The following is a 57,671-nucleotide window of genomic DNA, read 5'->3' on the forward strand; positions in this document are numbered from 1 at the left end:
CGATGGTGCCCGTCGCGACCGCACCGCGCCCCGCGTCGGCGCCGGGCGCGCCGCCGGCGGCCGGCGAGCCCGCCGGCCCCAGCGGCGAGATCACGACCAGCGACGCCGTCGCCGCCACCACCAGCGGCGCGACCACCGCGAGGTAGGCCGGCGTCCCGCTCGCCGGCCACCAGCCGTGGCCCGCGGTCGTGCCGAGCAGCGGCGAGGCGTCGCGGGCCACGCTCTCGCCGAGCCACGCCGGCGCGGGCACGAGCACCGGCGCCGAGCGCAGGAGGGCCTGGGGCGAGACCAGCCTCGCGCGGGCCTCCGCGCAAGACGCGCAGCGCTCGACGTGCCGGTTGATGCGCTTGCGCAGGAGCACCGACATGACGCCGTCCCAGCCGTCGAGGACGTCGGCGAGCTCCGCGCAGCGGCCCGCCTGGTGCCGGGCGACGAGCACCGCACCCAGGGAGCGCTCCAGCGTGGTGCGCAGCCGCGACACCAGCGTGTTGGCGTTGGTCGGGCTGACCCCGAGGGCCTCGGCGAGCGCCGGGCCGTCCAGCTCGTGCCGGTAGTGCAGCTCGAGCACCACGCGGTCGCGGTCGGAGAGGCCGCCGACGGCGGACGCCACCAGGCGAGCGAGCTCACCCTTCTGCGCCAGGGTGTCGGGGCCGTCGCCGGCGGCCGGGGTGTCCGGGACCGCGTCGCTCGCCGGTTCGCGGCGTCGCCGGCGCAGCCTCGCCAGGGCCTCGTGGCGGGCGATCGCGTAGAGCCACGGGCGCAGCTTGTCGTGCTCGCGCAGCTGGGTCAGGCGGGTCGCGGCGGTGCAGAAGGTGTCCTGGACGCAGTCGGCCGCCGCCTCGGGATCGCGCAGCATCTCCAGGCAGAACGCGTAGAGGGCGTCGCCGTACCGGCGGTAGATGGCGGCGAACGCCGCGGGGTTCGTGGGCGCGGCGAGGGCGAGGGCCGCGTCGCCGAGGGTCACGGGCTCCGTCGCGACCCGCGGTGCGGGCACGCGCCGGCCCACGAGCGGCAGGGCGGCGGTGTCGTCCTGCAGCGTCACGTCACGCCCGGGCCGGTCCGGGGGTCATCACGGTGTCGCTCCACGGCCGGCTCTCCCTCGTCGTCCCGCCGATCAGCGGTGCGGGCTGTGATCCACGCATCGTCCCCCGGGCCGCGATCGTTTCGTGGCGCCCCCGAGGCCGGTCCGTGACGGGGCGGTCGAGAAATCCCGCCGGAAAAGTGTGCGAGTCCCCGGGGGTCGCTGCTCCTACCCCCGACACCGCCGCCGCACGGCGGCGGACGACCCGAAGGAGCACGACCGATGTCGCACCGAAGCCTCCTCTCCCGCCGCGTCCGCGTGCTGCTGGGCGGCGTCCTCGTCGCCGCCGCGATGGGCCCGCTCGGCGCGGTCCTCGGCGCCGGCGTGGCCGGCGCCGACACGCCCACGGCGCGCGACCCCCGCTGCGTCGCGGTCGACGAGCGCCAGGAGGCCCTGGACACCGCCGTGTCCCGCTACCAGCGGCAGAAGAGCGAGATGCGCCGCCTCGAGGCGGAGTACGCGCGCCTGCAGGCCGACGAGGACGCGACGGCCGCGCAGATCGAGGCGGCACGGCTGGCGGCCCAGCGCGCCGAGCAGCAGTCGACGAGGCTCGACACCGCGCAGAACGCCGCCGACGTCGCGCTCGACGAGGCCGTCGCCGCCGCCCGGGGCGTCGACTGCGACCCGGAGCCGACGAGCCCGACCGGCCCCACGGGTCCGACGGGTCCGACGAGCCCGACGAGCCCGACCGGCCCGACGGCCCCGACCGACGAGGAGGAGACCGGGCCCACCGCGCCCGTCCCCGCGCCCGTCACCCCGGTCGTGGTCCAGACCCGGCAGACCAGCGTCCACCCGACCACCGTCTACCGCTACGAGGGCGCGCGCTGGGTCGTCTACAGCGACGGCACCGCGGTGCGCTGCGGCTCGGGCGGGGCGGACGTCGCGACGGTCCGGGTCGTCGCCGGCGGCGTCGAGGAGGGCGCGCCCACGACCGCCGACGTGCGGGACGCTGGCTACCCGCAGGGCGGTGTCGAGGCCGGCGACGGGTCCGGCGGGCCCTCGCCCGTGATCGCCGTCGCCGCGGGCGCCGTGGCCCTGACGGCGGCCGGGGCGGGCGGTGTCGCGTGGTCCCGCCGGCGGGCGATCCGCTAGGCGCCCCTCGGCCAGCGGGGGCCGGGGCGGCGGCGCAGACTGTTCGGCGATGACCACGATGCGCCGTCCGTCCCACGAGTCCCTGCTGGCCGAGGACCTGCGCACGACGGTCCGCGGGCGGGTGCGGTTCGACACCGCGAGCCGCGCCATGTGGTCGGCCGACGCGTCGAACTATCGGCACGTGCCGCTCGGCGTCGTGCAGCCGGTGGACCTCGACGACGTCGAGGCGGCCGTCGACGTCGCCCGCCGGCACGGCGTGCCCGTCCTGCCCCGGGGCGCCAGCACGAGCATCGGCGGCATGGCCGTCAACGAGGCCCTCGTCCTCGACTTCTCGCGCCACCTCACCCGCGTCCTCGAGATCGACCCCGACGCCCGCACCGCCCGGGTGCAGCCCGGCGTCGTGCTCGATGACCTGCGCGAGGCCGCCCGCCCGTACGGCCTGACGTTCGGCCCGGACCCGTCGACCCACAACCGCTGCACGCTCGGCGGGATGATCGCCAACAACGCCTGCGGGTCGCACTCGGTGGCGTGGGGCAAGACCGTCGACAACGTCCGCGAGCTCGACGTCCTGCTCGCCGACGGCACCCGCATGACGGTCGGCCGCACGCCCGACCTCGCGGCCGCGACCCGGCGGCCGGGACGCGAGGGCGAGGTCTACCGGCAGCTGCAGGCGCTGCGCGACCGCCACGAGCGCACCATCCGCGACGAGCTCGTCGTCGACGGGCTCACCCGCCGGGTCAGCGGCTACAACCTCGACCAGCTCCTCGACGACTCGGGCGTCGACCTCGCCCGCGCGCTGGTCGGCACCGAGGGCACGTGCGCGACGATCCTCGAGGCCACCGTCGAGCTGGTCGAGGCCCCGCCCGTGCGGGCGCTGTGCGTGCTCGGCTTCCCCGACGCCTACGTCGCCGCCGACCACGTCATGCCCATCCGCGAGCACGCCCCGCTGACGATCGAGGGCGTGGACGTCGGCGTCATCGGCGCGCTGCGCGCGAGCCGTCCCGACGACCGGACCCACGAGCAGCTGCCCGAGGGCAAGGGCTGGCTCTACGTCGAGACCGGCGGCGCCGACCGCGCGGAGGCCGAGGCGAAGGCCACGGCCATCGGCAAGGAGATGGCGAAGTACGGGGCCAGCGTCAAGGTCGTCTCCGAGCCGACGCAGATGCGCGCGCTGTGGAAGGTCCGCGAGGACGGGTCGGGCATCGTCACCCGCTCCCCCGACGGCGGCGAGGCGTGGCCCGGGTGGGAGGACGCCGCGGTGCCGCCGGCGCGGATGGGCGCCTACCTGCGGGAGTTCGACGAGCTGCTGCGCCGCCACGGGCGGCAGGGCGCCTACTACGGCCACTTCGGCGACGGCTGCCTGCACGTCCGGATCGACTTCGACCTGCTCACCCGCCCCGGCCTGGCCAACTTCCGCGCGTTCCTGCTCGACGCCGCCGACCTCGTCGCCGGGCACGGCGGTTCGGTCTCCGGCGAGCACGGCGACGGCCAGGCCCGCGCCGAGCTGCTGGCCCGCACGTACACGCCGCAGCTGCTGACGGCGTTCGGCGAGTTCAAGGCGGCGTGGGACCCCGAGGGCCGCATGAACCCCCAGCGGGTCGTCGAGCCCGCGAAGATGGACGACGACCTCAAGGTCTTCGTCGGCGTGCCCACCATCGGGCCGCGCACCGAGCTCGCGTACACCGACGACCGCGGCAGCTTCACCCGCGCGAGCCGGCGCTGCATCGGCGTCGCCAAGTGCATCACCGACTCGGGCGGCTACATGTGCCCGAGCTACCGCGTCACCGGCGAGGAGATGCACTCCACCCGCGGCCGCGCGCGGATGCTCTTCGAGATGGCCTCCGGGCAGCTCGTGCCCGACGGCTGGCGCTCGGAGGAGGTGCGCGAGGCCCTCGACCTGTGCCTGAGCTGCAAGGCCTGCCAGCGCGACTGCCCGGTCGGGGTGGACATGGCCACCTACAAGGCGGAGTTCCTCTCCCAGCACTACGCCGGCCGGGCGCGGCAGCGCCCCCGCAGCCACTGGTCGATGGGCTACCTGCCCCGCTGGCTGCGCCTCGCCGACGCCGTGCCCGGGCTCCCGCGGCTGGCCAACGCCCTCGCGCGCCGGCCCGCGCTGGCGTCGATCGCCAAGCGTCTGGGCGGCATCGCCCCCCAGCGCGACATCCCGCCGCTGGCCGAGAAGCCGCTGCGCCGCCTCGTCGGGTCGCGGCGCGCGCACGCCGACAGCACGCAGCCGCGCGTGCTGCTGTGGCCGGACACCTTCACCTCGGCGTTCGACCCCGACCTCGCCCTCGACGCCATCGCGGTCCTCGAGCACCTCGGCTACCGCGTCGAGCTGCCCGACCGCGGGGTGTGCTGCGGGCTGACCTGGCACACCACCGGCCAGCTCGGCACGGCCCGCGCCGTCGTGCGCCGCAGCCTCGACGTCGTCAAGCCCTGGCTCGACGACGGCGTGCCAGTCGTGGGCCTCGAGCCCTCGTGCACCGCGGCCCTGCGCCAGGACGTCGTCGAGCTGCTCGGCGAGGGCGACGAGGACGCCGTGCGCCTCAAGGCGTCGACGCGCACGCTCGCCGAGGTGCTCGCTGCGCACGTCGACGAGCTGCGGGCCGGCGTCGTGACGGCTCCCCCGAAGGCCGTCGCGCAGATCCACTGCCACCAGTACGCGGCGATGGGCTTCGACGCCGACCGCTCGGTGCTGGACGCGCTCGGCGTCGAGGTGAAGGTCCTCGACGAGGGCTGCTGCGGGCTGGCCGGCAACTTCGGCTTCGAGGACGGGCACTACGAGGTCTCGACGGCGTGCGCCGAGCGGGGGCTGCTGCCCGCCATCCGCGAGGCCGACGCGGACACCGCGGTGCTCGCCGACGGCTTCTCGTGCCGCACCCAGATCCGCCAGCTCGACGACACGGGCCACGAGCCGGTGCACCTCGCCCACCTGGCGGCGACGGCGCTGGGGCTGCGGACCGGGGAGCGGGCGACGGCGGCTCCAGCATCACCATGATCCGGCCTGGCGTCGGGCGTTGGATCGCGTACGCGTTCGGCGCCCGGCTGCCGACGGTCTACGCGCCGTGGGTGCTCCACGACCTCACGACGCGCACGTGGTTCCTGCGCCACCTGGCCCGCTCCGCGGTGCAGGCGACGCCGGCCGCGCTGCTCGCGCTGCTGCCGGGGCCGGTGTGGCTGCGGGTGGCGCTGCCGCTGTTCGTGCTGGTCTCGACGCTGTTCATGGCCGCGCTGTTCTCGCCGATGGTCCGCGAGAAGCGGCTCTACCAGCACGGTTACCTGCCCGAGGTCGTGCTGCGGGACCCCGACCAGTGATCCGGGCTAGGGACGCTTGCGGACCCAGACCGCCGTCATCATCCAGCACTGGGTCCAGGTGTCCGGGTCGTCGAGCAGGGCCGCGGCGGCGTCGAGGGTCGCCGCGTCGAGGTGGCCCGCGGCGAGCACCCGGTCGCGCACCTCGGCGAAGAACAGCTGGAAGTAGCGGGCGCCGCGGTCGCCGCCGCGGATGTCCTGGACGTCGGTCTTGGCCTCCGCCCGCCCGAGCCCGAGGGCGTCGACCATCCCCGGCAGCCGGCGGCCGATGTACCAGTCGACGCCGTTGTCGCGGCCCCAGTCGAGGATCCCGCGCCACGTGGCGGCCCAGACCTCGGGCTCCGTGGTGGGCGCGAGGTGGAAGTCGGGCTCCTGGACCAGCAGCCACCCGCCGGGGCGCACCGCGGCGGCCATCTGCTCGAGCACCGCGGGGGCGTGCTCGGCGACCTGGTGCAGCAGCGCGCGGCAGGACACGAGGTCGAACGCCGCGGTGGGCAGCGTGCTCGTGCGCAGGTCGGCCTGCCGCACCGTGAGGTTCTGCGCCGGCACGAGGTCGAGCAGCGCGGTGTTGATGTCGATCGACGTGACGCTGCCCGACGGGCCGACGACGTCGCAGAGCCACTCGGTGACGCTGCCGTTCCCGCCGCCCAGCTCGAGGCAGTGCCACCCCTCGCGGACGCCGAGCGCCCGCGCGTACCCACGGGTCCACGGATCGAGGATCTTCGACATGAGATCCAGGCGCTGGTACTCGACCGTCGCCGCGTCGTCGAGGATGTAGGTCCGCAGCTGCGTCATCGTTCGGGCCTCCGGGGTCGACTGTGGCCCGGCCCACTATCCGGTCACGATCGGCGCCCCCGCCAGGGGCACGCCGTCGGCGAGGCGGCCGAGGACGTGCACGAAGGTCTCGATGTAGGGCCGGCCCGGCTCGCGCTGGACGAGCACCTGCGCCGCCAGGCGCGCCCCGCTGACCACCCCGGCGAACACGACGACGTCCTCGTCGTCGGCCGGGCGCCCGACGGCCTGCGCGACGAGCGTCGCGACGTGGTCGACCCCGAAGGCGTTGCGCTCGCGCAGCACCGCCCCGATCTCCGGGATCGTCCGCGCGAGGTCCATCCGGACCTCTTCGAGCACCCGCTTCTCCTCGTCGAGCGACGCGAACGCCGCGCGCATGCTGCGGCGCAGGGCCTCCAGCAGCGGGGTGCCGGCCGGGATCGCCCGGAAGGCCGCCTCGTAGAGCGGGTCGACGTCGTCGAGCAGGACGACGTCCTCCTTGGTCGGGAAGTAGCGGAAGAACGTGCTGCGCGAGACCTCGGCGGCGGCCGCGATGTCGTCCACCGTCGTCGCCGCGAAGCCCCGGTCGCGGAACAGGCGCAGGGCGTGGCGCTGCAGCTCGGCGCGGGTGCGGGCCTTCTTGCGCTCGCGCAGGGTCACGCGCGCCATCGTGACACGGACACCCGAACGACATCGAGTACCACTTGAGACTGAGTCTCAGAAAAGCGTAGCGTCGGAGTCGTGGACACCGAGGTGATCGTGGCGGGGGCGGGACCGACAGGGCTGACGGCGGCCCTCGAGCTGGCCCGCCGCGGCATCGGCGTGCGGCTCCTGGACGCGGCGCCGGCCCCGTTCACCGGGTCGCGGGGCAAGGGGCTGCAGCCGCGGTCGATGGAGCTGCTCGACGCCGTCGGTGGCGTCACCGACCGGCTGGTCGCGCTCGGACGCACCCATCTGCCCGTGCGCCGCTACGGCCCGGACGGGGTGCACGACGAGCCGGGCCGCGGCCGCGAGCCGACCCCGGACACGCCCTGGCCGACCAGCCTGCTGCTGCCGCAGTGGCGCACCGAGCAGGTGCTGCGCGAGCGGCTCGCCGAGTGCGGGGTGGTCCCCGAGCAGGGCGTCCGCGTCGACGACCTGACCGCGGACGACCACGGCGTCACGGTCACCACCGCGGTCGGCCCGATCCGCGCCCGCTACCTCGTCGGCGCCGACGGGGGCGGCAGCACCGTGCGCCGCCGGCTCGGGATCCCGTTCCTCGGCGAGACGCGCGAGGAGATGCGGATGGTGGTGGCGGACGTCGAGCTCGAGGGGCTCGACCGGGAGCACTGGCACCAGTGGGGATCGCCGGCGCCCGGCGCGTACTCGTGGGTGGCGCTGTGCCCCCTGCCCGCGTCGCCGACGTGGCAGCTGCAGGCCGGCCCGCTCGACGACCGCGAGCCCGACGAGGCGGTCCTCGCCGAGATCGTCGGCGCGCGGGGCCCGCGGGTGCGGCTGCGCTCGGTCGCGTGGCGCTCGGTGTGGCGGCTCAACGTGCGGATGGTGGCGGACTACCGCGTCGGCCCCGTGTTCCTCGCCGGGGACGCCGCGCACGTCCACTCCCCGGCCGGGGCGCAGGGCATGAACACCGGCATCGGCGACGCGGTGAACCTCGGCTGGAAGCTCGCCGCCGTCCTCCGCGGGGTCGACGAGGCCCTGCTGGACACCTACACCGCCGAGCGGCTGCCGATCGCCGCGGGCGTGCTCGGCATCTCCACCGAGCTGTCGGGCGGGGCGATGTGGGCGCGCACCGCCGAGCAGGTGCGCACCACCTCCCAGCTCGACCTCTCCTACCGCGACGGCCCGCTGGGCTCGTCCGACGACGGCCCGGGTCCGCGGCCCGGCGACCGGGCGCCCGACGCCCCGGTCGGCGACAGCACGGTGTTCCTGCGCCGGCGCGAGGCCGACTGGACGGTGCTGACGACGGACGCGGGGGTCGAGGTCCCGGGCGCGACGGTGGTCGTGGCCGGCGAGGCCGCGGCCACGACGTACGCGCTCGCGCCGGGCGAGGTCCTCGCCATCCGCCCGGACGGCTACGTCGGCACGCGCGGCGACGCCGACGCCGTACGGGCGTGGCTCGCGCCGCTCACGGCCCGGCGGGGCACTGCTCGGGTGGCGTGACCTGCGGGTCGAGCAGGTAGGCGGTGTACGCGTCGGTGGCGCAGCGGCTCGGGGCGTCGAGGGTGGTGTGGCCGATCGCGTCGACCACCAGCACGTGCGCCGCGGCGAGCTGGGACGCGGCGGCGCGGGCGTCGGCGAGCGGGGTCGTCGGGTCCCAGCGGGAGTTCACGAGCAGGGCGGGCGCGGGGAGCGGGGCGTTCCACGGCCCGAGGTAGCGGTCGGGGTCGATCGCGGGCCAGTCGACGCACATGGCGTGGTTCAGTGCGGTCGACGCCCCGATGATCGGGTGGGTGGCCTGCTCGCTGACCACGGCCGCGTCCATGTCCGCGGCCGAGGGCGTGACGCTGTCGGTGCACTGGATCGCCAGGTAGGACGGCGAGTGCGGCGGCGCCCAGGGCTCGGCCGGCAGCGGCACGCGCCCGCCCGACGGCGGCGCCCCCGGCGCCCGTGCGGCCAGGGTGCGCATGAGCCCGGGCAGCCGGCCCTCGGTCTGCAGGGCCCGGTCGATCCGCGCGACGAGGTCGGCCGAGGAGGGCCCGGCGGCCGCCACGACGTCGGTGGCCCGGGCCCGGGCGTCGGGACCCAGCGGGCAGGTCGGGGTGGCGGCGCACCGGTCGAGCGCGACCCCGAACGCCTCCTCCCACGCCGCGCTGACCCCCGCCCGCACATCGACCGGCGTGCGCTCCGTGCCGGGCGCGCCGGTGGCGTTGGCGACGAGGTCGAGGCTGCCGTCGAGCACCATCGCGCGGGTGCGGCCGGGGAAGAGGTTGGCGTACGTCGCGGCCGAGTAGGTGCCGTAGGAGTAGCCGTAGAGGCTCAGCGTCTCCTCGCCGAGGGCCTGGCGCACGAGGTCGAGGTCGCGGGCGGCGTTGGCCGTGGAGAGGTGGCGCAGGCGCTCGCCGGTGCCCGCCAGGCACGCCCGGCCGGGCTCGGCGGCCGAGGCCCAGAACGCCGGGGTGCGGGCGGGCCCGACCGGCTGCGGCCCGCGGTCGGCGCCGAAGGGCGCGCACGTCACCGGCGCGGAGCCGCCGACGCCGCGCGGGTCGACGGCGACGAGGTCGAACCGGGCCCGCAGGGCGTCGAAGCGTCCCGACAGGCGCCGCAGGTTCGACGTGCCCGGGGATCCCGGGCCGCCGTAGTTGACCACCAGCGTGCCGATCCGGGACGCGGGGTCGGTGGCGGGCAGCCGCACCGCGGCGAGCTCGAGCGTGTCGGCCCCCGGCTGCCGGTAGTCCACCGGCACCGTGACGTCGGCGCACTCGAACGCACCCCCGCAGGCCTGCCAGCCCAGCGCGGGCACCGGCGCGCCGTTGGTGCCCATCATCGGCGACCCCGGTGTGCCCGCTCTGCCCGGCCCGTGCGACGCCCCGGCGCACCCGGCGACCAGCGCCAGGAGCAGCACGGCGAGCAGGGCGGGCGGACGCACCGACCCATCATCGGGCCTACTCCATGTGCGTGATCGCCGGCCACGCCGCCGACCACGGTTCCCGCAGTGTGCACAGGGCGAGGGGCACGTCGCCGTTGATGACGGCGTTGGCGGCGGGGTCCCGGTGCGGCGGCAGCGGCGCGATGACCGCGCAGACGGCACGGGCGCCCTCGACGTCGCCGACGAGGAGCGCGGTCGTCGCGCTGTCCGGCGGCGGGCCGAAGAACGCGAAGCCGCGGTGGCCGCTGTAGACGGGTGGCAGGCCGGCGGCCGGCCCGTACCGGTCGAGCGCCGCGGCGTACCAGTACGAGAAGGCGACGACGGTGGTGTGCGCGCGGACGTCGGGCGGCAGCGACCGGTACGCCGCGCCCGTGTCGGCGACGAGGCTCTGCCAGCCGACCTGGCCCGCGGTGAGGAAGTCGCCGCGCTGGACGCGCCACGACGCCGGCCCGAGCGGCAGGGCGATCACCGCGACGACCAGCGCCGACGCCACCACGGCCGGCACCGACACCGTCCACGACCACCAGCGGGCTGGCGGGCGGTCCTGCAGCGCCACGGCGCCCGCGGCGACGAGCACCGCCGCCAGGCCCATGACGTAGTACGGGCGCCCACCCGCAACCAGCGTGACCACCGTCGTCACCACCGCGGCGATCCCGACGGCGCGCCACGGCCGCAGGGCGTCGCGGCGCAGCAGCGCCCACAGCCCGACGCCGGCGAGCACGAGGCCGGGCACGAGCCCGACGTCCCACGCCGCGAAGGGGAGGAACGACCAGCGGTTGCCGGTCAGCCCGCCCTCGCCGGCCACGACGGCGCCCATGTGCAGCTGCGGCCAGCCGTGCGCGGCCTGCCAGAGCAGCGTCGGGACGGTCGACGCCGCGGCCAGCCCGAGCGCGACCCACAGCGCCGGCCGGCCCAGCAGCCGGCGCGGCCCGGCGACGAGCACCCCGACGGCCAGCGCCGCGACCAGCACCGGGACGAGGAACTTGGCGAAGAGTGCCACCGCCAGCACCGGCGCGGCGGCGAGCAGGAGGCGGTCGTCTGCGGTCCGGAACCATCGCACCACCAGCCAGAGCAGCAGCGACCACAGGACCGGGTCGAGCGTGGACGTCGCGAGCAGGTGGCCGGTGGCCAGGAAGAACGGGGAGATGGCGATCGCCGCGCCGGCCAGGAGCTGCGCGCGCCGCCGCCCGCCCATCTCGGCCGCGAGCAGCGCGGCGAGGACGGTGTGGGCGGCGGTGGCGAGGGTGACGGGCAGGCGCAGGACGACCAGGTTGCCGGGGGCGAGGCCGTCGAGGGCCGCGGCGAGCCAGGGCACCAGCGGCGGCTGGTCGGCGTAGCCCCAGGCGAACCGGTGGCCGGCGGCGATGAAGTAGAGCTCGTCCCCGAAGGCCCCGTACCAGGCCGACGCGACGCCGTGCACCAGCGCGACCGCCGCGGCGAGCAGGAGCACCGGCCGCCACGCGACCCGTGGGCCGTCCGGGGCGGCGAGGGCGGACGGAGCGAGCCCGACGACCGGCTGGGGTGCCGTGGTGGTCACGGCGTGCCCTCGTGCCCCATTCGAGGGACCCTAGGGCAAGGCCGTGATCAGGCCATCGACCGGAGCCCCGGCCAGAGTGTCGCCCAGGGCGCGCGGGGGGTGCAGAGCCCGAGCGGGACCGTGCCCAGCACGGGCGTCGGCATCGCCGCGACGTAGGGCGGCAGCGGCGTGTAGGTCGCGCACGCGGCCCGTCGCGGGCCCGGGTCGCCGACCAGCAGCGCCGGCGCGTCACCCGGTGGGACGCCGAGGTCGGCGAAGCCGCGGTGCGGGCTGTACGTCGGGAGCCCGGCGTAGGCCAGCGCGGACGCGTCCCAGTAGTTGGTGGCCACGACGACCGCGCGCGAGCGCACGTCGGGCGGGAGGGCGTCGTAGCGGGCGGCGACGCCCGCGGCGAGCTCGGGCCACCCGACCTGGCCCATCGTCGTGAAGTCGGTCTGCGCCTTCGCGGACGCCGGCCCGACCGGCAGCACGAGGGCGGCGGTGACCAGGCCGCACACCACGATCGCCACCGGGCCGGTCGTCCAGCGCCACCACCGGCGGGCCGGGCGCTGCTCCAGCGCGACGGCGCCGGCCGCGAACAGCAGGGCGTAGCAGCCGGCGACGTAGTACGGCCGGCCGCCGGCGACCAGGAACAGCGCGGTCGTGACGAGCACGGCGACCCCGAGCCCGCGCCACGGCCGCAGCGCCGGCCGGCGCAGCAGCGCCGCGAGGCCGACCAGCACCAGCACGACGCCCGGGATCACCCCGGCGAAGAGCACGGCCACCGGCAGGAACTGCCAGCGGTTGCCGAAGAGCTCCGCCTCACCGGTGACGACCCCACCCATCGCGAGCTGCGGCCACCCGTGCGCGGCCTGCCACAGCAGGGTGGGCACGGTCGCGAGCGCGGCGATCGCGAGCCCGACCCAGAGCAGCGGCCGGGCCAGCAGGGCGCGCGGACCGGCCACCAGCACGCCGACCGCCAGGCCGGCGACCAGCCCGAGGACGAGGAACTTGGTGTTGAGCGCGACGCCGAGCACCTCACCCGCGAGGAGCAGCAGGCGGTCGTCGCGCGCGCCGCGCAGCGCAGCGGAGCCGGCGCTGACGTTGCCGCGGATCCACCGCACGACCAGCCAGAGGAGCAGCGTCCAGAAGAACGGGTCGAGCGTCGACGTCGCGAGCAGCCGGCCGCCGGCGAGCAGGAACCAGCTCACGGCGACGGCGGCCGCGGCCGTCGTCTGCGCGCGGCGGGCGCCGCCGAGCTCGCGGGCCGTGAGACCGGCCAGCAGGGCCACGGCCGCCGTGGCGAGCACCGCGGGCAGGCGCAGCACGACCAGCGAGCCGGGGGCGAGCGCGTCGAGGCCGGCCGCGAGCAGCGGCAGCACCGGCGGCTGGTCGGCGTAGCCCCACATCGGGTGGCGGCCGGCGACGATGAAGTACAGCTCGTCGCCGAAGTGGCCGTAGAACGGCGCGCAGGCCAGCAGGACGGCGGCGAGCACGCCCACCACGGCGAGCACCGGGCCGCGCGCGAACGGGGGTGGTCCGGCCTCGACGGGTGCCGGGCGCGCGGAGGGCTCCAGGACGGTCACGGGGACTCCCCTCGGGTGGCGGCGTCGAAGAGGGCGACGAGCTCCTCGGCGTAGGCGGCGAGGTCGATCTCTGGGTGGCGAACGGCCCGCGGGGCGATGACGTCGATCGCGCCGCGGACCGTGTGGGCCATGACGAGCGGGTCGAAGTCGCGGAACGAGCCGTCCTCCTGCCCGCGGCGGAACAGCTCGACGAGGTGGTCGGCGATCGGCTCGTCGGCGCCGGGCTCGAAGAGACGGCCGCCGCCCTCGGGGCTGTAGCCGGACACGATCTCGATGACCGCGCGGAGGGCCTCGGGGTTGGCGGCGATGTAGGCGACGTTGCTGCGCAGGTAGGCGGCGAGGTGCTCGCGCGGGGTCGTGGCGGCCTGGATCGCCGGCGCCATCGCGTGCGCGCCGGCCTCGTAGACGGCGAGCACGACCTGCGTCATCAGCTCGTCCTTGCCGGCGAAGTGGTACGAGACCACGCCCTTGCTCACCCCCGCGCGCTTCGCGATGCGGGCGAGCGAGGCCTGGCCGATCCCGTCCTCGGCGATCACGGCCGCGGCCGCCCCGATGATCTGGGTCCGCCGGGCCTTCTCGATGAACGACAGCTCGCGGTCCTGGCCCTCTGGCTCATTTTCTGGCCGCACGGTCAGAAATTAGCACGCGCGGTCAAGAGGTGGCGTCGGAGCAGCGCGCCGGTGGTGCGAGACTGTCCGGCGATGGAGCTCACGCACGGGTGGTCGAGGGTCCTCCCGCCGGGCGTCGCCGAGCGGTACGAGCTGCGGGAGACGCGCAACGCCGCGGCCGTGCTGGCCGCGACGAGCCCGACCGAGTTCGCCGAGGTCTGCGCGGTGCTCGCCGGTTTCGAGCTCACCACCGCCGACCTCGTGGAGGCCGGCGGCAACGAGTCGCGCCTGGCCGCGCGCCTCAACGCCGCCTTCCGCGCGCGCGGCTGGCGCGAGGGCCGGGTGGACACCGTCGTGACGTCGCGGCTGCAGGTCCAGCCGTGGGCCCCGGCCGGCGAGCACGGCGTGACGGTGCGCGAGAGCGAGGTCGTCAACGAGGGCTACAAGGTCGACAACGTCAAGGGCCGGGTGGCGCTCGACGTCGAGTGGAACGCGAAGGACGGCAACCTCGACCGCGACGTCGGCGCCTACCGGGCGCTCTACGACGCGGGCCTCATCGACGGCGCGGTGCTGCTGACGCGCACCCACGACGACCTGCGGGAGCTCGCTCGCGAGCTCACCCGGGCGGCGGGGGGCAGCGACGACGAGGTGCGCAGCCGGCTCTCGACGTCGACGACCACCCACCTCGGCAAGCTCGAGTCGCGCATGACCCGCGGCGACGCGGGCGGGTGCCCCCTGCTGGCGGTCGCGATCTCGCGTCGCTGCTGGGTGCCCGCCGACGGCGAGCCGGACCGGCCCGCGGCGCCCGCACCGCTCATGCTGACCGACGAGCTCGCGTGAGCGATCCCGTCGACCACCCGGGGCTGTCGGACCCCGGCGCTACCGTCCCGCCCGCCCCGACCCCGGCGAGGAGGCCCGAGACGATGACCCTGGCGCCTGACACGGACGCCGACACCGACGTGGACGACGGCACCGGTGCGCCCGGTCGCGGCCGGCGCGCCGAGCCGCTGCGCGTGGACGCCGCGCCGCTGGAGCAGGTGGCGCTCCCGCGGACGGCCGGCGGCTGGTCGTGCGTGTACGCCGACCCGCCGTGGCGGTTCACCAACCGCACCGGCAAGGTCGCGCCGGAGCACCGCCGCCTCGACCGCTACGACACCATGAGCGCCGCCGAGATCGCCGCGCTGCCGGTGGCCGACGTCGTCTCGGCCAACGCGCACCTCTACCTGTGGGTGCCCAACGCGCTGCTGCCCGAGGGCCTGGCCGTCATGCAGGGCTGGGGCTTCCGCTACGTCAGCAACCTCGTGTGGGCGAAGCGGCGCAAGGACGGCGGGCCGGACGGCCGCGGCGTCGGGTTCTACTTCCGCAACGTCACCGAGCTGATCCTGTTCGGCGTGCGCGGGTCGCTCCGCACGCTCGACCCGGGGCGCCGCCAGGTGAACATGATCGAGACGCGGAAGCGGGAGCACTCCCGCAAGCCCGAGGAGGCCTACGACCTCATCGAGGCCTGCTCGCCCGGGCCCTACCTCGAGATGTTCGCCCGCTACGCGAGGCCCGGATGGACGAGCTGGGGCGCTGAGTCGGCGGAAGACGTTGCTCCACGCGGCCGTGTGTATCCCGCCTACAGGTAGTGCAGGGACGGACGGTTTTTATCACGCCCCGTCACGGCACTGAGCCGACGGACGGACCTTGATCTCGTTCGCAGTACGCGTCCGACCGCTTGACTCAGCGGTAATCCACGATGGTGGCGGCGTTCGGCCACGCGCTGTGATACTGCCCCGCATGGCGAAGACACCGGAGCTGGCGCGCAACCAGCGGGTGACGGGGACGGAGCGCAGCAAGCTCGGGAACGAGCTGCTCAAGCGGTACCAGAAGGGCGCCAGCATCCGGGAGATCTGCGCCGAGACCGGCTACAGCATCGGCCGGGTCCGCCGCCTGCTGGTCGACGCCGGTGTCGAGTTCCGGGGTCGCGGCGGCACCCAGGGCCGCACCCGCAAGGACGGCAAGGGCGCCGAGAAGGCCTGACGCCCGGTCAGCGCCGACGCCGGCGGGCCAACGCGTTGAACGCCGACTTCAGCCCGACGTCCAGGCGCGACCCGTCGGCGGGCAGGAGCCCCACCTGCCGGGCGAACTGCATCTGGTCGAACACCACGAAGTTGCTCGCGATCCGGCCGTCGGCGACCACGAAGTGGTCCATGCCGTCGAGGTCCACCCGCGCGCCGGTGGGGGCGATGCCCTCCCACTCCCCGCCCGTGTGGTGGCCGGCGAGGCGCCAGCGCAGGAAGACCTCGCCGCTCTCCCGGCCGCCGTTCTCGGCCATGCCCTCGATGGTCATCGCGAGGTCGGGCACGGCGGCGAACACGGTGCCCCACCACGCGACGAGGTCGTCCGCGCCGCGCACCGTGCGCATCGGGAAGCGCGCGCGGACCGACGGCCCGTAGACCTGCCGCAGCGCCTCGGCGTCGTGGGCGTTGATGACGTCCACCGTCCAGCGCACGAGGGCGCCGGGCGACGCGTTCGCCGGGGCGGTCGGGCTCGGCGGGCCGGCGGCGCGGCCCGGGCCGGCAGCAGCGGGACCCGCGGGGGGCGAGGAGACGGACTCGGCGCTCACGGACCGGAGCGTAGACGGAGTCCGGTTCGGGCACCTCCGCGCACGTGACCCGCCAGTACGTCCACCCCGGAGCCGACCGATGAGCACGTCCCAGCTCGCCGCCCAGTGGGTCTCGGCGGTCGGCAGCGCCGGTTCGCTGCTCGGCTTCGCCGCCTACGTGTGGATCATGCTGCTGAACCGCAAGGACCAGGTCGAGGTGCGCCAGGAGCAGCAGGCCCAGGGGGTCACCGCGTGGCTCGACGACGGGTCGAAGCACGACCGCGACGAGGACTACGTGCTCTGCGTCCACAACGGGGGCGACTCGCCGGTCTTCCAGGTCCGCTGCCTGTTCAGCCTGCCCTCGAGCGACGAGCAGCACAGCGTCTCGATGGCGCTGCTGCCGCCGGCCAGCGATGAGATCCACTCGTTACCGTTCGGCTCCGACGAGGTCAGCCGCGACGAGCTGTACTCGGCGCCGGCGGTGCCGGAGATGCGCTTCACCGACTCCCACGGCACCCACTGGGGCCGCGACGGCAACGGCCAGCTCCACCGCCTCGATCGCCGCGGCGTGCGCCGCAAGCCGTCGTCGGACGGCGGGGAGGACGGCGCCCGCGACGACTCCGAGTGGGAGCAGGCGCACCGCGAGCGCGCCGACGCCCCGAAGCACGGCGCGTCGCAGGGCGACTCGCCCCAGGACGACGACCGGGCCGCCAGCCAGGCCTGACGCCGGCGGCGGCACCTCAGAGAAGGGTCAGCACCCGCGGGCCGGCGTCGGTGATCGCGACGGTGTGCTCGGCGTGGGCCGCGCGGCTGCCGTCGGCGGTGCGCAGCGTCCAGCCGTCGGCGTCGTGGACGTAGTCGTCACCACCGCCCGCGTGCAGCATCGGCTCGATCGCGATGACCAGCCCGGCGCGCAGCCGCATCCCGCGTCCGCCGCGGCCCTCGTTGGGCACGTGCGGCGCCTCGTGCATGGCGCGCCCGATGCCGTGCCCGCCGTGGTCGGCGAGCATCCCGTAGCCGTGCTCGCGCGCCACACCGCTGACGGCGGCCCCGATGTCGCCCAGCCGCCCGCCCGGCCGCGCGGCGGCGATGCCCGCGTGCAGCGCGCGCTCGGTGGTGGCGATGAGGGCGAGGTCGTCCGGGTCCGGCTCCGCCCCGACGACGGCGCTGAACGCGGCATCGCCGCACCAGCCGTCGAGGAACGCGCCGCAGTCGACGCTCAGCAGGTCGCCCTCGGCGAGCCGGTAGGGCCCGGGGATGGCGTGCACGACGGCGTCGTTGACGCTCGCGCAGATGACGCCCGGGAACGGGGACGGTGCGAAGTGCGGGTGGTAGTCGAGGAACGCCGGCACCGCCCCGGCCGCGCGCATGACGTCGTGCGCGACGTCGTCGAGCTCCTTCAGCGACGTGCCGGGGGCGGCCGCCTCGCGCACCGCGTCGAGGCAGCGGGCGACGACGCGGCCCGCCTCGCGCATCGCGTCCACCTCGCCGGTGGTCTTCAGCTCGATCTCGGCGCGCCGCAGCATCCCCCGACCCTAGACACCGAGCTCCTGACCTCCGGGAATGACACTGATGTCATTCGTCCCCACTGGGGACAACCCCTGTGGACAACCGGTCAGCGGGTGAGGAAGTCGTAGTCGGTCGGCTCGAGGCGGGACACCGCCCGGACGTACTCCTCCATGTACCGCGGCCAGTTGGCGACGATCCGGCCGGACTCGTCGCGGTACCAGGAGTCGCACCGGGTCCAGGCCGTGCCCTCGAACTCGGCCTGGATGCGGGCGTCGAAGGCCTGCTCGACGTCGCGGCGCACCTCGAGGGCGGCGGCGCGCCGCCGCGCGGTCTCCTCCAGGGCCTGCCGCACGTAGGCGACCTGGGCCTCGAGGAAGACGATGATCGAGCCGCCGGAGGTGTTGGTGTTCGGGCCGTAGAGCACGAACAGCGACGGGAAGCCGGGCACGGTCATCCCCAGGTGCGCGTGCGCGCCGGCGCCCCACTCCTCCTGCAGCGTCCGGCCGTCCCGCCCGACGACGTCCATCGGGAACATGAACTCGGTCGTGCGGAACCCGGTCCCCCAGATCAGCACGTCGGCGGGGTGGTGACGCCCGTCGGCGGTCCGGACGCCGTCCGCCACGACCTCGGTGACCCGCTCGGTGACGAGCTCGACGTTGTCGCGCTCGAGCGCGGGGAGGTAGTGCGAGCTGAACAGGATCCGCTTGCAGCCGAAGGTGTAGTCCGGCCAGGCCCGGCGCCGGGTCTCCGGGTCACGCAGCTGCCGGCGCATGAACAGCGTCGAGTAGAGCTTGCCCAGGCGCCCGACCGTCCGCGGGTGCCGGATCATGATCGTCAGGAACTCGAGGTAGCCCTTGAGGAAGAACCGGCGGGCGCGCATGACCGCCGGGAACCGCGAGAAGAAGATCTGCAGCCACCGCGGGTAGGAGCGGTTCTTCCGCGGGAAGAACCAGTTGCCGCTGCGCTGGAAGACGGTCATGTGCCCGACCTCGGGCGCGATGGCGGGCACGAACTGCACGGCGCTCGCCCCGGTGCCGACGACGGCGACGCGCTTCCCGTCCAGGTCGACGTCGTGGTCCCAGCGGGCGGAGTGCATGGCCGGCCCGGCGAAGTCGTCGGCACCCGGGATCGGGGGGACGGCCGGGGTGTTGAGCTGGCCGGTGGCCAGCACGACGGCGTCGGCCTCCCAGCGGCGCCCGTCCTCGGCCTCGACGGTCCAGGTCATCGTCGCCTCGTCGAGACGCGCGGCCGACACCCGCACCGAGGGCACGAACACCTCGTCGAGGCCGTACTCCTTCGCGACCCCCTGCAGGTAGTCCAGGATCTCCGGCTGGGGCGAGCACAGCCGGGACCAGTCGCTGCGCTGGGCGAACGAGAACGAGTAGAGGTGGCTCGGGACGTCGCAGGCGGCGCCCGGGTAGCTGTTGTAGAACCAGGTGCCGCCGATCTCCGGCGCCCCGTCGAGGATCACGACGTCGGTGATCCCGTGGCTGCGCAGCTCGATCGCCGCCGCGATGCCGCCGAAGCCCGCGCCCACGACCACGACCCGCTGGCTCGTCCCGCCGCCTGTCCCGTTCCCTGCCGTCACGGGCGGGACGGTAACGGCTCGCGCGTCTTTTTGGCAGGCTGCCAACGCGGTCGTGGCCCACACGACGCCGGGGGCGGGCACCCTGATCGGGTGGGCACCCTCATCCTCGTCCTGCTGGCGATCCTGCTCGTCCTCGCGATCCTGTCGGCGGTGCTCGGCGTGGTGGAGCGGCGGCGCCGGCGCCGGGACCCGAGCGGCGGCAGCGGGGGCTGAGCGCTGGCAGGCTGGCGGTCATGACCGAGCCCACGGGTGGCCGCCTCGTCTTCGACGGCGAGTGCGGGTTCTGCACGCGCTGCGTCGGCTGGGTGCGCCGCCTCGACCGGCGCGGCCGCATCGACGTCCGTCCCTACCAGGCCCCGGGGGTGCCGGCGTCCGTCGGCGCCAGCACCGAGCAGTGCGCCGAGGCCGTGCAGTGGCTGGGCCCGGACGGCGTGCGGCGCAGCGGCGCGGACGCGGTGAACGCCGTGCTCTCGACCGTCACCGGCACGACCGTGCCCTCGGCGGTCTACCGCGCGACGTCCGGCCTGCAGGAGGCCGCCTACCGCTGGGTCGCCGACCACCGGTCGTGGTTCCCGGGCGCGAGCCCGCATTGCCAGGAGAACCCGCGGGAGTGCGCCGCGGGCTGAGCAGCGCTAGGCGATCCAGGGCGGCACGACCGGCTCGCGGTCCGGCCCGGACGCGGTGTCGGCGCCCGGCCCGGTGACCACGGCCTCCAGGCCCCGCTCCGGGTCGGCGTGGATCCGCCGCGGCACGTCCGCGGGCACGACCAGGGTGTCGCCAGGCCCGAGCTCCTCGGCGACGCCCGCGACCTCGACCCGCGCGGCGCCGGACACCACCGTCCAGATCTGCTCGCCGGCCATGGCGTGGTCGGGGCCGGACGCCCCGGCGGCCATCTCCACCCGCCACAGCGCCTGGCGGCTGGCGCCCTGGGTCGGCGAGGCGAAGGTGGTCATCACGGCGTTCGGGGTGCTGGTGCGGCGGGCGTCGGCCCGCCGGATCACGGTGCTCACCGGGGTCCTCCTAGAATGGTCAATGTGGTTGACGAAAAGGTAAACCCGATTGACCACCACGTCCAGATGTCCGGCGGGGAGCTCGTGTTCCGCCTGCTCGGGGCGTTCCGCGAGCTGGTCGACGCGATGCACGACGAGCTCGCGCGGCGCGGGCACCCCGACGTGCGCCCCGTCCACGGCTTCGCCCTGCAGGCGATCGCCGCGGGACCCGTGACCGGGTCGGCGGTGGCCGCGCGCCTGGGCGTCACCAAGCAGGCCGCGGGCAAGACGCTCGACGGGCTCGTCGAGCGCGGCTACGCCGAGCGCACCGGCGACCCTGGTGACGCCCGGCGCCGCCTGGTCGTCCTGACCCCGCGGGGCCGGGAGGTCCTCGCGATCTCCGCGGACGTGCTCGAGCGGTGCCGCGCGCGGTGGGCGGACCAGGTCGGACCGGACCGCTTCGCCGCGCTCGAGGCCGCCCTGCGGACGATGACCGACGGCGGCGCGGGCCCGCTCGCGGCCGCCGGCTGGTTCGCGTCGTCCTGACGAGCCTGCCTGACGGGGCTGCCTGACAGGGTGTCGGGCGTGGACGACGCGGCCGCGAAGGCACACCTGCACGGCTCCCTGCAGCAGGCCCGCGAGGCGGTGCTGTGGAAGCTCGACGGGCTCGGCGAGTACGACGCCCGCCGCCCGCTGACCCCGACCGGCACCAACCTGCTCGGCCTGCTCAAGCACCTCGCGTTCGTCGAGGCCGGCTACTTCGCCGACGCGTTCGACCGGCCGATGACCGAGGGCCCGCGCTGGGACGACCTCGGCGACGACGAGACCGCGGACATGTGGGCGACGGCCGACGAGTCGCGCGACGAGCTCGTCGCGACCTACCGCCGCACCATCGCCCACGCCGACGGCACGATCACCGAGCTGCCCCTCGACGCCGAGGGCCACGTCGCGCACTGGCCGGCCGAGCGCAACCCCGTGACCCTGCACGCGATGCTCGTCCACGTCGTCGCCGAGACCCAGCGCCACGCGGGCCACGTCGACATCGTCCGCGAGCTGATCGACGGCGCGGCCGGCCGCCAGCCCGGGAACGACAACCTGGCTCCCGGCGACGCGGACGCCTGGGCCCGCCACCGCGGCCGCGTCGAGCGCGCCGCCCGGGAGGCCGCGGGACGCCCGTGAGGCGGTTCCGGGTCGGACCCGCCCGGCGCTACCGTGCTCGCCCCCGCACCGTCGAGCACCGGAGCACCCCGTGGGCGTCACCCTGAACCCCTACCTGCACTTCGACGGCGAGGCCGCGCAGGCCATCGCCTTCTACGCCGACGTGCTCGGCGGCGAGACGTCGGTGATGACGTTCGCGCAGATGGGCATGGAGGGCCCGGATGCGGAGAAGGTCATGCACGGCCAGCTCGAGACCCCCCACGGCATCACGCTGATGGTCTCGGACATGCCGCCCGGGTCGACCCGCGAGCGCGGCAACGACATCACCGTCTCGCTCTCCGGTGACGACGAGCCGGCGCTGCGCGGCTTCTACGAGAAGCTCTCGGCGAGCGGCGAGGTGGGCACCCCGCTCGAGAAGCAGATGTGGGGCGACCTCTACGGCGACTGCACCGACCGCTTCGGCATCCGCTGGCTGGTCAACATCGCCCAGCCGGGCTGACCCCCGGCGGGCTCAGCCGCCGTTCGCGGCGCCGTTCGCCTTCTTCTTCGGCGCGGCCTTCGCCGGCGCGGCCTTCGCCGTCGCGGTCTTCCCCGCCGTCGCGGTCTTCCCCGCCGTCGCGGTCGCGGCCCTCGCCGACGAGGCCGCCGACGTCGCCGCCGGTGCCGACGTCGCCGGAGCACGGTCGGCGTCGAGGGCACGGTCCTCGCCCTCGTCGCGGTCCTCGCCCTCCTCTCGGTCCTCGCCGTCGTCGTCGGCCTCGTCCGCCTCGTCGGTCTCCTCGACCCGCGCCGGCGGGGACGACGCCGACCGCCCGAGCGACCACGACAGCTCCAGCTCGAGCTCCACCTCGTCGCCGTCGATCTCCAGCTCGACCTCGACGTCGACGTCGTCGCCGAGCGGGACGGTGACGACCGGCCCGGAGAGCGGGAGCTCGGCGCTGCCACCGCCCCGGATCGCGTCGGCGAGGTCGGCCAGCCAGTCGGCGAGCTCCTCCCGGGACAGCGTCAGCTCGTGCTCCACCTTGATCTCCGCCATCGCGCCGCTCCTCGCGTCCGGTCCGTGTCGGCACCACCTTGCCGCGCCGGACGTGATCCGGACATGCCGTCAGGTGGCGGAATCGCCGCCGGATCCGGCGAGGAAGTCGAGCACCTCGCGGGTGACCCGCGCCGGGTCGTCCTCCATGACGAAGTGCCCGGCACCCGGCACGACGACCAGCTCGGCGTGCGGGATCGCGGCGGCCAGGCGCTCGGCCCAGCCGGTCGGCTGCCAGCGGTCCTCCTGCCCCCACAGCAGCCGCACCGGCACGATGATCTCGCCCAGCCGGTCGCTGATCTCCTCGGTGTACCGCGGGTCGTAGTGGGCGACCTGATGCAGGGCGAACGACGCCCGACCGACGGCCGTGCGGTGCGGGGCCAGGAACGCGGCGAGGGCGTCGCCGCTCATCCGCTCCTCGTCGGCGACGGTCATCGCCAGCTGGCGGGTGAGGACGTCGGTGAACTCGTCGGCGGGCAGCCGCGCGAGGTCGTCGAAGCCCTCGGCGATGATCTCCTGCCAGGTCTCGGACGGCCACGAGTCGAAGCTGACGCTGTCCGCGAGCAGGAGGCGCCGGACGCGCTCGGGGTGCAGGACCGCCATCCGCTGGCCGACCGCCCCGCCGATGTCGTGGGTGACCAGCGCGGCGCTGCCGATGCCGAGCTCGTCGAGCAGGCGCACCAGCAGCTCGGTCTGGGCGCCGACCGACGTGTCGCGGTCCAGCGGGCGCTCGGACTGCCCATAGCCGAGCAGGTCGTAGGTGATGACGCGGTACCCGGCGACCTCGACGTGCGGGACGACGTCGCGCCACTCGTGGGAGGACGAGGGCGTCCCGTGCACGAACACCACCGGGTCGCCCGCGCCGCGATCGCGGTAGGCCAGCCGCACGCCGTCGACGAGGACGTGCCGGTCGAGGAGATCCATGGTAGGTAGACTAGTCTACCTATTATGAGTCCCGCAGTCCGGGGATCGGCCCGGCGCAAGCTGCTCGACGCCGCCGCGGCGCGCTTCTACGCCCAGGGCGTCGTCGCGACGGGCATCGACGTCATCACCGCGGACGCCGGCGTCGCGAAGATGAGCCTCTACAACAACTTCGCGTCGAAGGCCGATCTGGTGGCGGCCTACCTGGAGCGCCGCCAGGAGGAGTTCCGCGCGCGGCACCGGGAGCTGGTCGCGGCGCTGCCGGACGACGCGGGGCCGGCCGCCCGGGCGCTGGCGGTCTTCGACGCCTACGTCGGGCACGCGGAGGCGGCCGGGGGTTTCCGTGGCTGCGGCCTCCTCAACGCCGCCGCCGAGCTCGCGACGGGCGACCCCGGCCGCGAGGTCGTCGCCGGGCACAAGGCGGAGGTCGAGCGGATGCTGCGCGACGCCGTCGGGGACGCCGGGCTCGCGGAGCACCTGTCCCTGCTGCTCGAGGGCGCGATGGCCCGGGCCGGGCTGGAGGGCGACACCGCCCTCTTGCGCCGGGCGCGCGCGCTGGCCGCCGGCCTGCTCGGGGCCGGGACTTAGATTCCGGCCCGCCGGCGGTAGGTGGCCGGCGGCTCGTGGAACTCGAGCTTGAAGCGGCGGCTGAACGACGCGAGGTCGGCGAAGCCGCAGGCGTGCGCGATCTCGGTGAGGGACAGGTCGGCGTCGCGGGGGTCGAGCAGCCGGCGCCGCGCGTGCTCGAGGCGCCGGCGCCGGATGAGTGCGCCGACCGTCGTGTGCGCCTCGGCGAAGACGCGGTGCAGCGCCCGGACGGAGATGAAGTGCGCGCGGGCGACGTCCTCGGGACCGAGGTCGGGGTCCTCCAGGTGCTCGGCGATGTAGGCGTCGACGCGGCGCCGCAGGTCCACGGCGCTGTTCGGTGACAACACGTCGCCCTGCCGCAACGACTCGCCGATCGCGGTCCCGAGCAGCGACGCGAGCTGCCCGGCGAGGCGGCCCCCCGCCGGGTCGCTCAGGGCGGGCGGGCGCAGCGCGGTCTCGGCGAGGGTCTGCCCGACGATGGCGCTGAGCCGGTCGCCGCCCAGCGTGCGCGCGGTCGCCGCCCGCGTGACGTCGGCGCCCAGCGCGACGAGCTCGCGCGGCCAGGTCAGCACCAGCAGCTTCCACGGGCCGTCGAAGTGCCAGGTGAAGGGCCGGTCGGTCTCGTACACGGCGTACGCGCCGCGCCCGAGCACCGCCTCGCGGCCGTCCTGTTCCAGCACCGCGCGGCCCTGCGACACCAGACCCACCTGCAGGTAGGCGTGCCCGTCGCTGCGGGCCAGGCCCGTCGTCCGACGGGCGCTCTGCGGCGCGGAGCTCACGACCGCGGCCGACAGGTGGCCCACGAGCGTGCTGCGGACGCGGCTCGCGAAGGGACCGTCGCGGTCCACGTCGTCGACGTCGAGCGCGACGAAGTGCTCGCGGAGCATGTCGCACCAGGGCGCGACGCCGTCGGCCTCGCCCGCCGCGCTGCGGTTCGCGTACTCGGGCCCGGTGTCCGGGAACGGGCCGACGGGGCAGGGTTCTCGACGCACCGAGGAACTCCCGGTCAGGTGGTGGTCGCCCGACGCTAGGACTTCTGTCGCTCTGCGACAAGCCCGCGACGCCCCGTGCGGCCCACCATCGGCCCGATCACGGTCGAGGACGACCGCTCCCCCGGACCCACCACACCGAGGAGGACCCCGTGACGGCCATCGAGGTACCCATCACCCCCACGCAGACGGTCGTGCACGGCGCGTGCCCGCACGACTGCCCGGACACCTGCGCGATGCTCGTGACGGTCGAGGACGGGCGAGCGACCAAGGTCGCCGGCGACCCCGAGCACCCGTTCACGCGCGGCGGGCTCTGCGTCAAGGTCAACAACTACCAGGACAAGACCTACAGCCCCGACCGCGTGCTGCACCCGATGAAGCGGGTGGGGCCGAAGGGCAGCGGCCGCTTCGAGCAGATCACCTGGGACGAGGCGCTGGACACCATCGCGTCGACGTTCCGGGCCAGGATCGCCGAGCACGGCGCCGAGACGGTCATGCCGGTCAGCTACCTCGGCAACCAGGGCATCCTCAACGGCCTGACCGTCGGCGACGCCTTCTTCAACCGCCTCGGCGCGACCGTCTCCGAGCGGACCTACTGCGACTCCGGGTCCTGCACCGCCTACGCCGCCACGATCGGTGCGACGGCGGGCGTCGACCCGGAGAGCTTCGTGCACTCCCGCTACATCATCATCTGGGCCACCAACACGATCTCGACCAACCTGCACCTCTGGCCGCTCATCGCCGAGGCGCAGAAGCGCGGGGCCAAGGTCGTCTGCATCGACCCGATGCGCCACCGCACCGCGCAGCGCGCCGACTGGCACATCCCGATCCGGCCGGGCACCGACGCCGCGCTCGCGCTGGCGATGATGAACGTGATCATCGGTGAGGGCCTGCACGACGAGGCGTACGTCCGCGACCACACCGAGGGCTTCGACGAGCTGGCCGAGCGGGTCACGCAGTACACCCCGGAGTGGGCGTCGCAGGAGACCGGGATCCCGGTCGAGGACATCCGCACGCTCGCCCGCGAGTACGCCACCACCGACCCGGCGGTCATCCGCATCGGTGTCGCCGTCGAGCGGCACGCGGGCGGCGGGCAGACCGTGCGCTCGATCGCGTGCCTCCCGGCCCTGGTCGGCGCGTGGCGCCACGTCGGCGGCGGCCTGCTGCAGCTGCCCCTGTGGGCGCACCCGGTCAACTGGCCGGCGTTCGTCCACCCCGAGTACCGGCCCGAGGGCACCCGGGTGGTCAACCAGTTCCTGCTCGGGCAGGCGCTGACCGGCGAGCTGGCCCTCGACCCGCCGATCACGGCGCTGATGGTCTACAACTCGAACCCCATGGTCGTGTCCCCGGAGCAGGACAAGATCGCGCGGGGCCTGGCGCGCGAGGACCTGTTCACCGTGGTCAGCGACCACTTCCTCACCGACACCGCGCGCTACGCCGACATCGTGCTGCCCGCCACGACCGCGCTCGAGCAGCACGACCTCATGTTCAGCTGGGGCCACTTCTACGTCACGATCAACACCCCGGCGGTCGAGCCCGAGGGCGAGTCGATCCCCAACACCGAGCTGTTCCGCCGGCTGGCGGCCGCGATGGGCTTCGAGGACGACTACTTCCGGCTCTCGGACGAGGAGCTGCTCGCCCAGGCCTACGACTGGACGGCGCCCGCCATGGAGGGCATCACGCTGGAGTCGCTGCGCGAGACCGGCTGGGCCCGGCTCAACCTCCCGAGCGCCGACGAGTACGCGCCGCACGTCGACGGCGGCTTCCCGACGCCGTCGGGGAAGACCGAGTTCCGGTCCTCGGCGCTCGAGGCCGCGGGCAACTTCGTCGTCCCGCTGTTCCGCCAGCTCTCCGAGGAGTTCCAGGTCGGCGGCACGGTCGACCCGCTCCCGCACTACATCGCGCCGCGCGAGACCGGCGAGGTCTACCCGCTCAACCTGCTCTCGCCGAAGTCGCACGCGTACATCAACTCGAGCGCCGGTGACCAGGCGATGCAGAAGCGGGTGCAGGGCGAGCAGACCCTCACGATCCACCCGGCGGACGCGGAGGCCCGCGGGATCGAGGAGGGCCGCTACGTCGAGATCGCGAACGACCGGGGCCGCTTCGTCGCGCTCGCCAAGGTTTCCGACGAGGTCGCACCGGGCGTGGTGGTCTGTCCCATGGGATCGTGGCCGAAGAACGCCAAGGGAGGGAGCACCGTGAACTCCGTGAACCCGTTCGTCTTCGCCGACCTCGGCAACGCGCCGACCTTCTCCGACACCCGTGTCGAGGTCACGCTCGTCTGACCGGGCGGCGGAGCACGGCACCATCGCCGGTGCCGTGCTCCGCCGGCCCAAGGTCCTGCCCGCGGGCGCCACCGCCGGTGACGCCCGTGCGGTGCTGGCCGACGACCACGTGCACGCCGCGCTCGTCGTCGACGGCGGCGTGCTGCTCGCGGTCGTCGAACGCCCGGACCTGGAATCCGTCCCCGACGCGACACCCGCCGCCCTCGCCGGCCGGCTCGCGGGGCGCACCGTCGCGCCCGACGCCGACCTCGCCGCCACCTGGGCGGACATGGCGGCGCAGGGGCGGCGGCGCCTCGCCGTCGTCGCCGACGACGGGACGCTCGTGGGGCTGCTGTGCCTCAAGCGCTCCGGGCGCGGCTTCTGCTCGGCGGCCGACGTCGCCGCGCGGGAGCGCGACCGGCAGGTGCGGGCCTAGGTGCGTCAGGTCTGGGTGACGCCGCCACCCGCGCCGGCCGCAGCCGGGAGCCACACCGCGTTCACCGTCCCAGCCCGGACGTCGTACGCCAGGGCGTACTGCCCGTCCGGGGTGAACCAGGAGGCCCCGCCGTTGCCCTCGACGGGCACGACGGTGACCGTGTCGTCCGCCGTCGAGACCACGAGCAGCTGTCCCCCGCCGCGGACGACGCCGTAGGCCCCGTCCGGGCTGAACGCCACGGAGGTCTCCCACGCCTGGGCGTCCGGAAGGGTGGTGACGACGTGGAAGTCCGCCGTGTCGATGACGGTGAGCGCGCCGGACCAGTCGTCGCTGACGTAGAGGCGCCCGCCGTCGGGGCTGACCGAGAGGGTTCCGGGCCGCTGGCCGACGGGGATGGTGGCGACCCGGGAGCCGTCGGCCGTGGCGACGACGGTGACGGTGCCCGCCTCGCGGCCGGAGATGTAGAGGAACGCCCCGTCCGGGCTCGTCCGTAGCTCGCCGATGCCGGAGCCGACGTCGGCGGTGCCCAGCACGGTCAGGGTCGCCGTGTCGATGACGGTCACGATCCCGCCGTTCCTGTCGGGGGCGACGGCACGCGTCCCGTCCGGGGTGAAGACGACGTCGCCCGTGCTGGGGAGCGCGAAGGTGGCCGCGACCGAGCCGTCTCGGGTGTCGATGACCGTCACGCTGTCGGAGGAGTTGCTCGCGACCCAGGCGTGGACGCCGTCCGCGGCCAGGCGGATCGGGCTCGGGCCGTCGCCGACGGGCACCCTGGCGAGCACGGTGCCGTCGCTCGGGTCGACGACGGTCACCGTGGCGCCAGGGCCGTAGCTCGGGATCAGCGCCCGCGAGCCGTCGGGGGTGAACTCCGCCGAGCCGGCGTAGTTCGGCGTCACGGGGATCACCGCGACGACGTGGTGGTCCGCGGTGTCGACGAGCGTCACGCTGCCGCTGTACGAGGTGACCGCGAGCCGGCTGCCGTCCGGACTGAACCGGGGCTCGTAGGCGATCCCGCCGAGCGGGACGGTGGCCAGGACGGTGCCGTCGCGCGCGTCGAGGACGGTGAGCGTGCCGTCGGCGGTGGCGTAGAGGCGGCTGCCGTCGGGGCCGTACCGCACGTCGATCGGGATCGCGTCCAGGGTGACGGTGGTGGCGGCCGCGGTGGCCGGGTCGACGAGGGTGAGCGTGCGGTCCCCGCGGCTCACGACGACGACGCCCCCGGTCGGGCCCAGCTGCGGCACGTCGGGGTAGCTCCCGACGGGCACGACGGCCAGCACCTCGCCGGTGCCGGTGTCGAACACCGTCAGCGTCCCGTCGGCGGAGCTGGTGACGTAGCCCCGGCTGCCGTCCGCGCCGAGCACGACGCGCTGCGGATAGCCACCGACCGCGACCACGGTCGACGCGCCGGAGGCCGGGTCGAACAGGGTGACCGTGCCGTCGTCGAAGCTGGAGACGATCACCCGGCCGTCGGGGAGCAGCACCGGGGCACCGGGTGACCCGCCGACCGCGACCGTCGAGGTCACCAGCGGACCGGTCGCCGGGGCGACCACGACGGTCACCGCGACCGGTGTCCCGGTGCCCGGCTTGCTGTAGGCCGTGATCGTGAAGGTGTCCGCGTCCTCGCCCGGGCTGAGCGCCGCGTCGCGGCGTCCCGCGCCGCTCGGGGTGTAGACGTAGCGCCCGTCGGCGCCAACCGTGACCGTGCCGTGCGCCGGCGGGGTGGTGACCCGGTAGGTCAGCGGCCCGGTCCCGAAGCCGAGGTCGCCGGCGACGGCCCCGGTCGTGGCGTCGGGCGTCCCGGCGGTCGCCGTCCCGGTCTGGGCGGGCGGGCCGGCCGGGACGTCGACCAGCGCGATCTCGGTGAGGGTGCCGTCGGTGCTGAGCACGTGGGCGTAGCGGCCGTCCGGGCTGAACGCCACCGCGGTCGCCCCCGGCACCGAGAAGGCGGTGCCGGAGCCGTCGAGGGTGCCCAGGAACGACACGATCCCGGTGTCCCGGTCGAACGTGTAGACGAACCGGCCGTCCGGGCTGTTGCCGCCCACGTCCTGGTAGTCGGTGACCAGGAGTGGGTCGAGCGTCGCCGTGTCGTACACCGACGTCGAGCCGTCCGGCCGGGTGAGGTACGCCCGGGCGCCGTCGAGGCTGAACGTCGGCTCGAGCACAAAGCCGGTGAGGGTGCGGACGCTGTCGTCGGTCGTGTCGACGATGGTCTGCACGCCGTCGGCGTCGACGAACCAGATCTGGCTCCCGTTCGGGTTGAGCGTCCCGAAGCTGGTGCTGCGGCCGAGGGGGACCACCTCGACCACGGCGTCGGTCGTCGTGTCGAGGATCGTGACCGCGGCGGCCCCGCGGGTCACGACGTACGCGCGGTCGCCCGCGAACTGCACGCCCGACGTCCCGGTGCCGACGTCGACGGTCGCCACGACGGCGGACGTGGACGTGTCGATCACCCGGACCTTGCCGTCGGCGTAGTCGGGGACGTAGAGGCGGGTGCCGTCCGGGCTGACATAGAGGTCGGTCGAGTGCGCGCCGACGGGGATCGTGGCCGTGGCGGCGCCGGTCACCGCGTCGATGACGGTGACCGTGCCCCCGTCGTCGGTGAACGCGTAGGCCCGGCTCCCGTCCGGGCTCCACCGGACGGCCGGGAACGTGGAGAGGGTGATGGGGTCGGAGACCTGCAGGGTCGCGGTGTCGATGACGCGCACGGTGTTCGCGGCGGTGTCGACGACGGCGACCCGCCCACCGTCCGGGCTGACGTCCGCGAGCTGGGGCGAACCGCCGAGAGGGAGCTGGGCGAGCTGGGTCCCCGAGGCCGTGTCGATCACAGTGACGGTGCCGCCGGTGGCACTGGTGGCGTAGAGCCGGGTGCCGTCCGGCGAGGTGCGCACGTCGGCCGCCTCGTTGACCGCGATGGTGCTCACGACCCGGCCGGTGGCGGTGTCGATCACGGTGATGGTCGCGTTGCTCTGGTCGGCGACGTAGTACAGGTCGCCGGCCGGGCTGTAGCCGATCTGCCCGATGGTGGCTCCGAGCGCGACGTCGCGCACCACCGTGTTGGTCGCGGTGTCGATCACCGACACGGTGCCGGGGTCGCCGCCGTAGCCCGGCTGGAGGACCACGGCCCGCGAGCCGTCCGGGCTCAGGCGCAGCAGACCGTTCGCCGGCAGCGTCCTGGTCGCTCCGGACACGAGGTCCACCGCGGTGATCTCGGAGCGGTTCTGGACGTAGGCGTACGTCCCGTCCGGGCTGATCACGATCGAGGAGGGCGCCGACCCGACGGGCACCGTCGTGACGACCGTGGGCGTCGCCGGCTGCGCCGGCGGGACCTCGACGGTCTGCATGATCGTCTCGCCCGTGTCAGCGGCCCGGAGGGCGAGGCGCGCGACGGTCTGCGTGCTCTGCCGATCGACCCGCACCGTGAACGTGTCGGTGTCGACACCGGGGGTCCGCGCCGCGGCGAGGCGCGCCGCGGCGGTCGGCGTGTAGACGTAGGTGCCATCCGGGTTGATCGTCAGCGTGCCGCGCGACGGCGGGGTCGTGACGGTGAAGACCTGCCCCTCGCCCAGGGTGACGCCGAGGTTGCCGGTGGTCGCCCCGGTCGTGCTGTCGACGGTGCCGTCGATCGGCGTCGTGGTGGGCACGGTCGTGACCGTGATCGGGACGTCGACGGTGTGCGCGCCGAACAGGCGGTTCGCCAGCTCGGGGTGGGACCGCGCGAGCAGCCGGTTGACCAGGAACGTGAGGTTGCCGAGACCGGGCGCGGTCGGGTCGTTGTCCCGGACCCGGATGGTGAAGGTGTCCGTGCCGACGTAGCCCGGTTTCGGCGTGTAGATGTACGTGCCGGTGTCCTCGTCCAGGTCCACGGTGCCGTGGGCCGGCTCGGTGAGCAGGGAGTAGGTCAGCGGGTCGTGGTCGGGGTCGGTGCCGTCGACGTCGCCGGTGCTCTGGCCGGTGGTCGTCGGCGGGCCCGGGGTGACGGTCGCCGTCGGCGCGCGGTTGAACAGCGGGTTCTCGCCGCGCCGGAAGAAGGCCCACTGGGCGAGGAGCAGGGCGCTCGTGGGCGCGGCCGGCGCGACGGGGCCGGGACCGCCGTGCGGCGCGGTCGGCACGACACCGCCGAGGGCGAGCGCGATCCGCGTCAGCAGGTTGTCGGCGACGGCGTGGCGTCCTCGCGACGGGGCCGCGGAGCGCACGGCGGGCGCGGCGCTCGGTCCGGCCGTGGCGGCCGGTGTGGCGTTCGGGGCCGCGGCCGCGGTGGTCGGCGTCGCGGCCGTGGGTGTCACGGCCGACGCCGTCGCCGGGAGCGGACCGACCACCGGGGCGGGGGTGGTCGTGGGGACGACAGGCGTGGTCGTGGCGGTCGTCGGCGCGGCGGCCGACGTCGAGGGCTCGGGCTCGGTCGTGGTGTCGATCGTCGGTTCGGTCGTGGCTCCGGTCGTCGGGGTCGTGTCCGACGGCGGCGCCTGCTCCGTCGTCTCCCCGGAGCTGCCCGTCGGCTCCTCCGAGGTGGCGTTCGTGGACCCGTCGCCGCCCGACCCGGAGGTGTCGTCCGAGGTGCTCGCGGAGCTCTCGTCGGCCGTGTCGCCACCGGAGCCGGAGCCGGAATCGGAATCGGCGCCGGAACCGGAGCCGGTCGGCGTCGTCACCGCGATGGTGTGCACGACCGCGCCGACCGGCAGGGCCACCGCCGGCGCCTCCTGCCCACCGTGGAGCAGGATGCCCGCGCCGATCGCCGCCGCGAGCGTGGTCTGCGCCGTCCGCGAGGTGACCGCCGACCGCCCGGCGCGCCGGGCCTTGGCGACCCGCGCGGCCTTCCTCGCCCGGGCCGCCTCGACCGACGCGGACCTGGTCGTGACCGTCTTCTTCACGTATGCATCCCCCCGATACAGCGGCTCTCGCCGCGTCTCACACTCCTCATCGTCACGATCGGTGGAATTGTTGCGGTTTGCGTTGCTCCATCAGAGTCACTACTGGCGAGTAGTGCTTGATCTGCTCACCGAACGTCGACGAGACGACACGGCGCGCGCTGGTTCACCCGCGCCAGGCGTCGACCTCGGCGTGCAGCTCGGCCGCGCGCTCGGCCGACACGAACGCCGCGTCGACGGCGTGGTGGGCGAGCCGGGCCTGGTCGTCGCGGGTCAGGCCGAGCGCCGCGGCGACCGCGCGGTGGTTGTCGTCGACATAGCCGCCGAAGTAGGCCGGGTCGTCGGAGTGGACGCTGACGCGCAGGCCGCGGTGCAGCATGGTCGCGAGCGGGTGGTCGCGGAGGTCGGGCGTGCAGCGCAGGCGCACGTTGGACAGCGGGCAGACCGTCAGCGGGACGGCGTCGCGGACGAGGCGGTCGACGAGCTCGGGGTCGTCGAGGCTGCGGATGCCGTGGTCGATGCGCTCGACGCCGAGCACGTCGAGGGCCTCGGTGACGTACGCCGCCGGGCCCTCCTCCCCCGCGTGCGCGACGCGGTGCAGCCCGGCCTCCGCGGCCAGCGCGAACACCTCGGCGAACCCGCCCGGCGGGTGGCCGACCTCAGCGCTGTCCAGGCCGATCCCCAGCAGCGGCGCGTCCGCCGCCAGCAGCGCGCGCAGCACGTCGACCGCCTCGGCGGGGGGCCGGTCGCGCAGGAAGCAGGCGATGAGCCCGGTGGTGATGCCGAGTCCGGGCGCGTCGTCGGCGAGGGCGCCCGCGACGCCGTCCACCACCGCCGCGAGCGGGACCCCGCGGACCAGGTGGGCCTGGGGGTCCACGAACAGCTCGACGTGGCGCACCCCGCCGGCGGCGGCGCGCCGCAGGTAGGCCCGGGTCATGGCGGCGAAGTCGTCGGCGGTCCGCAGCACGGCCATGTTCGCGTAGTAGAGCGCGAGGAAGTCCGCGAGGTCGTGGAAGGCGTAGCGGGCGCGCAGGTCCTCGATGTCCCGGTAGGGCAGCGCGATGCCGTTCCGTGCCGCGAGCTCCGTGATCAGCTCGGGCTCGAGGGTGCCCTCGACGTGGACGTGGAGCTCGACCGCCGGCGGGGTGTCGATCACGGACCGAGCGTAGGGCGCAGACCCCCGACGCTCGTCACCTCGATCCAGCTCGCGCCCCCGAAGTGCACGGTGTTGCGGGCCAGGTAGGGCGGGACCGGCAGGTCGAACTGCGGGTAGCCCTCCCTCGGGTCCTTGCGGACGAGGTCGGTGCGGCTGGCGAGGTCGAGGCGCAGGGACTCACCGGCGGTGAGCCGGACCGGTCCCGGCGTCAGACTGAAGCGCAGCACCACCGGCTCGTGCGGGGTCAACGGCTCCCGGACGCCCAGGTCGGTCGCGATCTCGATGGCCGTGCTGCGTGCCGTGTCCTCGACCCGGACCACCGGACGCATCGCCCCCATCGAGAGCTGGCGGGCGGTGCCCGCCGTGTCGACGCGCGAGAGGCGGGCGATCACGAACGAGTCGATCTCGCTGCTGCTGAAGGTCAGGCGGGCGGTGACCGCCCCCGCGAGCTCGACGTCCTCCGTGACCGGCAGCTCGAAGGACAGGACCTGGTTGGCCACCTCGTCGAGCCCGCCGGGCATCGGCACCCCGAGCGGGACCGCGGCCCAGGAGTTCGCTCCCTCCTCGGGGCGGGCCTCGGTCAGCCGGTGGGTGACGTGGTCGGCACCGGCCGAGCCGAGGTGCAGACGGCGGACCTCGCCCTCCGGCGGCGGGAACGCCGTGGCGGTCTCGTACCGGTCGGCCCCGTCGACCCAGTAGCGCACGTGCGGCAGCTCGCCGTAGCCGTTGTCCACGCCGCGCAGGACGTGGTCGAAGAAGGCGAGCGCCTCGCCCTCCCAGGCGTACACGGGCAGGTCGTACTCGGCCGGGGCGAGGACCATCCACCGGCGGTCGGCCGGCGTCGCGGCGTTCTCGAACAGGTCGTACGTGCCGTACTGGTGGAAGTTGAAGTAGCCGAGGTTCTGCACCACCACGAACGGCACGTCGATGTCGCCGAGCACGCCCGTGGAGCCCTCGGGGATCGTCGCCGACTCGCGGCTCTTCTCGTCGAAGGTCCAGTGCGCGAAGATCTCGCGGGCCCACGCGCTCGGGGTCGCGGCCATGAACCTCCGGAACACCGTGCCGACGTTGCGGTGCACCAGCTTCTCGAGCAGCGGGTGCAGCGGCCCGTTGGTCAGGCGGCTGACGAGCGCGCGCACAGTCGGCGACATCCGCCCGGCCTCGCGGGCGTCGGTGAAGTTCGCGCCGAGCCACAGCGCCAGGAAGAAGCTGTTGGGCACGCCGGCGAACTGCTGGAACTGGCGGACGAAGTCGGTGCAGATCTCGTTGGCGAAGAAGGCCCGCAGCGCCGGCGGCCGGCGCGCGGCGACCTGGGGCTGGGTCATCCCGTAGTACGAGGTGCCGAAGAGCACGACCTCGCCGTTGCACCAGGGCTGCTCGGCCGCCCAGGCGATGACGGCCTCGTGGTCGTCGACGTCCTGGTCGGAGAAGAACATCCCGGGCTCGCCGCCGGAGCGGCCCATGCCGCGCCGCTCGACGATCACGGGGCAGTAGCCGCGGTCGGTGAAGACCGGCGGCGACCCGATCTCGTTCGAGCCGGTGGGGATGCCCGCGGTGTGCCACTCGGTGCTGTAGCCGGCGAACGACACGACGGCCGGGTAGCGGCCGGCGACGGCGGGTGTGTAGACGTCGGCGTTGAGGGTGACGCCGTCGCCCACCGGGACCCGCTGGCCCGCGTGCACCGCGTCGCCGAGTCCCTCCATCGCGACCGCGCGCGGCGTCCAGCCGGCGTACTGGGGTCCGGCGGTGGAGGGCTTGAGCGGGATGTGCGGGGTCACGACGGGTCCTTCCGGGCGAGACGGTCGACGAGGGTGGCGAGCAGGTGCTCGGCGAGACCGGTGACGTCCTCACCCCGGGCGAGGGCGAGCACCGCGATACCGGTGGAGGTGGCCTGCAGGAGGGCGACGTCAGCGGGATCGGGCTCCGCACCGGCCGCGGTGAGCAGCGCGGCCCCGAGCGGGCCGACGCCCGCGGCCAGGGCGCCGAACGCCTCACGGACCGCCGGGTTGCGGTCGGCGGCCTGGGTGAGGGCCAGCAGCACCCGGGTGTGCTCGGGAGCCGTCAGCAGCCGCGCGAGGGCCGCGACCTGCTCGTCCGGGCCGCCGGCGTCCTGCGCCGCGCGCACGAGAGCGACGCGACGCCGCACGGCCTCCTCGGCCACGGCCACCAGGAGGTCGTCGCGGGTCGGGTAGTAGTAGGTGAGGTGGCTCTGGCGCAGGCCCGCCTGGGCCGCGACCCGGGGCTGGGTGAACCCCGCCGGCCCCGTCTCCCCGATCACCTCGAGCGCGGCCTCGACGATGGCGGCGCGGCGGTTCGGCCGGTCGGGCACGACGGGGCCTACGCGGCCGCGGGGGCGGCGACGCCGAGGACGTCGGCGAGGTAGCGCCGCAGGACGTCGGGGTCGGTGGTGTCGGCGACCAGCCCGAGGTAGCCGTCGGGCCGGACGAGCGCCATCGCGTCGCGGCCGTCGGTGACGCCGTACGCGTGCGCGAGCGCGCCCGCCGGGTCGAGGAGGTCGCGGCCGACCGTCACGACGGTGCCGAGGTCGCCGAGCGTCGCGGCGAGGGCGCCGGGATCGGCGGGGTCGCCGTGCACCAGCAGCAGGAAGCCGGGCCGGGTCTGCAGCTCCTCGATCGACACGGGCGAGCCGTCGGCCCGCTGCAGACCGTCGGGGTCCGGGGCGTGGTCGCCGGCGTGCGCGCCGCCGTGGTGGGGCCGCCCGTGCTGCACGGCCAGGGCGCTGTGCCGGTAGCCGATGGTCAGTTCGGCCATCTGGGTCGCCGCGGCGTCGCCGGCGCGGTGGACGTGACCGACCAGGAACAGGGCGGCGTCGCGGACGCCGGCCAGCGCGCCGGACGCGGTGCCGACCTCGGTGAGCAGCGTGGTCCTGCGCACCACCTCGGCCCCGACCGGGTGCCGCTCGTCGTGGTAGCTGTCGAGCAGCCGGGCGTCGGCGCCACGGGCGACCAGGGCCAGCTTCCACGCGAGGTTCGCCGCGTCCTGGATGCCGGTGTTCATGCCCTGCGCGCCCGCCGGGCTGTGGACGTGCGCGGCGTCCCCGGCGAGCAGGACCCGGCCGTGGCGGTACTGCGGGACCTGGGCGTGGTGGATCTCGAAGTACGCCAGCCACCGCGGGTGGTGGACACGCACGCGTCCGCCCATCCGCGCGTCCGCGAGGGCCTGGATCCGCTCGAGGGTCGGGGCGTCGTCGGTGGGCTCGTCCACGAGGAACATCACCCGTGCGCGGTCCCCGGCCAGCGGGAAGAGGATCCCCATCCCCTCGGGGTGGGTGTACATCCAGATGGTGTCGCGGGTCAGCGGGGTGTCGACGTCGACGTCGGCCATGGCGAAGTGCTGGCCGTGGAAGCCGCCCTCGAGGTGCGTGCCCAGCAGGTGCCGCGTCGTGCTGTGGCCGCCGTCGGCACCGACCACCCAGCCGACCCGCTCGGTGCGCTCCCCCTCGGCTCCCGCCAGGGTGACCGTGACGCCCTCGCCGTCCTGCTCGAGCGCGGTGAGCCGGGTGCCGCGCTCGACGGTGACGCCCAGCTCGGCCGCGCGGTCGCCCAGGACCGCCTCGGTGTCGGGCTGCGGGATGTCGAGCACGTACGGGTGCCGGCTCGGGGCATCGCCGAGCGCGATCCGGGCGCGGGTGTCGCCGCTGCGACCGTCGAGCATCGTCAGGGCACCGATGCGCCGGCCGCGGGCCTCGAGCGCGGGCAGCACGCCGAGCGCCGCGAGCATCTCCAGGCTCCGCGCGTGGACGCCGACGGCGCGGGACTCCGTCGTCGGGGTCGCCAGCGCGTCGACCACCCGCACCGGGACACCGAGACGCGCCAGCTGGCACGCCGCCGTCAGCCCCACCGGGCCGGCCCCGACCACGAGCACACCGTCCATGACTCCACACTCCCTGACTGGTAGACCAACCAAGTACAAGGCCCGAGGGGGCCAGGGTCAAGCACCACTCCGCCCCGTCAGCGGGCGGACACCGACCGCAGCCGACGCCCGCTCGACTCGACGCGCGGCCGCGGCGGAACCGATACTGACCCGACCATGAGCAGCCGACTGGCCCGCCACGCGTGGGTCCTGGTCCTCGTCCTCGGCGTGGCCCTGTTCGTGCTCGACGAGCGCACGATGGTGGCCACCCAGAACCCGAACTTCGTGCCGTCGGCGATCCTGCTGGGCGCCTCGGTGGTGCCGCTGGGCTTCGTCACGTTCATCAAGGGCCGCCGCCTGCCCTACACGGTGTCGGGCGGGCTGCTCGCGGTCGCGGCGTTCCTCGGCGGGGTCCTCGGCACGATCGTGGCCGGCACGCTGGAGTACGACGTGAAGCGGGCCCTCGGCGGGCTGCCGATGCTCGGCGTGGCCGTCATCGAGGAGTCCGCCAAGCTCCTCGTGCCCCTCGCGCTGTTCCTGGTGATGCGCCGACGGCTCGGCACGGCCGACGGGCTGCTCCTCGGCGTCGCGTGCGGCGCGGGCTTCGCGGCGCTGGAGACGATGGGCTACGGGTTCGTCAGCCTGCTCACCTCGCGGGGCGGCATCACCGAGACCGTCGACCTGCTCATGCTGCGCGGGCTGATGAGCCCGGCCGGGCACATGGCCTGGACCGGCCTGACGGCGGCGGCCCTGTTCGCGATCGGGCGCCGGCGCCACGCGGTCCGCTGGTTCGTGCTGACGTTCGTGCTGGCCGTCGTCCTGCACACGCTGTGGGACAGCCTCGGCGGCGTCCTGAGCTACCTCGTCCTCGCCGTCGTCAGCCTCGGCGCCCTCACCTACACCGCCCACCGGATCGCGCGCGACGCCGCACGCCCGGGCGACCCCGCCCACCCCGAACCCGTCGCGCGGACGGTCTGACCCGTTCCGGTGGTGCGCTTCCTGGACCTCGGTCCGCTCCTCGTGGAGGTCGACGGGCACGTGCGCTCGCCGGGCGGCCCGCGCACGACCGTCGCCCTCGCCGTCCTGCTCGTCCACGCCGACCGCCCGGTCTCCGTCGACACCCTGGGTGAGGCGATCTGGGACGACGGGCGGCCGCGCACCGTGTCGACGCTGGAGTCGCACCTGTGGCGCCTGCGCCAGGTGCTCGAGCCGCACCGGGAGCCCGGCACCCCGTGGTCGGTCCTCGTCACCGAGCCGGGCGGCTACCGGCTGCGGGTCGCGGCCGGCCAGGTGGACTCGCTGCGGTTCGGTGCCCTGGTGCAGGAGGCCGGGACCCTGCTCGACCGGGGAGAGCCCGGCGCCGCGCTGGAACGGTGCGAGGCGGCACGGGTCCTCTGGCGGGGCCGGCCGCTCGGGCCGGTGACCGACCGGCCGTGGGCGGCGCCCACGGTGGCCCGCCTGGAGGAGCTGCGCGCGCAGCTCGACGAACGCCACGTCGACGCGCTGCTGGCCCTCGGACGCCCGGAGCAGGCGCTGCTCGAACTCGGGTCGGCCCTCGGCGAGCACCCGCTGCGCGAGCGCCTCTGGGCGCGGCGCATGCTCGCCGAGTACCGCGCCGGGCGGGTCGACGACGCCCTCGCCACGTTCGCGCGGGCCCGCGCGCTGCTCGTCGACGAGCTCGGCACCGAGCCGGCCGACGAGCTCCGCGCGCTGCACGCCCGCGTGCTGGCCGACGACCCCACGCTGCGCGCGGTGCCGGACCCGGCCCGGTCGCCGCCCGCCCCCGACCTGCCCCGGTGGTCGAGCCGGCTGGTGGGCCGCGACCACGAGCTCGAGCGGCTGGCGTCGCTGGCGGGCGGGTCGCCGCTGATCACGATCTGCGGGCCGGCCGGGGTCGGGAAGACGCGGTTGGCCGTCGAGGCGGCGCACCGGGTCGCGGACACGTTCGGCGACGGCGTCTGGTTCGTCGACCTCACCGGCGCGCGCGACGGCGGCCAGGTGATCGACGCGATCGGCACCGCCCTCTCGCTCGCCGCGCCGCCCGTCGGCTCCCCGTCGGACGCCCTGCGCGCCTTCCTGCGCGAGCGGCGGGCCCTCGTCGTGCTCGACGACTGCGAGCACGTCCTCGCCGAGGTGGCCTCGCTCGCCGAGGGCCTCGGCCGGGACGCGGCGCGGCTCGTGCTGCTCGTCACCAGCCGGGAACGCCTCGATCTCGAGCACGAGACCGTCGTGGAGCTGGCGCCCCTCGCGGTCCCGGACGACGACCAGCCCCGCGGCGCCGCGCTCGACCTGTTCCTGGACCGCTGGGAGGGCGCCGCCGGGCCCACCGACCCCGACGACCTCGCGGACGCCCGGCGGGTGTGCCGCGCGGTGGAGGGGATCCCGCTCGCCCTCGAGCTCGCCGCCGCCCGCGCCGGCACCTTCACCCTCGCCGAGATCGCCGACCAGTCCGAGGAGGACCCGGGCTCCCTCTCCGGGCTCGGGCGCCGCCGCCAGGGGGTCCGGCCGACCGTCTACGCCGCGGTGGAGCGCAGCCACCGCCTGCTCGACGACGGGGCCCGGCGCCTGCACCGCAGCCTCGCGGTGCTGCCGGGCCCGTTCACCGTCGCCGCGGCGGCCGCGGTCGCGGGCACCACGCCGGTGGCCGCCGCCGACCTGCTGGCCGACCTCACCCACCGCTCGATGGTCGTGGCCCGCGGCCCGGCCCGGCCCGGCCGCCCGTCGCGGTTCTCGCAGCTGACCATCGTGCGGGCCCACGCCGCCCGCGCCCTCGACGACGCCGGGGAGACCACCGCGGCGCGGGACCGGCGGGACACCTGGGTGGCGCGTCTGGTCGCGGCTGGCCCGCCCCGGCTGGGGACGCCGGAGGACGTCGCCCGCACGCGGGCACTCACCGACGACGCGGTCGCCCTGCGGAGCACCCTGCAGCGCACCCTGGTGGAGGACCCGTCGGCCCGCGGGGTGGAGATCCTCGCCGATCTCGGGGCGATGTTCTGGTTCCAGCACGACGCGACGGCCGAGGGCGCGCGCTGGATCGAGGTCGCCCACGACCGGGACGCCGGCGGGCCGGCGAGCACCGCCCCGGAGGTCGCGCTGCGGCTCTCGGTGGCCCTGGCGACGATCCGGGCGTTCGCCGGGCGGCTCGCCCTCGCCGCACCGGTGGTGGACCGGGCGCTGGCGACGCTCCGCGGACTCGACCCGGACCCCGGTCAGGAGCTCCTGATCGGCGACGCCCTCGCGGTGCTGTCCACGTGCCTGGGTTTCGTCGGGGATCCCGAGCGGGCGCGGGCCGTCCTCGACCCCGTCGGGGACATCGTGGGGCGCACCGCGGACCCCACCCTGGCGCTGGCCCACCGGGTCCGCACCGCGATGGCCCGGCTCGGCCACCGCGACCCCGCGTCCGTGCTCGGGGAGCTCGCGGACGTGTACCGCGAGTCGACGGACGCCGGGAACTGGTTCGGGGCGTGGGTCTCCAGCGCCATCGCCCACACCGCCGCCCTGGCGGCCGGCGAGCCGGCGACCGCCCTGCGCTGGTCGGACACCTGCCTGGCCGTGGTCGACGGGACCGGGCGGCAACAGGCGCCCCTGCAGCTCGAGCAGCGGGCCAACACGCTGGCCGTGCTGGGCCGCCACGACGAAGCGCTCCGCGTGTACGGCGCGGCACGGGCCCAGAACGACCACGCCGGCCTGCCCTGGCCCACCGTCGCGGGCACCGAGGAGCTCCTCGCGCGGACCCGGGCCGCGGTGCCCGAGGAGGCGAGGGAGCGGATCGGCCGCGGCGTCGCACGCCTGACCGTCGCGGACTTCCGGGCTCCCGTCGCGCTCGACGGTCAGACCCAGACGTAGCGGATCGTCGTCTGGGTCGACTGTCGGGCGGTGAACTCCATCCCGTACGTCGGGTCGTCGATGTGGTGGTGCACCACCCGGCCGGGGTAGGCGGGGTCGCCGAGCACCGGGGCGAGCGCGCTGTGGCGGATCTCCATGTGGCGACCGAGCGGCGACCGGAAGTTCTCCGACTCGCCGCCGAACCACCGGCCGGCGCGGTAGGTGCCGGTGCCCTTGTCCACGTCGAACTCGAAGTCGGCCGTCTCGAACGCGACGACCTCTTTGATCAGCTTCGCGAGCTCGCCGAGCGGGCCGCCGACCCCGCCGGTCACGACCTTGCGCATGATCTCGTGCTGCTCCTCGCTGTCCTTCTCGTCGAGGACCGCCACGATGCGGCCGTTCCCGTCCTTGGCGTTGCCCGGGATGACGCCGAAGACGCCCATGTTCGTGCCCGCCATGTCCACGTGGTCCACGTGTCCGTGGTCGAAGTGGAAGATCCAGCTGATGTGGCAGGCGCCGTCGTCGGCGTCGAGTCCCGCCCAGCAGGGGCAGAGGCTGGCACAGCTGCAGATCTCGACCAGGCGTCCTTCGAGGATATAACCCACGGTTCCTCCGTCACATGTGGTGGGGCATGGGGGCGGGCGCGGCGACGGCCAGGCCGACCAGGAGCACCGCGGCCACGAGCAGGGCCACCCCGAGCGGGGCGACGAGGCGCCGGCCCCAGGGGGCGTTCTTCTCGGCGACCATCACGGCGGTCAGGCCGAGCATCCAGACCAGGCCGCCGGAGCCGACCGCGAACATCACGGCCATCAGCGCCCAGCAGCAGCCCAGGCAGTCCAGGGCGTGCCGGAGCGCGAGCGACCACGCCCCGCCCGCGCCCCGGCGGTACCGGGTGAACAGGACGGCCCGCGGGTCACGGCACAGCGTCAGGCAGCGCTTCTTCAGCGGGCTGAACTGGAACGCCCCGGCGAGCGCGAGCGCGCCGGCGAGGACGAGGTGCCCCGGGACGCCGGCCGTGACGCGGGCGACGAGCGCCGCGACCCCGAGCCCGACGAGCCCGGCGGCGGACCAGACGGCGACGTAGGCGCCGGCGAACGTGGCGAGCACCCGCCGCCGGTCCGGCACGTCCGAGGTCACGACCACGACGAGCCGGGCCATCGGGACCGTCGTGGGCAGCATCATCGCCGCGACCATGACGACCCAGCCGACGGCGAAGACGATCACGGTCACGACCGGTGCCGCACCACCGGCGAGGTCGGCGGCGGCCATCGACGGCATGGTCCCCATCGCCGCGGGGACGACCATGAGGACCAGCGTCACGAGCCACGCGACGCCGGTGACGGCCCAGAGCCAGGGGCCGGGGTCGCGGGTGGTGGTCGTCGTCGCGGCGGTCACGGGCCGAGTCTGCGGAGGGCCGCTCCCAGTTCGCTCCCAGTGGCACGGTCGCCCAGGGACGTCTGACCGGAGCGCTCAGGCGAGCAGGACGCGGGCGATCGCGTCCGCGTGCTGCAGGGGCGCGAGGTGCCGCGCGCCCGGCAGCACGTGGCACGCGGCGTCGGGCAGGGTGCGGGCGATCTCGGCCATGTGCGCCGGGGTGGCGACCGCGTCGAGCTCCGCGACCACGACGTCGGCGGGGGCGGCGACCGCCGCGAGGTCGGCGAGGCCGTCGAACGTCGCGATCATGTCGAGGGCCTCCGCCCACCGCTCGCGGTCGGCGTCGCGCAGCCAGGCGCGCACCGTCGCCGCGGCCCCGGCCGGCTCGGCCCGTTCCGCCGGAGTGAACCAGCGGCCGAGCAGGGCCTCCAGGTCGACCGTGCCGCCGCGGAGCGACGCGGCGAGTTCGCCGAACGGCGGGAACGGGGACGCGCGGGTGCACACCAGCGACAGGCGCGCGACCCGGCCGGGGTGCTCGACCGCCACCCGCTGGGCGATCTCCCCGCCCCACGAGTGGCCGACGACGTGGGCGTCGGCCACCCCGAGGTGGTCCAGCACGGCGACGACGTCGGCCGCGAGCCGGCCGACGTCGGGCACCGGGACGTCCTCGGCGACCCCGTGGCCGCGGGCGTCGAACCGCACGACCCGACGGGTCGCGCGCAGCGCGGGGACCAGCGGATCCCACGCCCGCAGGTCGAGCGGGGTGCCGTGGAGCAGGACGACGGCGGGGCCGTCCCGGGCGCCCTCGTCGACGACGCGCGTCCGGTACCCGGGCACCGGCTCGACCAGGCCGGGCCCGGCGTCGGTGTTCGTCACGCCGGTACCGTCCCGCCCGCGCGGCCGGGTCTCCATCGCCCGATCAGGTCCGGGCGCGGCTCCACGCGAGACCGATCTCAGCGCTCCGTCCGCACGGACACGGTCGGGGCGTCGACGGCCGCCGAGCCCGCGTGGCTCGTGAGCTGCCGGGTCCGCTGGGCCGCCCACCAGACCAGGGCGCCGGGGACCAGCCAGTTGAACACCAGGTCGACGGGCCGGTGGAGCGGGCCGACACCCGGATCGGGCACCTCGAACGTCCCCGCGATCGCGTGCCCGACGGCCATGACGGCGACGGCGGCGCCCCACACGGCGCTGATCCGGCGGTTCACCGCCCGGAACTCGCGCGTGTGCCAGTACTGCCGCGGCACGCTCTCGCGGGCGTACTGCTCGGTGAAGGGCATGACCGGCAGCAGAGCGAAGATCACCACGGCCAGGATCGCCGCGGCGAGCGCGCGACCGTAGGAGGCGAGGAACGCGTCGACCCCCGGCACGGCCACCGCGACGACCCCGAGGCCCACGAAGACCACGACGCCGGTGACCTCGAGCAGCTTGGCCGACTCGCCGCGCGCCAGGGAGCGGGCGATGAGCCCGCCCGCGACCAGGGCGGCCAGGACGCAGGCGACGCCCACGGCGCCGGGGCCGAGCCGGGTGGCGATCAGGCTGAAGACGATCCAGGGCACGAACCCGGTGAGGACCTTGGTGAAGGACATGACCGTGAGCCTCGGCCGCGGACGGTGCCGAGACATCCGCAAGGTGGCGGAGATTCGGGCTCAACGTGACCGGGTGTTACGCCGAACAGGTGTCGGAGGCCAGATTCGGGCATGCCTGACTACGGTCGGTCTCCGGTCGGTCGGGCGGGCAACCAGGTGCCGTGCCGGCCCGGCGGCACGCGCACCGGGAGGCGGACGCGCGCCTGCGGGCCGGCGCCCGGGTCCGCGGCCGGGAAGACCAGCAGCCAGCTCTCCCCGGTGCCCGGCGCCATGGCGAGGCTGAGCCACCACCCGCGGTCCGAGGCGGCGGTGCCCGGGCAGGGGGCGTAGGCGGGTTCGCCGGGGACGAGCTCGTCCGCCGGCCAGGTCGCCGCCGTGCCCGCGTCGGGGTCGATCCAGGACAGGGCGTCCGGGACGGTGGTGTGCCGCCGACCGCTGGCACAGGTCACGGCGATGGTGCCGGGACGACTGGTGACGCGACGGTCGTCGATGCGGGGGAGCTCCACGGACCGGGGGTCGAGCACGGTGCGGGTCACGGTCCCCGCGGCCGGGTCGAGCACGACGCGGGTGAGCAGCCCGCGCGCCCCGGCGGGCCCCGGGACCAGGTCGGCGGGGCGTGGCCACTCCACGTGGTCCAGCACGACGGGGTTGCCGGCCGCGGGGTCGTCGCGCTCGTGGGCGCCCGCGCCGTGCCGGACCCAGAACGCCTCGTCGTGGCACCAGCGCACCGGGCCGCCGTCCCGCGGCACCACCGCGATGCGGGTGCCGTGCTCCGGTTCCCAGGACAGCGGCGGGTCGAGGAACAGCGGCGCGACGACCAGCACGACGTAGTGCTCGGTCAGCGCCGTGTCGTAGACCAGCACCGGACGTCCGAGCCCCGCGATCGGGAGCGGTGCGGTCACCGACCCGTCCGGGCGGATCACCCACCAGGTCAGGTACGGCGGGTCGAGGTGGCAACGGGACACCACGATCTCGCCCGTCCGCGGATCGACCTTGGGGCGCGCGGTGACGCCGGGGTCGGCGAAGGTGAGCAGCCGCCCCGCGGGCCGCACGACGGTGACCTCAGACGCGGTGGACACGGTGCCGGTCGGCCGCCCGGGGCGGGTGCTGTACCCCGCGCCCCCGTCACGGACGACGACGCGGTGCAGCGCGCCGTTCCCGGCGGGAACCGACCGCGGGCCCGGGGCGTGGCGGACGTAGGCGCCGTCGAGCTCGACCGGCAGCTCACCCCGGACCTCCAGCGCGGGCACGTCCACCTCGGCGGGGTCGGGCGCGGTCACCGGCGGCGTCGACATGGCCCCGAGCGTCGCGCCGCAGCCGTCGCGAGACATCCGCCAGTGCGCGCAGATGTCCCGTTCCGTGAGCTCCCGCGCCGACCCTGGCCATGTTGTCCTCGAACGGAGCAGCGCAGACCGCTCGCCGGTCACGGAACGCCACTTCTCCGCGGGTTGGCGGATGTCTCGCCCGCGCCGGGACGCGATCGTCGACGCACCCACCCAACCACCGGAGGACGACACCATGATCGCCGGCATCATCACGTTCCTGCTCGTGAACTTCACGCTCACCCTGTTCGTGGTCGGACTCGTGACCGCCGGGATCCGCATCGCCCGGTCCCGGCGATCCGGTCGGTCCGAGGCCCCGGGGACGGTGAGCGGGGCGCTGCTCGACCACTTCCTGCTCTTCAGCATCGGCGTCAGCTTCACGTGGAACTTCGTGGTCCACAGCGTCTTCGGCGACTTCTCGGCGCGAGTGATCGGCTGGGTCCAGAGCCCCTTCCAGCTCGAGGTCGCGTTCGCGAGCCTGGGCTTCGCCCTGCTCGGCTTCCTGGCCTTCACCCGCCGCAGTGACCTGCGCCTGAAGTTCGCCGCCGTGCTGGGGGTGACCCCGTTCCTCTGGGGCGCCGCGGGCGGGCACGTCTACCAGCTGGTCGCCCACGGCAACGTCGCGGCCGGCAACGCCGGGGTCGTCCTGTGGACCGACGTCCTTCTCCCGGTGTTCGGCCTGGCCGCGGTGTGGGCCCACCACCGCGCGCTGCGCCACGCCGCCGGTCGCCACGAGACCGTCCCGGCCCCGACCCGCGAGCCCGTCGCGTCCTGACCCCGCGGACCCGCGCCCGGCGCGGGTCGGCGATCTATCCTGCGGGCATGACCGAGGCGCCGTCGGCGGTGGCGTCCGGTGAGGTGGAAGGGCTCGTCGCGGACCTGGTCGGGGGGCGCCTGCGGGGCGTCCTGCTCACCGGCGCCCCGGGCGCCGGGAAGTCCACGACGCTCGACGCGCTCGGGCGCCGGCTGCTCGACCACGGCGTCGACACCCGGCGCGTGGGTGCCGACGACGTCGGTCGCCGACCCTTCGGCGTGGTCACCGACCTGCTCGGTCTCGACCCCGTCTACCCCCCTCGGCCCGACACCCCGGACCAGATCGTCGCCGCGCTGGAGTCCCAGAGCGGTCCGGGCCCCCTCGCCCTGTGCGTCGACGACGCCCACCGGGCGGACCCGGACTCGCTCGACCTGCTGGCCCGCGTGGCCGACCTCGCCCCGGACCTCCCCCTCGTCACCGTCCTGGCCCGGCGCACCGCGCCCGAGCGCCCGGCGCTCACCGCCCTCGCCCGGCACCCGGACGTCCGGTCCGTCACGGTCAGCGGGCTCGGGCCCGGCGCCCTCGACGCGATGGTCCGCGCGCGCTGCGGGGCACCGCCCGGCGCACGGCTGGCGACCCTGCTGGCCGGCGCCGACGGCAACCCGTTCCGGGCCCGCATCCTCCTCGACGAGCTCGACCGCCGCCGGGCCCTCCGGGTCGAGGACGCCACGGTCCGGCTCGACGACGCCGAGGGCGGCGTCTCGGACTCCGTCGAGGCCGCGGTCCGCGCGCACCTGGCGATGGTCGAGCCGCCGGTCCGCGAGGTGGTGCAGACCCTGGCGGTGTGGGGCGGGGCCGCCGACCTCGCGACGCTGGCCGACCTGCTCGGCGCGGGCGCGGTCGCCGCGGCCGGCACCGCCGACCTGGCCGCCGACGCCGGGCTCGTCCGGTGGCTACCGGACGGACGGGTGACGCTCGCCCACGACCTCTACGGCGACGTCGTGCTCGCCGACCTCGACGCCCCGGTGCGGCGCGCCCTGCACGCCGCGTGCGCCGCGGCCCAGCGCCGCCGGGGCGACGCGACCACGGCGATCGCCCGCCACGACGCGTCGGCGCACGACGCCGACGCCCCGGCGACCGTCCACCGCGCCGCCACCGAGCTCGAGCACGCACCCCTGGCCGCCGCCGAGCTGCTCGGCGAGGTCGGCGGCGAGCTCACCGGGGACGAGCGCGCCGCGGACCAGCTCGCGGTCGACCGGGCCGGAGCGCTCGCCATCTCCGGTCAGGTCGCCGCCGCCGAGCGGACGGCCCGTGACCGGCTCGCCCGCTCCCGCGACCCGGCCACCCACGCCGCGCTGCGCGGCGTCCTGCTGTTCTGCCTGGTCAGCGGCGCCGACGTCGACGGCGCCCTCGCCGAGATCGCGGCCAGCCGGGCCCGCGCCCCCTCCGACGAGGCGCGCGCCGCACTCGCCGACATCGAGCGCTGGGTGCGCCTGCTGGCGGGCCACGACACCCTCGAGGGCCCCGCGGCCACGCCGGCCGTGTCGCGCAGCGGGCTCATCAGCGACGCGGTCGAGCTCCTGCTCGCCGGGCGGGCGCGGGACGGCTTCGACCGCGCGGAGCGCGCCGCCGCGATGCCGCCCCGGAACGGGGCCCGCCCGTGGACCGACAGCCCCAGCGCACCGGTGTGGCCCGCGTTCGTCGCCCTGTACGCGGACGGCCCGGGCCGCGCCCGCGAGCTCTCGGTGGCCGCCCGGCGCCGGGCGCAGGAGGCCGGGCGGCTCTGGCTGACGCCGTACCACCACTCCGTCTCCGCCGGCATCGACTTCGTCGGCGGGGCCTGGGACGACGCGCTCGCCGAGGTCGAGTCGGGGCTCGAGGCCGCCGCGGCGACCGGCACGGCGTGGACCTCGCTGACCACCGCGACGCGGCTGCAGATCCTCGTGCGGCGCGGCGAGCTCGCCGACGCCGAGACCACGCTCGACCGGTGGCGGGCGCGTGGCCTGCCCGAGCAGTTCGGGCTGCCCCAGGTCACGCAGGCGCAAGCCCTGCTGCTCGAGGCCCGGGAGCAGACGGCGGACGCGGCCGCCCTCGCACGGCGCGGCTGGGAGCAGGCGATCGGGCGGGGCCGGGTCATCTGGCCGCTGATCGCGGGCCCGGACACGCTGCGGATCGCCCGGACGGCCGGTGACGACGACCTGGCCGCGCTCGTCGTGCGCGACACGGCCGCCGTCCCCCTCGAGCAGGCCGTGGCCGTCGCGCCGGCGGCCCGGCTCGTCGCCGCCGTCGGCGCGCACGACGCCGACGGCGCGTCCCGGGCCGCGCTCGACTTCCGGGCCACCGGTCACCTCCCCGGCGAGGTGAGCGCCTGGGAGGAGGCCGCCTGTCTCGCCGCCGCGGGCGGCGACGGCGCGAACGCGCGCGTCGCGGGCGCCCGCGCCACCGCCCTGGCGGCGTCCCTCGGCGCCACCACCACGGAGCGGCGGGTGTCGGCCCGGCTGCGCCACCTCGGCGTGCGGCTCGGCGTCCGCGGCACCCGCCGGCGCCCGACCACGGGCTGGGAGAGCCTCACGGCCACCGAGCTGCAGGTCGCCGAGCTCGTCGGGCGCGGGCTGACCAGCCCCCAGGTCGCGGCCCGGCTCTACATCTCGCCCCGCACCGTGCAGACCCACATCACGCACATCCTGCGCAAGCTCGGGCTCCGGTCCCGGGTGGAGCTCGCCGCGCACCTCTCCCGCCGGCCGACCTGAGCGACGGCCCCGGCCTCGGCCGGCCGTGCATTCACCCTCCGCGGGCGTGGTCCGACCCGGCCGCGCGGGGACACGGTCGCCCCGACGTCGGCGGACACGGGGGCGGGAGTCAGGGTGGCGACCACGAACGATCGCGCGGTGGCCGCGAGCAGCGACCTGAGTCCCTCGGTCCGGGCCCACCTGCGCACCGCGTTGACGGGGTCGATCTTCGCGATGTCGGTGCTCGCCTACCTCGGCGACCACGAGACCACGCTGACGACGGCCGTGGTGACCGTCGCCGGGACGGGACTCGTGATCTTCTTCGGCGAGGCCTACGCCGGCCTGCTCTCGGCGGCCCTGACCTCGGCGCACAAGGTCCCCCGCGCGGAGATCCGCCACGAGCTCAGCGCCTGCTCGATGGCCGCCGCGCCCGGCCTCCTCGCCGCCGTCTTCCTCCTGCTCGTCCACCTCCTCGACGTGCCGGTCGCGACCGGCATCGACATCGCCCTGTGGCTCGGCCTGCTGACGCTCACCGGCCTGAGCCTCGTCGAGGCCTACGGGTCGCACCGGTCCCTGCTGGTGCGGATCGGGTCGGTCGTCGGCTCCGTCGTCGTCGGCGTCGTGATCATCGTCCTCAAGGCCGAGCTGCACTGATCCGCCGTGCGACCCGACCCGCCCGCGCCGTCCGGTGACGAGCACGCGCGCGCCGGGGCCGGCGGCCCGACGCTCGGCCGGGTGGCCGCGGTGGTCCTCGTCGGCGCCCTCGTCGTCCTGGCCGTCGTCGTGGTGGTCGTCGTGGCCCTCCGCGCGCGGCAGGCGCTCCTGCTCGCCTTCACCGGCTTCTTCCTGGCCGTGGGCTTCGAGCCGGGGGTCGTCCGGCTGATCCGCCACGGGCTGCGGCGCGGACTCGCGGTGGCCCTGCTCGCCCTCGGGCTGCTGGCGGTGGCCGCGGTGCTGGTGGCGGTGCTGGTCGTGCCCGGCCTGCGGCAGGTGGGCGAGCTCGTCGCGCAGGCACCGCAGGTGCTCGACCGGATCGCGACGCGGTTCGGGGGCTCGTCGACGAGCCTCGGGACGACGCTGTCCGACCCGGCGACGCACGCCCAGGTCGCGGCGGTGAGCCAGCAGGTCGGCCAGGTCCTGGTCTCGGCCCTGACCGCGGTGTTCAGCGCGCTGGGCCTGCTGCTCGGCGGGGCGGCGGCGGCCCTGACGACGCTCGTGCTGATGGTGTACTTCGGTCTGGCGATGCCGCGCCTCCACGCGGGCCTGACGCGCCTGCTCGGGCGGCCCGACCGGGTGGCCACGCTGGACGAGGCCCTCGCCCGCGTCGGCGGCTACGTCTCGGGCCAGGTGCTCGTCTCCCTGATCGCCGGTGGCGCCTCGTTCGTGTTCTTCCTGCTCGCCGGGGTGCCCTACCCCGCGCTCCTCGCCCTGGTCGTCGCCCTCTTCGACGCGCTGCCGCAGATCGGCGCCTTTCTCGCCTCCCTCATCGGCACCGCGGTCGCCCTCTCGCAGAGCTGGGGCCTCGCGGTGGCGACGCTCGCCTTCTTCTGCGCCTACCAGGCGATCGAGAACTACCTGATCGCGCCGCGAGTCTTCTCCCGCACCATCGACCTGAGCCCGCTCGCGGCGTTCGTCGCGGTGCTGGTCGGCGCGTCGCTGGGTGGGCTGCTCGGCGCCCTCGTCGCCCTCCCGGTCACGGCGGCCGCCAAGATCGTCCTTGCTCGCGTCCTCGCGGCGCGCCGGGCCCGGACCGCGTGACCTCACCCTGCGCGGGGGAGGAGCACGGCCCCCGAGCGGGGCATCGTGGCCACCCCACCGCGTCGTGTCCGAGGAGCCGGCGATGACCGATCAGCAGATTCCGTCCCCCGAGCGGTCCGGCGCGTACCCCCGCGCCGCCCACAGCGCGGCCTCCGGCGGCCCGTCCGGCGCCTGGTCCGGCTGGGTCCGCTTCGGCGGTGTGCTCATGGCGGTGGTCGGCGCCTTCGCCGTGATCGAGGGCTTCCTGGCCCTGTTCCTGCCCACGACCTACGTCACCGCGAACCAGGTGGTCGTCACCCTCACCTTCACCGGCTGGGGCTGGCTGCACATCATCCTCGGCGCCCTCGTGCTGGCCGTCGGCCTCGCCCTGCTGCGTGAGGACGTCCCGGGCTGGGCGCGGGGCACCGCGATCGTGCTCGTCGCCCTCAACACCATCGTCCAGCTCGCCTGGCTGCCCGCCTACCCGATCTGGTCGATCCTGATGATCGCGCTCGACGTCCTCATCATCGGTGCGCTCGTCGCGACCGGGGACCGCGACGCCCGGACCGGCTGAGCGTCACGCCGTCGCCCCGACGGGGCGGTCGTGACCTGCGCGGCACGAGCCGGACGGAGATCGCCATGACGAACCGCGAGGGGGCCGACGGGGCCGCGGCCCGGGAGGCGCGGGGTCCCCGCCCGGACCGGGTCGTGTTCGGGGTGGCGGGCGCGCTGGCCCTGCTGTTCGTGGGCTGGGGTGTCGTCGACGCGACGTCGCTCGCCTCGGTGACCGGGACGCTGCTCGAGGGGCTCATCCGCGCCGGCGGCTGGGGGTTCAGCCTCGCCGCGCTCGGGTTCGTCGTCTTCGCGCTGTGGCTGGCGTTCAGCCGGTACGGCCGCATCCGCCTGGGCGGGGACGACGAGCGGCCCGCGTTCCGCACCTCGTCCTGGGTCGCGATGATGTTCAGCGCCGGCATGGGCATCGGCCTGATGTTCTACGGCGTCGCCGAGCCGCTGGCCTTCTACACCCAGCCCCCGCCGGCGTCGGTCCCGCCGGGCGACGAGGTCGAGGCGCTGCGGACGGCGATGGCGACCTCGTTGTTCCACTGGACCCTGCACCCGTGGGCGATCTACGCCGTGGTCGGTCTGGCCATCGCGTACTCGACGTTCCGCAAGGGCCGCCGGCAGCTCATCAGCTCGGCCTTCGTGCCGCTCATCGGGCCAGGGCTCGCAGACGGGTGGCTCGGCCGGCTCATCGACATCGTCGCGATCTTCGCGACCGTGTTCGGGTCGGCGGCCTCGCTCGGGCTCGGCGCCCTGCAGATCGGCGGTGGGCTCGAGGCCACCGGGCTCGTCGGGAGCGTCGGGAACGCCGTGCTCGTCCCCATGATCATCGTTCTCACGGCCGCCTTCGTCCTGTCGGCGGTGTCGGGCATCGCGCGCGGCATCCAGTGGCTGTCGAACATCAACATGGTGCTCGCCGCGCTGCTCGCGCTGTTCGTGTTCGTCCTGGGCCCGACGGTGCTCATCCTCGACCTGCTGCAGACCGGGCTGTCCGCCTACGTCAGCGAGTTCTTCGAGATGGCGGGCCGGTCGGAGGCGACCGGGGGCCAGGCGATGCTCGACTGGCTGTCCAACTGGACGATCTTCTACTGGGCGTGGTGGATCTCCTGGACGCCCTTCGTCGGGATGTTCCTGGCGAAGATCAGCCGCGGCCGCACGATCCGGCAGTTCATCGGTGGCGTGATCCTCGTGCCGAGCGCGGTCAGCCTCGTCTGGTTCGCCGTCTTCGGCGGTGCGGCGATCTACCAGCAGAAGACCGGGCTCGACCCGGCCGCCGCCGGGACCGAACAGCAGCTCTTCGCGGTGCTCGCGCAGTACCCGGCGGCGACGGTCACCGGCCTGCTCGTCATGGTCCTCGTCGCGATCTTCTTCGTCTCGGGGGCGGACGCCGCCTCGATCGTCACCGGCACGCTGTCCCAGCGCGGCACCGACGAGCCGCAGCGCTGGGTCGTGATCTTCTGGGGCACCATGATGGGCGCGGTCGCGGTCGTGATGCTCCTGGTGGGCGGCGAGGACGCGCTCAAGGGGCTCGAGAGCCTCACCATCCTCGTGGCGGCACCCTTCGTGGTGATCATGGTGTTCCTGTGCGTCGCCCTCGCGCGCGACCTGCGCCGTGACCCGCAGGTCACGCGCGAGGACAGGGGGAGCCGGCTCGTCGAGGAGGCCGTGGGCGCCGGCACCCGCCGCTACGGCGACTACTTCACGCTGCGCATCGCGGCCGTCCCCGGCGCCCGGCCGCGGCACCGCGACGGCAACGGCGTGGCCTCCCGGTCCGGCGACGGCGTCGGCACCACGGACGGAGCCTGACCCGATCGCGGCCAGGCGTGGTCAGGCCTGGTCGGCCGACGCCGCGAGCCGCGGTCCGCGGCGGGCTCTGCGGACGCAGCTGGACCGCGAAGAGCGCCTGCATCGGACGCCCCAGCGGGGCCGGGTCCACGTCGGCGGTGAACCGCGTGATGCACGCCGGCGCCGACGAGCCGTCTTACCCGCTCGTGGGTGCTGGACTCGGCCAGGCCGACCCGCGCCGCCAGCTCGCGGTCGGCGGTCGGAACTCGCCCTAGCATCGAGCCCGTGACGCACACCCCGGTGGCGGCGGCCCTCCCGGTCCTCGACATGGCGATGCTGGATCGCGACGAGGCCTCGGCCGCGGCGTTCCGCGCCGAGCTCCGGACGGCGACCCACGAGGTCGGGTTCTTCTACCTCGTCGGCCACGGCATCCCCGACGAGGTCACCGCCCGCGCGTTCGCGACCGCCGAGGAGTTCTTCGCGCTGCCGACCGAGGACAAGCAGGCGGTCGAGATGCGGCGCAGCCCGCACTTCCGGGGCTACACCCGCACCGGCGGCGAGCTCACCCGGGGACGGGTCGACTGGCGCGAGCAGATCGACATCGGTGCGGAGCGCGACCGCGTGGACGATCCGGACGCGCCCGCGTACATGCGCCTCGAGGGCCCGAACCCGTGGCCCGCGGCCCAGCCCGGGCTCCGTGGGGTGTTCACCGACTGGGAGCGGCGCTGCTCGGTCGTCGCGCGCCGGCTGATGCGGTCGTGGGCGTTGGCGCTGGGCAGCCCCGCCGACGTCTTCGACGACACCTTCGGCGACCGGCCCTCCACGTTGATCAAGCTCGTGCGCTACCCCGGCCGTGAGGAGCGGGGCCAGGGCGTCGGCGCCCACAACGACCCCGGCGTGCTCACCCTGCTGATGATCGAGCCGGGCAAGGGCGGCCTGCAGGTCGAGCACGACGGGGAGTGGATCGACGCGCCCGCCGTCCCGGGCGCGTTCGTGGTGAACATCGGCGAGCTCCTGGAGTTCGCCACCGACGGCTACCTCAAGGCGACGATGCACCGGGTCGTCTCGCCGCCGGCCGGCGAGACGCGCCTGTCGATCCCGTTCTTCTTCAACCCCGCCCTCGACTCCACGGTCCCGCGGATCGACCTGCCGCCGGAGCTCGCGGCGCAGGCCCGCGGGGTCACCCAGGACCCGGACAACGTCATCTCGGGCACCTTCGGCGACAACCTGCTCAAGGCCCGCCTGCGCGCCCACCCCGACGTCGCCGCCCTCCACCACGCCGACCTGGTCGCGCGCGGGTCGTGACCACGCCGACGGTCGCCGACGCGATCGGGTGGCGCGAGATCGGGTAGCCGCCCCGATGGACCGACACCGCCGTCCGGGCTCCGACGCGCCTGCCGATGCCGAGGCGCCGACCGACCGGACGGCGTGCGTGTGCTGGCCGGAGATCCCTCCCGGCGCGGCCGGATGGCTGCGGGAACGGCGCGTCGCCGACGCCTCGGCGGTGCGGGTGCTGCGGCGGCGGATGCAGCACTGGGCGGCCGAGGCCCACCTCGACGAGGAGCTGGCCGACGCCGTGGTGCTCATCGTGGACGAGGCGGTCACGAACGCCGTCGAGCACGCCTGCCCCGACCGGGAGTGCCACGTCGAGCTCGTCGCCGGGCCGCGGGCGTGCGGGGGCGGGTTCGCCGTGCTGGTCACCGACGACGGCGTCTGGAAGGAACCCACGGCACCGGGGTACCGGGGCCGCGGGGTCCAGCTGATCCGGCGGCTCTCCGAGCGCAGCAGCATCGAGAGCTCCGACGCCGGCACCGCCGTGCGCCTGTGCTGGTCACGGTGACCGGGAGCGTCGCCGTCCGCTGACCGACGTCAGCGCCCGGGCCGGACGATCGGGAAGAGCACGCTCTCGCGGATGGTGCTGCCGGTCAGCATCATGACCATCCGGTCGACGCCCATCCCGAGCCCGCCCGAGGGCGGCATCGCGTACTCGAGCGCGAGCAGGAAGTCCTCGTCGAGCTCCATCGCCTCGGCGTCACCGCCGGCCGCCAGGAGCGACTGCTCGGTGAGACGCTTGCGCTGCTCGACCGGGTCGACCAGCTCCGAGTAGGCGGTCCCGATCTCCGCGCCGAAGCAGACGAGGTCCCAGCGCTCCGCCAGCCGCGGGTCGTCCCGGTGCTGGCGGGTCAGCGGCGACACGTCGGTCGGGAAGTCGCGGTAGAAGGTCGGCTCGAGCGTGCGGTCCTCCACGAGGTGCTCGTAGAGCTCCAGGACGACGGCCCCGCGGCCCCAGTCCGGGTCGTAGGGGATCGCGATGCGGTCGCAGTGGCGGCGCAGCTCCTCGATGGAGGTGTCGGCGGTGACCTCCTCGCCGAGGGCGTCCGAGATGGCCGCGTTGACGGTCGTGGCCCGCCAGGTGCCGCCGAGGTCGTACTCGCGGCCCTCGTGGACGACGACGGTGCCGCCCAGCGCGGCCCGGGCCGCCTGCTGGATCATGTCCTGCACCATCGTCTGCATGGTGTCGTAGTCGCCGTAGGCCTCGTACGCCTCGAGCATGGTGAACTCGGGGTTGTGGGTGGCGTCCGCGCCCTCGTTGCGGAAGTTGCGGTTGAGCTCGAACACCTTCTCCGCGCCCCCGACCATGAGCCGCTTGAGGTAGAGCTCGGGGGCGATGCGCAGGTAGAGGCGCATGTCGTAGGCGTTGATGTGGGTGGTGAACGGCCGGGCGTTGGCGCCGCCGTGCACCGGCTGCAGCATCGGGGTCTCGACCTCGAGGTAGCCGCGGGCGGAGAGGTGCTCGCGGACGGCGTGCACGGCGTCCGACCGTTGCCGCAGCATGCGGCGGGCGCCGCCGTTGACCACCAGGTCGAGGTAGCGCTGCCGGACCCGGGCCTCGGGGTCGGCCAGGCCGCGCCGCTTGTCGGGCAACGGACGCAGGCACTTCGCGGTGATCGTCCACGCCGTCGCCAGCACGGACAGCTCCCCGCGACGCGAGGTCCCGACCTCGCCGGTGACGCCCACGTGGTCGCCGAGGTCGACCTGCCGTGCCCAGTCGCGCACCCCGTCGCGGCCGAGCCGGTCGGCCGCGAGCATCACCTGCAGCTGCGTGTCGCCCTCCTGCAGGACGGCGAAGCACAGCCCGCCGAAGTCGCGGACGCGCACGACCCGGCCGGTCACCGCCACGCGCTCGCCCGTGGCCGCGTCCGCGTCGAGGTGCCGGAACCGCTCGCCGATCTCCGCGAGGCCCGCCGTGCGCGGGTGGCCGACGGGGTAGGGGTCCACGCCGGCGGCGAGCATCCGCTCGTACTTCGCGTACCGCACGCGGACCTGCTCGGGGAGCCCGGCGTGGCGCGCCGCGAGCTGCGCCGCGACGGGGTCCTCGGCCTCGACGGGGGACGGCGGGGGGAGGACGACGGCGGGACCGCCCTCGCCGGCGAGGCCGCGACGCTGCAGGGTCCGCAGGCTCGGGGTGGTGACGAACCCCTCGGCGGCCGCGGCCGCCAGACCGAGCCGCGGGAGGTCACGCGCGGCGCGGTAGCACAGGTAGCGCGGCGTCCAGGTCGGCTGGTACTTCGCGTTGGCGCGGTAGAGCGACTCGAGCTGCCACCAGCGCGAGCCCAGCACCAGCAGGCGCCGCCACAGCCGCACCACCGGGCCGGCCCCGATCCGCTCGCCCTGCTCGAACGCGGCCCGGAACATCGCGAAGTTCAGCGACAGGCGGTCGACCCCGAGGGTGCGCGCCTGCTCGGCGAGCGAGGCCACCATGAACTCGGTCAGGCCGTTCTCGGCGGTGCGGTCCCGGCGCATGAGGTCCAGCGACAGGCCGTGGCGACCCCACGGCACGAACGACAGCAGCGCGCGCAGCGCACCGCTCGCGTCGAAGCACTCGACCAGCACGCACTGCCCGTCGGCCGGGTCGCCCAGGCGCGAGAGCGCCATCGAGAAGCCGCGTTCGGCGTCGGTGTCGCGCCAGGCGTCCGCGCGCTCGACGACCTCCTTCATCTCCTCCGGCGACAGGTCCGCGTGCCGACGGATGCGGACGGTGTGGCCCGCGCGCTCCACCCGGCCCACGGCCTGGCGCACCACCCGCATCGACCGGCCCTCCACCGAGAAGGCCCGGACGTCGAGCACCGCCTCGTCGCCCAGCTCGACGACGCTGAGCCCGGCGCCCGCGTAGGCGCGGGCGCCGCGCTCGCTCGCGCCCATCACCGCGGGCAGCCAGCCGTACCGGCGTGCCTCGTCGAGCCAGACCTCGATCGCGCCCGGCCACGCCTCCGGGTCGCCGATCGGGTCCCCGCTGGCCAGGCTGACGCCGGACACCACGCGGAAGGTCACCGCGGACTTGGCGGACCTCGAGAACACCGCGGCCTTGTCGCGCCGGGTGGCGAAGTAGCCCAGGGAGTCGTCGTCGCCGTACTGGTCGAGCAGGACCCGCAGCCGCTGCTCGTCGGTGGGGTCGAGGCGCCGGCGGTCGAGCCGGGGCCGGAACAGCA

The 57,671-nt window shown here is 75.2% G+C and carries 51 protein-coding genes (1 of these 51 running past the window's edge); 26 read left to right on the forward strand and 25 right to left on the reverse strand.

Annotated elements, in window-relative coordinates; all coding sequences use genetic code 11:
- Nucleotides 1–1,042 (reverse strand): RNA polymerase sigma factor (locus ABD994_RS20965; RefSeq protein WP_345419550.1); only part of this gene is annotated, 1,042 nt, incomplete at its 3' end.
- Between the two features lie 261 nt (nt 1,043–1,303).
- Between ABD994_RS20965 and ABD994_RS20970 the strand changes: the two genes are divergently transcribed.
- From ABD994_RS20970 to ABD994_RS20980, 3 genes are read left to right on the forward strand one after another with little or no spacing between them, the layout of a single operon-like run.
- The gene (locus ABD994_RS20970; RefSeq protein WP_345419553.1) at nt 1,304–2,173 is read left to right on the forward strand and encodes a hypothetical protein; all 870 of its coding nucleotides are present in this window, start codon (nt 1,304–1,306) and stop codon (nt 2,171–2,173) included.
- Between the two features lie 49 nt (nt 2,174–2,222).
- On the forward strand, nt 2,223–5,171 hold the full coding sequence (locus tag ABD994_RS20975; protein WP_345419556.1) for an FAD-binding and (Fe-S)-binding domain-containing protein: 2,949 nt from the start codon (nt 2,223–2,225) through the stop codon (nt 5,169–5,171).
- A complete protein-coding gene (locus ABD994_RS20980) occupies nt 5,168–5,488 on the forward strand; it encodes a DUF5313 family protein (protein ID WP_345419559.1) in 321 nt (106 codons plus the stop codon). The genes ABD994_RS20975 and ABD994_RS20980 overlap by 4 nt, the downstream gene beginning before the upstream one ends.
- A 6-nt stretch (nt 5,489–5,494) precedes the next feature.
- On the opposite strand, the gene ABD994_RS20985 is transcribed toward ABD994_RS20980, so the two are convergent.
- Together ABD994_RS20985 and ABD994_RS20990 are read right to left on the reverse strand one after the other, a co-directional pair.
- The gene (locus ABD994_RS20985; protein WP_345419562.1) at nt 5,495–6,280 is read right to left on the reverse strand and encodes a class I SAM-dependent methyltransferase; all 786 of its coding nucleotides are present in this window, start codon (nt 6,278–6,280) and stop codon (nt 5,495–5,497) included.
- A 36-nt stretch (nt 6,281–6,316) separates the two neighbouring features.
- Nucleotides 6,317–6,916, reverse strand: a complete 600-nt coding sequence (locus ABD994_RS20990; protein ID WP_345419565.1) for a TetR family transcriptional regulator — start codon at nt 6,914–6,916, stop codon at nt 6,317–6,319.
- An 81-nt stretch (nt 6,917–6,997) separates the two neighbouring features.
- Here ABD994_RS20990 and ABD994_RS20995 point away from each other — a divergent pair, with 81 nt between their 5' ends.
- A complete protein-coding gene (locus tag ABD994_RS20995; RefSeq protein WP_345419569.1) occupies nt 6,998–8,416 on the forward strand; it encodes an FAD-dependent monooxygenase in 1,419 nt (472 codons plus the stop codon).
- On the opposite strand, the gene ABD994_RS21000 is transcribed toward ABD994_RS20995, so the two are convergent.
- The 4 genes from ABD994_RS21000 to ABD994_RS21015 are packed head-to-tail and all read right to left on the reverse strand — an operon-like array spanning nt 8,382 to nt 13,573.
- Nucleotides 8,382–9,842 carry an alpha/beta fold hydrolase gene (locus ABD994_RS21000; protein WP_345419572.1) on the reverse strand — a complete coding sequence of 487 codons (1,461 nt, stop codon included), beginning with the start codon at nt 9,840–9,842 and terminating at the stop codon, nt 8,382–8,384. The genes ABD994_RS20995 and ABD994_RS21000 overlap by 35 nt on opposite strands.
- 16 nt (nt 9,843–9,858) lie before the next feature.
- Nucleotides 9,859–11,379, reverse strand: a complete 1,521-nt coding sequence (locus tag ABD994_RS21005; RefSeq protein WP_345419576.1) for a glycosyltransferase family 39 protein — start codon at nt 11,377–11,379, stop codon at nt 9,859–9,861.
- Between the two features lie 47 nt (nt 11,380–11,426).
- Nucleotides 11,427–12,944 (reverse strand): glycosyltransferase family 39 protein, encoded by a 1,518-nt coding sequence (locus tag ABD994_RS21010; RefSeq protein WP_345419579.1) that lies wholly within the window; start codon nt 12,942–12,944, stop codon nt 11,427–11,429.
- Nucleotides 12,941–13,573: a TetR/AcrR family transcriptional regulator gene (locus tag ABD994_RS21015; protein ID WP_345419583.1), complete on the reverse strand. Its 633-nt coding sequence runs from the start codon at nt 13,571–13,573 to the stop codon at nt 12,941–12,943. The genes ABD994_RS21010 and ABD994_RS21015 overlap by 4 nt, the downstream gene beginning before the upstream one ends.
- A 72-nt stretch (nt 13,574–13,645) precedes the next feature.
- Here ABD994_RS21015 and ABD994_RS21020 point away from each other — a divergent pair, with 72 nt between their 5' ends.
- From ABD994_RS21020 to ABD994_RS21030, 3 genes are all read left to right on the forward strand, one after another.
- The gene (locus ABD994_RS21020) at nt 13,646–14,392 is read left to right on the forward strand and encodes a BglII/BstYI family type II restriction endonuclease (RefSeq protein WP_345419586.1); all 747 of its coding nucleotides are present in this window, start codon (nt 13,646–13,648) and stop codon (nt 14,390–14,392) included.
- Nucleotides 14,389–15,180 (forward strand): MT-A70 family methyltransferase, encoded by a 792-nt coding sequence (locus ABD994_RS21025; RefSeq protein WP_345419589.1) that lies wholly within the window; start codon nt 14,389–14,391, stop codon nt 15,178–15,180. Before ABD994_RS21020 ends, ABD994_RS21025 begins: the two co-directional genes overlap by 4 nt.
- Before the next feature lie 151 nt (nt 15,181–15,331).
- Nucleotides 15,332–15,574, forward strand: a complete 243-nt coding sequence (locus ABD994_RS21030; protein ID WP_345419592.1) for a helix-turn-helix domain-containing protein — start codon at nt 15,332–15,334, stop codon at nt 15,572–15,574.
- Nucleotides 15,575–15,581: 7 nt separating this feature from the next.
- Here the strand turns inward: ABD994_RS21030 and ABD994_RS21035 are convergent, their stop codons facing one another.
- Entirely contained in the window at nt 15,582–16,160 is a 579-nt protein-coding gene (locus tag ABD994_RS21035) for an ester cyclase (RefSeq protein ID WP_345419595.1), read from the reverse strand.
- A gap of 79 nt (nt 16,161–16,239) precedes the next feature.
- Between ABD994_RS21035 and ABD994_RS21040 the strand changes: the two genes are divergently transcribed.
- A complete protein-coding gene (locus tag ABD994_RS21040) occupies nt 16,240–16,863 on the forward strand; it encodes a hypothetical protein (protein ID WP_345419598.1) in 624 nt (207 codons plus the stop codon).
- A 16-nt stretch (nt 16,864–16,879) separates the two neighbouring features.
- Here ABD994_RS21040 and map read toward each other — a convergent pair whose 3' ends face one another.
- Entirely contained in the window at nt 16,880–17,665 is a 786-nt protein-coding gene (gene map / locus ABD994_RS21045; protein WP_345419601.1) for a type I methionyl aminopeptidase, read from the reverse strand.
- 89 nt (nt 17,666–17,754) lie between these two features.
- Complete coding sequence (locus ABD994_RS21050) at nt 17,755–19,236, reverse strand: flavin-containing monooxygenase (protein WP_345419604.1); 1,482 nt, start codon at nt 19,234–19,236, stop codon at nt 17,755–17,757.
- A 90-nt stretch (nt 19,237–19,326) separates the two neighbouring features.
- On the opposite strand from ABD994_RS21050, the gene ABD994_RS21055 reads away from it, so the two are divergent.
- Both ABD994_RS21055 and ABD994_RS21060 read left to right on the forward strand, forming a co-directional pair.
- Nucleotides 19,327–19,449 (forward strand): hypothetical protein, encoded by a 123-nt coding sequence (locus tag ABD994_RS21055; protein ID WP_345419607.1) that lies wholly within the window; start codon nt 19,327–19,329, stop codon nt 19,447–19,449.
- A 20-nt stretch (nt 19,450–19,469) separates the two neighbouring features.
- On the forward strand, nt 19,470–19,862 hold the full coding sequence (locus ABD994_RS21060) for a thiol-disulfide oxidoreductase DCC family protein (protein WP_345419610.1): 393 nt from the start codon (nt 19,470–19,472) through the stop codon (nt 19,860–19,862).
- Between the two features lie 6 nt (nt 19,863–19,868).
- On the opposite strand, the gene ABD994_RS21065 is transcribed toward ABD994_RS21060, so the two are convergent.
- On the reverse strand, nt 19,869–20,246 hold the full coding sequence (locus ABD994_RS21065; protein WP_345419613.1) for a cupin domain-containing protein: 378 nt from the start codon (nt 20,244–20,246) through the stop codon (nt 19,869–19,871).
- A 66-nt stretch (nt 20,247–20,312) separates the two neighbouring features.
- Between ABD994_RS21065 and ABD994_RS21070 the strand changes: the two genes are divergently transcribed.
- The 3 genes from ABD994_RS21070 (at nt 20,313) to ABD994_RS21080 (ending at nt 21,882) form a co-directional block, all read left to right on the forward strand.
- Nucleotides 20,313–20,771, forward strand: coding sequence for a MarR family winged helix-turn-helix transcriptional regulator (locus ABD994_RS21070; protein ID WP_345419617.1), 459 nt, complete (start codon nt 20,313–20,315; stop codon nt 20,769–20,771).
- Nucleotides 20,772–20,810: 39 nt separating this feature from the next.
- Nucleotides 20,811–21,404 carry a DinB family protein gene (locus ABD994_RS21075; RefSeq protein ID WP_345419620.1) on the forward strand — a complete coding sequence of 198 codons (594 nt, stop codon included), beginning with the start codon at nt 20,811–20,813 and terminating at the stop codon, nt 21,402–21,404.
- A 70-nt stretch (nt 21,405–21,474) separates the two neighbouring features.
- A complete protein-coding gene (locus ABD994_RS21080) occupies nt 21,475–21,882 on the forward strand; it encodes a VOC family protein (protein WP_345419623.1) in 408 nt (135 codons plus the stop codon).
- A 12-nt stretch (nt 21,883–21,894) separates the two neighbouring features.
- Here ABD994_RS21080 and ABD994_RS21085 read toward each other — a convergent pair whose 3' ends face one another.
- Nucleotides 21,895–22,419, reverse strand: a complete 525-nt coding sequence (locus ABD994_RS21085; RefSeq protein WP_345419627.1) for an amphi-Trp domain-containing protein — start codon at nt 22,417–22,419, stop codon at nt 21,895–21,897.
- Between the two features lie 69 nt (nt 22,420–22,488).
- On the reverse strand, nt 22,489–23,340 hold the full coding sequence (locus tag ABD994_RS21090; protein WP_345419631.1) for an alpha/beta fold hydrolase: 852 nt from the start codon (nt 23,338–23,340) through the stop codon (nt 22,489–22,491).
- A gap of 24 nt (nt 23,341–23,364) precedes the next feature.
- On the opposite strand from ABD994_RS21090, the gene ABD994_RS21095 reads away from it, so the two are divergent.
- Nucleotides 23,365–23,925, forward strand: a complete 561-nt coding sequence (locus tag ABD994_RS21095) for a TetR/AcrR family transcriptional regulator (RefSeq protein ID WP_345419634.1) — start codon at nt 23,365–23,367, stop codon at nt 23,923–23,925.
- Here ABD994_RS21095 and ABD994_RS21100 read toward each other — a convergent pair.
- Nucleotides 23,922–24,917: a helix-turn-helix domain-containing protein gene (locus ABD994_RS21100; protein WP_345419637.1), complete on the reverse strand. Its 996-nt coding sequence runs from the start codon at nt 24,915–24,917 to the stop codon at nt 23,922–23,924. The genes ABD994_RS21095 and ABD994_RS21100 overlap by 4 nt on opposite strands.
- Nucleotides 24,918–25,066: 149 nt before the next feature.
- Between ABD994_RS21100 and ABD994_RS21105 the strand changes: the two genes are divergently transcribed.
- Together ABD994_RS21105 and ABD994_RS21110 are read left to right on the forward strand one after the other, a co-directional pair.
- Entirely contained in the window at nt 25,067–27,199 is a 2,133-nt protein-coding gene (locus ABD994_RS21105) for a molybdopterin-containing oxidoreductase family protein (protein ID WP_345419642.1), read from the forward strand.
- Nucleotides 27,200–27,233: 34 nt separating this feature from the next.
- Nucleotides 27,234–27,614: a CBS domain-containing protein gene (locus ABD994_RS21110; RefSeq protein ID WP_345419645.1), complete on the forward strand. Its 381-nt coding sequence runs from the start codon at nt 27,234–27,236 to the stop codon at nt 27,612–27,614.
- Nucleotides 27,615–27,619: 5 nt separating this feature from the next.
- On the opposite strand, the gene ABD994_RS21115 is transcribed toward ABD994_RS21110, so the two are convergent.
- The 5 genes from ABD994_RS21115 to ABD994_RS21135 all read right to left on the reverse strand — a co-directional run bounded on the left by ABD994_RS21115 (nt 27,620) and on the right by ABD994_RS21135 (nt 37,529).
- Entirely contained in the window at nt 27,620–32,482 is a 4,863-nt protein-coding gene (locus ABD994_RS21115) for a beta-propeller fold lactonase family protein (protein ID WP_345419648.1), read from the reverse strand.
- Between the two features lie 163 nt (nt 32,483–32,645).
- Nucleotides 32,646–33,635, reverse strand: a complete 990-nt coding sequence (locus ABD994_RS21120; protein ID WP_345419651.1) for an adenosine deaminase — start codon at nt 33,633–33,635, stop codon at nt 32,646–32,648.
- Nucleotides 33,632–35,413 carry a CocE/NonD family hydrolase gene (locus ABD994_RS21125; protein WP_345419654.1) on the reverse strand — a complete coding sequence of 594 codons (1,782 nt, stop codon included), beginning with the start codon at nt 35,411–35,413 and terminating at the stop codon, nt 33,632–33,634. The genes ABD994_RS21120 and ABD994_RS21125 overlap by 4 nt, the downstream gene beginning before the upstream one ends.
- A complete protein-coding gene (locus ABD994_RS21130) occupies nt 35,410–35,964 on the reverse strand; it encodes a TetR/AcrR family transcriptional regulator (RefSeq protein ID WP_345419658.1) in 555 nt (184 codons plus the stop codon). The genes ABD994_RS21125 and ABD994_RS21130 overlap by 4 nt, the downstream gene beginning before the upstream one ends.
- Before the next feature lie 8 nt (nt 35,965–35,972).
- The gene (locus ABD994_RS21135) at nt 35,973–37,529 is read right to left on the reverse strand and encodes an FAD-dependent monooxygenase (protein WP_345419661.1); all 1,557 of its coding nucleotides are present in this window, start codon (nt 37,527–37,529) and stop codon (nt 35,973–35,975) included.
- A 156-nt stretch (nt 37,530–37,685) separates the two neighbouring features.
- On the opposite strand from ABD994_RS21135, the gene ABD994_RS21140 reads away from it, so the two are divergent.
- Both ABD994_RS21140 and ABD994_RS21145 read left to right on the forward strand, forming a co-directional pair.
- A complete protein-coding gene (locus ABD994_RS21140) occupies nt 37,686–38,486 on the forward strand; it encodes a PrsW family intramembrane metalloprotease (RefSeq protein ID WP_345419664.1) in 801 nt (266 codons plus the stop codon).
- A gap of 9 nt (nt 38,487–38,495) precedes the next feature.
- Entirely contained in the window at nt 38,496–41,354 is a 2,859-nt protein-coding gene (locus ABD994_RS21145) for an AfsR/SARP family transcriptional regulator (protein WP_345419668.1), read from the forward strand.
- On the opposite strand, the gene ABD994_RS21150 is transcribed toward ABD994_RS21145, so the two are convergent.
- The 5 genes from ABD994_RS21150 to ABD994_RS21170 form a co-directional block, all read right to left on the reverse strand.
- Nucleotides 41,339–41,938 carry a DUF1326 domain-containing protein gene (locus ABD994_RS21150; RefSeq protein WP_345419672.1) on the reverse strand — a complete coding sequence of 200 codons (600 nt, stop codon included), beginning with the start codon at nt 41,936–41,938 and terminating at the stop codon, nt 41,339–41,341. The genes ABD994_RS21145 and ABD994_RS21150 overlap by 16 nt on opposite strands.
- A gap of 10 nt (nt 41,939–41,948) precedes the next feature.
- Entirely contained in the window at nt 41,949–42,728 is a 780-nt protein-coding gene (locus ABD994_RS21155) for a DUF2182 domain-containing protein (protein WP_345419675.1), read from the reverse strand.
- A gap of 75 nt (nt 42,729–42,803) precedes the next feature.
- Nucleotides 42,804–43,583, reverse strand: coding sequence for an alpha/beta fold hydrolase (locus ABD994_RS21160; protein ID WP_345419679.1), 780 nt, complete (start codon nt 43,581–43,583; stop codon nt 42,804–42,806).
- A 77-nt stretch (nt 43,584–43,660) separates the two neighbouring features.
- Complete coding sequence (locus ABD994_RS21165; protein WP_345419684.1) at nt 43,661–44,293, reverse strand: hypothetical protein; 633 nt, start codon at nt 44,291–44,293, stop codon at nt 43,661–43,663.
- A gap of 119 nt (nt 44,294–44,412) precedes the next feature.
- Entirely contained in the window at nt 44,413–45,588 is a 1,176-nt protein-coding gene (locus tag ABD994_RS21170) for a carotenoid oxygenase family protein (protein ID WP_345419687.1), read from the reverse strand.
- Nucleotides 45,589–45,811: 223 nt separating this feature from the next.
- On the opposite strand from ABD994_RS21170, the gene ABD994_RS21175 reads away from it, so the two are divergent.
- The 8 genes from ABD994_RS21175 to ABD994_RS21210 all read left to right on the forward strand — a co-directional run bounded on the left by ABD994_RS21175 (nt 45,812) and on the right by ABD994_RS21210 (nt 55,021).
- Entirely contained in the window at nt 45,812–46,390 is a 579-nt protein-coding gene (locus ABD994_RS21175; protein ID WP_345419690.1) for a DUF6790 family protein, read from the forward strand.
- A 47-nt stretch (nt 46,391–46,437) separates the two neighbouring features.
- The gene (locus ABD994_RS21180; RefSeq protein ID WP_345419693.1) at nt 46,438–49,119 is read left to right on the forward strand and encodes a helix-turn-helix transcriptional regulator; all 2,682 of its coding nucleotides are present in this window, start codon (nt 46,438–46,440) and stop codon (nt 49,117–49,119) included.
- 114 nt (nt 49,120–49,233) lie between these two features.
- A complete protein-coding gene (locus ABD994_RS21185; protein WP_345419696.1) occupies nt 49,234–49,752 on the forward strand; it encodes a hypothetical protein in 519 nt (172 codons plus the stop codon).
- Nucleotides 49,753–49,758: 6 nt separating this feature from the next.
- The gene (locus tag ABD994_RS21190) at nt 49,759–50,856 is read left to right on the forward strand and encodes an AI-2E family transporter (RefSeq protein ID WP_345419699.1); all 1,098 of its coding nucleotides are present in this window, start codon (nt 49,759–49,761) and stop codon (nt 50,854–50,856) included.
- A gap of 82 nt (nt 50,857–50,938) precedes the next feature.
- Nucleotides 50,939–51,409 (forward strand): DUF7144 family membrane protein, encoded by a 471-nt coding sequence (locus tag ABD994_RS21195; protein ID WP_345419702.1) that lies wholly within the window; start codon nt 50,939–50,941, stop codon nt 51,407–51,409.
- Nucleotides 51,410–51,474: 65 nt separating this feature from the next.
- Nucleotides 51,475–53,202, forward strand: coding sequence for a BCCT family transporter (locus tag ABD994_RS21200; protein WP_345419705.1), 1,728 nt, complete (start codon nt 51,475–51,477; stop codon nt 53,200–53,202).
- Nucleotides 53,203–53,466: 264 nt separating this feature from the next.
- Nucleotides 53,467–54,486: an isopenicillin N synthase family dioxygenase gene (locus ABD994_RS21205; RefSeq protein WP_345419708.1), complete on the forward strand. Its 1,020-nt coding sequence runs from the start codon at nt 53,467–53,469 to the stop codon at nt 54,484–54,486.
- Between the two features lie 127 nt (nt 54,487–54,613).
- The gene (locus tag ABD994_RS21210; protein WP_345419711.1) at nt 54,614–55,021 is read left to right on the forward strand and encodes an ATP-binding protein; all 408 of its coding nucleotides are present in this window, start codon (nt 54,614–54,616) and stop codon (nt 55,019–55,021) included.
- A gap of 29 nt (nt 55,022–55,050) precedes the next feature.
- Here the strand turns inward: ABD994_RS21210 and lysX are convergent, their stop codons facing one another.
- Nucleotides 55,051–57,671 carry the 3' portion of a bifunctional lysylphosphatidylglycerol synthetase/lysine--tRNA ligase LysX gene (gene lysX, locus ABD994_RS21215; protein ID WP_345419714.1) on the reverse strand. Its footprint extends 775 nt past the window's final position, so the window shows 2,621 of its 3,396 coding nt (coding positions 776–3,396); its start codon lies beyond the right edge, outside the window; the stop codon is at nt 55,051–55,053.

The sequence above is a fragment of the Actinomycetospora chlora genome (genome assembly GCF_039542135.1).
Classification (GTDB): Bacteria; Actinomycetota; Actinomycetes; order Mycobacteriales; family Pseudonocardiaceae; genus Actinomycetospora; species Actinomycetospora chlora.

Excerpts from the sequence above, each read along its gene's own strand:
- ABD994_RS21170 (WP_345419687.1), bottom strand. The coding sequence starts at position 45,588 with ATGTCGACGCCGCCGGTGACCGCGCCCGACCCCGCCGAGGTGGACGTG.
- ABD994_RS21200 (WP_345419705.1), top strand. The coding sequence starts at position 51,475 with ATGACGAACCGCGAGGGGGCCGACGGGGCCGCGGCCCGGGAGGCGCGG.
- ABD994_RS20980 (WP_345419559.1), top strand. The coding sequence starts at position 5,168 with ATGATCCGGCCTGGCGTCGGGCGTTGGATCGCGTACGCGTTCGGCGCC.
- ABD994_RS21070 (WP_345419617.1), top strand. The coding sequence starts at position 20,313 with ATGTCCGGCGGGGAGCTCGTGTTCCGCCTGCTCGGGGCGTTCCGCGAG.
- ABD994_RS21175 (WP_345419690.1), top strand. The coding sequence starts at position 45,812 with ATGATCGCCGGCATCATCACGTTCCTGCTCGTGAACTTCACGCTCACC.
- ABD994_RS21195 (WP_345419702.1), top strand. The coding sequence starts at position 50,939 with ATGACCGATCAGCAGATTCCGTCCCCCGAGCGGTCCGGCGCGTACCCC.
- ABD994_RS21180 (WP_345419693.1), top strand. The coding sequence starts at position 46,438 with ATGACCGAGGCGCCGTCGGCGGTGGCGTCCGGTGAGGTGGAAGGGCTC.
- ABD994_RS20975 (WP_345419556.1), top strand. The coding sequence starts at position 2,223 with ATGACCACGATGCGCCGTCCGTCCCACGAGTCCCTGCTGGCCGAGGAC.
- ABD994_RS20985 (WP_345419562.1), bottom strand. The coding sequence starts at position 6,280 with ATGACGCAGCTGCGGACCTACATCCTCGACGACGCGGCGACGGTCGAG.
- ABD994_RS21060 (WP_345419610.1), top strand. The coding sequence starts at position 19,470 with ATGACCGAGCCCACGGGTGGCCGCCTCGTCTTCGACGGCGAGTGCGGG.
- ABD994_RS21090 (WP_345419631.1), bottom strand. The coding sequence starts at position 23,340 with ATGGATCTCCTCGACCGGCACGTCCTCGTCGACGGCGTGCGGCTGGCC.
- ABD994_RS21165 (WP_345419684.1), bottom strand. The coding sequence starts at position 44,293 with ATGTCCTTCACCAAGGTCCTCACCGGGTTCGTGCCCTGGATCGTCTTC.
- ABD994_RS20970 (WP_345419553.1), top strand. The coding sequence starts at position 1,304 with ATGTCGCACCGAAGCCTCCTCTCCCGCCGCGTCCGCGTGCTGCTGGGC.
- ABD994_RS21095 (WP_345419634.1), top strand. The coding sequence starts at position 23,365 with ATGAGTCCCGCAGTCCGGGGATCGGCCCGGCGCAAGCTGCTCGACGCC.
- ABD994_RS21020 (WP_345419586.1), top strand. The coding sequence starts at position 13,646 with ATGGAGCTCACGCACGGGTGGTCGAGGGTCCTCCCGCCGGGCGTCGCC.
- ABD994_RS21030 (WP_345419592.1), top strand. The coding sequence starts at position 15,332 with ATGGCGAAGACACCGGAGCTGGCGCGCAACCAGCGGGTGACGGGGACG.
- ABD994_RS21085 (WP_345419627.1), bottom strand. The coding sequence starts at position 22,419 with ATGGCGGAGATCAAGGTGGAGCACGAGCTGACGCTGTCCCGGGAGGAG.
- ABD994_RS21140 (WP_345419664.1), top strand. The coding sequence starts at position 37,686 with ATGAGCAGCCGACTGGCCCGCCACGCGTGGGTCCTGGTCCTCGTCCTC.
- map (WP_345419601.1), bottom strand. The coding sequence starts at position 17,665 with ATGCTGCGGCGCGCCGAGATCGAGCTGAAGACCACCGGCGAGGTGGAC.
- ABD994_RS21135 (WP_345419661.1), bottom strand. The coding sequence starts at position 37,529 with ATGGACGGTGTGCTCGTGGTCGGGGCCGGCCCGGTGGGGCTGACGGCG.
- ABD994_RS21040 (WP_345419598.1), top strand. The coding sequence starts at position 16,240 with ATGAGCACGTCCCAGCTCGCCGCCCAGTGGGTCTCGGCGGTCGGCAGC.